General features: G+C 31.4%; 70 protein-coding genes and 2 tRNA genes (1 of these 72 cut by a window edge). 22 read left to right on the top strand and 50 right to left on the bottom strand.

The window, feature by feature from the left end; genetic code table 11:
• Positions 1-163: 163 nt before the first annotated feature.
• From L8X40_RS04595 to rpsJ, 26 genes are all read right to left on the bottom strand, one after another.
• Positions 164-715: a ribonuclease HII gene (locus L8X40_RS04595; protein WP_214125596.1), complete on the bottom strand. Its 552-nt coding sequence runs from the start codon at positions 713-715 to the stop codon at positions 164-166.
• The gene (locus L8X40_RS04600) at positions 715-1188 is read right to left on the bottom strand and encodes a DNA-deoxyinosine glycosylase (RefSeq protein ID WP_263667434.1); all 474 of its coding nucleotides are present in this window, start codon (positions 1186-1188) and stop codon (positions 715-717) included. The genes L8X40_RS04595 and L8X40_RS04600 overlap by 1 nt, the downstream gene beginning before the upstream one ends.
• A 55-nt stretch (positions 1189-1243) precedes the next feature.
• On the bottom strand, positions 1244-1891 hold the full coding sequence (locus L8X40_RS04605; RefSeq protein ID WP_087700790.1) for a ferritin family protein: 648 nt from the start codon (positions 1889-1891) through the stop codon (positions 1244-1246).
• An 82-nt stretch (positions 1892-1973) separates the two neighbouring features.
• Positions 1974-3005, bottom strand: coding sequence for a type II asparaginase (locus L8X40_RS04610; protein WP_261529926.1), 1032 nt, complete (start codon positions 3003-3005; stop codon positions 1974-1976).
• 114 nt (positions 3006-3119) lie between these two features.
• On the bottom strand, positions 3120-3860 hold the full coding sequence (gene murI / locus L8X40_RS04615; protein ID WP_214135746.1) for a glutamate racemase: 741 nt from the start codon (positions 3858-3860) through the stop codon (positions 3120-3122).
• A 40-nt stretch (positions 3861-3900) separates the two neighbouring features.
• The gene (gene secY / locus L8X40_RS04620; protein WP_047207857.1) at positions 3901-5163 is read right to left on the bottom strand and encodes a preprotein translocase subunit SecY; all 1263 of its coding nucleotides are present in this window, start codon (positions 5161-5163) and stop codon (positions 3901-3903) included.
• Positions 5163-5555, bottom strand: coding sequence for a 50S ribosomal protein L15 (gene rplO, locus L8X40_RS04625; RefSeq protein ID WP_039617163.1), 393 nt, complete (start codon positions 5553-5555; stop codon positions 5163-5165). The genes secY and rplO overlap by 1 nt, the downstream gene beginning before the upstream one ends.
• A 3-nt stretch (positions 5556-5558) precedes the next feature.
• Positions 5559-6002, bottom strand: a complete 444-nt coding sequence (gene rpsE / locus L8X40_RS04630; protein WP_039617161.1) for a 30S ribosomal protein S5 — start codon at positions 6000-6002, stop codon at positions 5559-5561.
• A gap of 16 nt (positions 6003-6018) precedes the next feature.
• Positions 6019-6375, bottom strand: a complete 357-nt coding sequence (rplR, locus tag L8X40_RS04635; protein ID WP_039617157.1) for a 50S ribosomal protein L18 — start codon at positions 6373-6375, stop codon at positions 6019-6021.
• Between the two features lie 9 nt (positions 6376-6384).
• Complete coding sequence (gene rplF, locus L8X40_RS04640; protein WP_039617154.1) at positions 6385-6921, bottom strand: 50S ribosomal protein L6; 537 nt, start codon at positions 6919-6921, stop codon at positions 6385-6387.
• 78 nt (positions 6922-6999) lie between these two features.
• A complete protein-coding gene (rpsH, locus tag L8X40_RS04645) occupies positions 7000-7395 on the bottom strand; it encodes a 30S ribosomal protein S8 (RefSeq protein ID WP_039617152.1) in 396 nt (131 codons plus the stop codon).
• A 12-nt stretch (positions 7396-7407) separates the two neighbouring features.
• The gene (locus tag L8X40_RS04650) at positions 7408-7593 is read right to left on the bottom strand and encodes a type Z 30S ribosomal protein S14 (protein WP_012660824.1); all 186 of its coding nucleotides are present in this window, start codon (positions 7591-7593) and stop codon (positions 7408-7410) included.
• A gap of 1 nt (position 7594) precedes the next feature.
• On the bottom strand, positions 7595-8140 hold the full coding sequence (gene rplE, locus L8X40_RS04655; RefSeq protein WP_012660823.1) for a 50S ribosomal protein L5: 546 nt from the start codon (positions 8138-8140) through the stop codon (positions 7595-7597).
• Position 8141: 1 nt separating this feature from the next.
• A complete protein-coding gene (gene rplX / locus L8X40_RS04660) occupies positions 8142-8369 on the bottom strand; it encodes a 50S ribosomal protein L24 (RefSeq protein WP_012660822.1) in 228 nt (75 codons plus the stop codon).
• Positions 8369-8737, bottom strand: a complete 369-nt coding sequence (gene rplN / locus L8X40_RS04665; RefSeq protein WP_012660821.1) for a 50S ribosomal protein L14 — start codon at positions 8735-8737, stop codon at positions 8369-8371. Before rplN ends, rplX begins: the two co-directional genes overlap by 1 nt.
• A complete protein-coding gene (gene rpsQ / locus L8X40_RS04670) occupies positions 8737-8988 on the bottom strand; it encodes a 30S ribosomal protein S17 (protein ID WP_039617148.1) in 252 nt (83 codons plus the stop codon). Before rpsQ ends, rplN begins: the two co-directional genes overlap by 1 nt.
• 9 nt (positions 8989-8997) lie before the next feature.
• On the bottom strand, positions 8998-9183 hold the full coding sequence (gene rpmC / locus L8X40_RS04675; RefSeq protein ID WP_012660819.1) for a 50S ribosomal protein L29: 186 nt from the start codon (positions 9181-9183) through the stop codon (positions 8998-9000).
• Positions 9170-9595 (bottom strand): 50S ribosomal protein L16, encoded by a 426-nt coding sequence (rplP, locus tag L8X40_RS04680; protein WP_012660818.1) that lies wholly within the window; start codon positions 9593-9595, stop codon positions 9170-9172. Before rplP ends, rpmC begins: the two co-directional genes overlap by 14 nt.
• Before the next feature lie 2 nt (positions 9596-9597).
• Positions 9598-10299: a 30S ribosomal protein S3 gene (rpsC, locus tag L8X40_RS04685; RefSeq protein WP_039617145.1), complete on the bottom strand. Its 702-nt coding sequence runs from the start codon at positions 10297-10299 to the stop codon at positions 9598-9600.
• 1 nt (position 10300) lies between these two features.
• The gene (gene rplV, locus L8X40_RS04690; RefSeq protein ID WP_087700793.1) at positions 10301-10675 is read right to left on the bottom strand and encodes a 50S ribosomal protein L22; all 375 of its coding nucleotides are present in this window, start codon (positions 10673-10675) and stop codon (positions 10301-10303) included.
• A 9-nt stretch (positions 10676-10684) separates the two neighbouring features.
• The gene (rpsS, locus tag L8X40_RS04695; protein WP_039617142.1) at positions 10685-10966 is read right to left on the bottom strand and encodes a 30S ribosomal protein S19; all 282 of its coding nucleotides are present in this window, start codon (positions 10964-10966) and stop codon (positions 10685-10687) included.
• Between the two features lies 1 nt (position 10967).
• On the bottom strand, positions 10968-11798 hold the full coding sequence (gene rplB / locus L8X40_RS04700) for a 50S ribosomal protein L2 (protein WP_087700794.1): 831 nt from the start codon (positions 11796-11798) through the stop codon (positions 10968-10970).
• Position 11799: 1 nt separating this feature from the next.
• Entirely contained in the window at positions 11800-12081 is a 282-nt protein-coding gene (locus L8X40_RS04705; RefSeq protein WP_039617139.1) for a 50S ribosomal protein L23, read from the bottom strand.
• Between the two features lies 1 nt (position 12082).
• Positions 12083-12697, bottom strand: coding sequence for a 50S ribosomal protein L4 (rplD, locus tag L8X40_RS04710; RefSeq protein ID WP_039617137.1), 615 nt, complete (start codon positions 12695-12697; stop codon positions 12083-12085).
• Positions 12694-13269 carry a 50S ribosomal protein L3 gene (gene rplC / locus L8X40_RS04715; RefSeq protein WP_012660811.1) on the bottom strand — a complete coding sequence of 192 codons (576 nt, stop codon included), beginning with the start codon at positions 13267-13269 and terminating at the stop codon, positions 12694-12696. Before rplC ends, rplD begins: the two co-directional genes overlap by 4 nt.
• Before the next feature lie 9 nt (positions 13270-13278).
• On the bottom strand, positions 13279-13590 hold the full coding sequence (gene rpsJ, locus L8X40_RS04720; protein ID WP_012660810.1) for a 30S ribosomal protein S10: 312 nt from the start codon (positions 13588-13590) through the stop codon (positions 13279-13281).
• A 226-nt stretch (positions 13591-13816) separates the two neighbouring features.
• Between rpsJ and L8X40_RS04725 the strand changes: the two genes are divergently transcribed.
• Both L8X40_RS04725 and L8X40_RS04730 read left to right on the top strand, forming a co-directional pair.
• Positions 13817-13892: transfer RNA gene (locus tag L8X40_RS04725), tRNA-Ala, on the top strand.
• 18 nt (positions 13893-13910) lie between these two features.
• Positions 13911-14972 carry a DUF4143 domain-containing protein gene (locus tag L8X40_RS04730; RefSeq protein WP_263667435.1) on the top strand — a complete coding sequence of 354 codons (1062 nt, stop codon included), beginning with the start codon at positions 13911-13913 and terminating at the stop codon, positions 14970-14972.
• Here L8X40_RS04730 and L8X40_RS04735 read toward each other — a convergent pair.
• Genes L8X40_RS04735 through coaE form a run of 3 tightly spaced genes read right to left on the bottom strand, consistent with a single transcriptional unit; the run spans position 14969 to position 16990 of the window.
• Positions 14969-15676, bottom strand: a complete 708-nt coding sequence (locus L8X40_RS04735) for a glucosaminidase domain-containing protein (protein ID WP_087700796.1) — start codon at positions 15674-15676, stop codon at positions 14969-14971. The two genes, L8X40_RS04730 and L8X40_RS04735, sit on opposite strands and share 4 nt — an antisense overlap.
• Positions 15651-16400: a diaminopimelate epimerase gene (gene dapF, locus L8X40_RS04740; RefSeq protein WP_214100135.1), complete on the bottom strand. Its 750-nt coding sequence runs from the start codon at positions 16398-16400 to the stop codon at positions 15651-15653. The genes L8X40_RS04735 and dapF overlap by 26 nt, the downstream gene beginning before the upstream one ends.
• Complete coding sequence (coaE, locus tag L8X40_RS04745; protein WP_087700798.1) at positions 16397-16990, bottom strand: dephospho-CoA kinase; 594 nt, start codon at positions 16988-16990, stop codon at positions 16397-16399. Before coaE ends, dapF begins: the two co-directional genes overlap by 4 nt.
• Positions 16991-17048: 58 nt before the next feature.
• Here coaE and purM point away from each other — a divergent pair, with 58 nt between their 5' ends.
• On the top strand, positions 17049-18038 hold the full coding sequence (gene purM, locus L8X40_RS04750; protein WP_087700799.1) for a phosphoribosylformylglycinamidine cyclo-ligase: 990 nt from the start codon (positions 17049-17051) through the stop codon (positions 18036-18038).
• A 30-nt stretch (positions 18039-18068) separates the two neighbouring features.
• Here purM and sodB read toward each other — a convergent pair whose 3' ends face one another.
• The 5 genes from sodB to L8X40_RS04775 form a co-directional block, all read right to left on the bottom strand.
• Positions 18069-18722, bottom strand: coding sequence for a superoxide dismutase [Fe] (gene sodB, locus L8X40_RS04755; RefSeq protein ID WP_087700800.1), 654 nt, complete (start codon positions 18720-18722; stop codon positions 18069-18071).
• Positions 18723-18788: 66 nt separating this feature from the next.
• Positions 18789-19298, bottom strand: coding sequence for an anaerobic ribonucleoside-triphosphate reductase activating protein (gene nrdG / locus L8X40_RS04760; protein WP_263667436.1), 510 nt, complete (start codon positions 19296-19298; stop codon positions 18789-18791).
• The gene (locus L8X40_RS04765) at positions 19270-21549 is read right to left on the bottom strand and encodes an anaerobic ribonucleoside triphosphate reductase (RefSeq protein ID WP_263667437.1); all 2280 of its coding nucleotides are present in this window, start codon (positions 21547-21549) and stop codon (positions 19270-19272) included. Before L8X40_RS04765 ends, nrdG begins: the two co-directional genes overlap by 29 nt.
• Positions 21550-21681: 132 nt before the next feature.
• The gene (locus L8X40_RS04770; protein WP_087700802.1) at positions 21682-22296 is read right to left on the bottom strand and encodes a BspA family leucine-rich repeat surface protein; all 615 of its coding nucleotides are present in this window, start codon (positions 22294-22296) and stop codon (positions 21682-21684) included.
• A 224-nt stretch (positions 22297-22520) separates the two neighbouring features.
• Positions 22521-22595 (bottom strand) — tRNA-Glu (locus L8X40_RS04775).
• A gap of 110 nt (positions 22596-22705) precedes the next feature.
• Between L8X40_RS04775 and L8X40_RS04780 the strand changes: the two genes are divergently transcribed.
• Positions 22706-23263: a manganese efflux pump MntP family protein gene (locus tag L8X40_RS04780; protein WP_214100140.1), complete on the top strand. Its 558-nt coding sequence runs from the start codon at positions 22706-22708 to the stop codon at positions 23261-23263.
• Here L8X40_RS04780 and L8X40_RS04785 read toward each other — a convergent pair.
• Positions 23260-24018: an exodeoxyribonuclease III gene (locus L8X40_RS04785; protein WP_039617114.1), complete on the bottom strand. Its 759-nt coding sequence runs from the start codon at positions 24016-24018 to the stop codon at positions 23260-23262. The two genes, L8X40_RS04780 and L8X40_RS04785, sit on opposite strands and share 4 nt — an antisense overlap.
• Positions 24019-24116: 98 nt before the next feature.
• On the opposite strand from L8X40_RS04785, the gene L8X40_RS04790 reads away from it, so the two are divergent.
• From L8X40_RS04790 to pyrC, 4 genes are read left to right on the top strand one after another with little or no spacing between them, the layout of a single operon-like run.
• Complete coding sequence (locus L8X40_RS04790) at positions 24117-25649, top strand: phosphoethanolamine transferase (RefSeq protein WP_263667438.1); 1533 nt, start codon at positions 24117-24119, stop codon at positions 25647-25649.
• Positions 25649-26020, top strand: a complete 372-nt coding sequence (locus L8X40_RS04795) for a diacylglycerol kinase (protein WP_087699066.1) — start codon at positions 25649-25651, stop codon at positions 26018-26020. The genes L8X40_RS04790 and L8X40_RS04795 overlap by 1 nt, the downstream gene beginning before the upstream one ends.
• Positions 26005-26235: a helix-turn-helix domain-containing protein gene (locus L8X40_RS04800; RefSeq protein WP_257904441.1), complete on the top strand. Its 231-nt coding sequence runs from the start codon at positions 26005-26007 to the stop codon at positions 26233-26235. Before L8X40_RS04795 ends, L8X40_RS04800 begins: the two co-directional genes overlap by 16 nt.
• An 8-nt stretch (positions 26236-26243) precedes the next feature.
• Complete coding sequence (gene pyrC / locus L8X40_RS04805) at positions 26244-27236, top strand: dihydroorotase (protein WP_263667439.1); 993 nt, start codon at positions 26244-26246, stop codon at positions 27234-27236.
• 9 nt (positions 27237-27245) lie between these two features.
• Here the strand turns inward: pyrC and L8X40_RS04810 are convergent, their stop codons facing one another.
• Positions 27246-27944 carry a class I SAM-dependent methyltransferase gene (locus L8X40_RS04810; protein WP_263667440.1) on the bottom strand — a complete coding sequence of 233 codons (699 nt, stop codon included), beginning with the start codon at positions 27942-27944 and terminating at the stop codon, positions 27246-27248.
• A gap of 60 nt (positions 27945-28004) precedes the next feature.
• On the opposite strand from L8X40_RS04810, the gene L8X40_RS04815 reads away from it, so the two are divergent.
• From L8X40_RS04815 to L8X40_RS04825, 3 genes are read left to right on the top strand one after another with little or no spacing between them, the layout of a single operon-like run.
• A complete protein-coding gene (locus tag L8X40_RS04815) occupies positions 28005-28841 on the top strand; it encodes a metal ABC transporter solute-binding protein, Zn/Mn family (RefSeq protein WP_263667441.1) in 837 nt (278 codons plus the stop codon).
• Entirely contained in the window at positions 28838-29587 is a 750-nt protein-coding gene (locus L8X40_RS04820) for a metal ABC transporter ATP-binding protein (protein ID WP_263667442.1), read from the top strand. Before L8X40_RS04815 ends, L8X40_RS04820 begins: the two co-directional genes overlap by 4 nt.
• Positions 29580-30389 (top strand): metal ABC transporter permease, encoded by an 810-nt coding sequence (locus L8X40_RS04825; protein ID WP_087699072.1) that lies wholly within the window; start codon positions 29580-29582, stop codon positions 30387-30389. Before L8X40_RS04820 ends, L8X40_RS04825 begins: the two co-directional genes overlap by 8 nt.
• 9 nt (positions 30390-30398) lie before the next feature.
• On the opposite strand, the gene L8X40_RS04830 is transcribed toward L8X40_RS04825, so the two are convergent.
• The 3 genes from L8X40_RS04830 to rpmI all read right to left on the bottom strand — a co-directional run bounded on the left by L8X40_RS04830 (position 30399) and on the right by rpmI (position 31928).
• A complete protein-coding gene (locus tag L8X40_RS04830) occupies positions 30399-31307 on the bottom strand; it encodes a DNA ligase (RefSeq protein WP_263667443.1) in 909 nt (302 codons plus the stop codon).
• The gene (rplT, locus tag L8X40_RS04835; protein ID WP_039617097.1) at positions 31285-31638 is read right to left on the bottom strand and encodes a 50S ribosomal protein L20; all 354 of its coding nucleotides are present in this window, start codon (positions 31636-31638) and stop codon (positions 31285-31287) included. The genes L8X40_RS04830 and rplT overlap by 23 nt, the downstream gene beginning before the upstream one ends.
• Before the next feature lie 98 nt (positions 31639-31736).
• Positions 31737-31928, bottom strand: a complete 192-nt coding sequence (rpmI, locus tag L8X40_RS04840; RefSeq protein ID WP_039617094.1) for a 50S ribosomal protein L35 — start codon at positions 31926-31928, stop codon at positions 31737-31739.
• A 145-nt stretch (positions 31929-32073) separates the two neighbouring features.
• On the opposite strand from rpmI, the gene L8X40_RS04845 reads away from it, so the two are divergent.
• From L8X40_RS04845 to L8X40_RS04880, 8 genes are all read left to right on the top strand, one after another.
• Positions 32074-32343, top strand: coding sequence for a hypothetical protein (locus L8X40_RS04845; RefSeq protein WP_039617093.1), 270 nt, complete (start codon positions 32074-32076; stop codon positions 32341-32343).
• Between the two features lie 60 nt (positions 32344-32403).
• On the top strand, positions 32404-32622 hold the full coding sequence (locus L8X40_RS04850) for a hypothetical protein (RefSeq protein WP_263667444.1): 219 nt from the start codon (positions 32404-32406) through the stop codon (positions 32620-32622).
• A 78-nt stretch (positions 32623-32700) separates the two neighbouring features.
• Entirely contained in the window at positions 32701-33006 is a 306-nt protein-coding gene (locus L8X40_RS04855) for a YkgJ family cysteine cluster protein (protein ID WP_039640448.1), read from the top strand.
• Between the two features lies 1 nt (position 33007).
• Positions 33008-34006 (top strand): hypothetical protein, encoded by a 999-nt coding sequence (locus L8X40_RS04860; RefSeq protein ID WP_263667445.1) that lies wholly within the window; start codon positions 33008-33010, stop codon positions 34004-34006.
• A 36-nt stretch (positions 34007-34042) separates the two neighbouring features.
• Positions 34043-35953, top strand: a complete 1911-nt coding sequence (locus tag L8X40_RS04865; RefSeq protein ID WP_263667446.1) for a hypothetical protein — start codon at positions 34043-34045, stop codon at positions 35951-35953.
• A 10-nt stretch (positions 35954-35963) separates the two neighbouring features.
• Complete coding sequence (locus L8X40_RS04870) at positions 35964-36389, top strand: hypothetical protein (RefSeq protein WP_263667447.1); 426 nt, start codon at positions 35964-35966, stop codon at positions 36387-36389.
• Between the two features lie 3 nt (positions 36390-36392).
• A complete protein-coding gene (locus tag L8X40_RS04875) occupies positions 36393-36698 on the top strand; it encodes a hypothetical protein (protein WP_220566978.1) in 306 nt (101 codons plus the stop codon).
• An 18-nt stretch (positions 36699-36716) separates the two neighbouring features.
• The gene (locus L8X40_RS04880) at positions 36717-37583 is read left to right on the top strand and encodes a helix-turn-helix transcriptional regulator (RefSeq protein WP_263667448.1); all 867 of its coding nucleotides are present in this window, start codon (positions 36717-36719) and stop codon (positions 37581-37583) included.
• Here the strand turns inward: L8X40_RS04880 and L8X40_RS04885 are convergent.
• The 7 genes from L8X40_RS04885 to purB form a co-directional block, all read right to left on the bottom strand.
• Complete coding sequence (locus tag L8X40_RS04885; protein ID WP_263667449.1) at positions 37580-38671, bottom strand: DNA adenine methylase; 1092 nt, start codon at positions 38669-38671, stop codon at positions 37580-37582. The genes L8X40_RS04880 and L8X40_RS04885 overlap by 4 nt on opposite strands.
• 34 nt (positions 38672-38705) lie before the next feature.
• The gene (gene infC, locus L8X40_RS04890) at positions 38706-39227 is read right to left on the bottom strand and encodes a translation initiation factor IF-3 (protein WP_039617082.1); all 522 of its coding nucleotides are present in this window, start codon (positions 39225-39227) and stop codon (positions 38706-38708) included.
• Positions 39224-41035: a threonine--tRNA ligase gene (gene thrS / locus L8X40_RS04895; RefSeq protein ID WP_261529846.1), complete on the bottom strand. Its 1812-nt coding sequence runs from the start codon at positions 41033-41035 to the stop codon at positions 39224-39226. Before thrS ends, infC begins: the two co-directional genes overlap by 4 nt.
• 106 nt (positions 41036-41141) lie before the next feature.
• Complete coding sequence (locus L8X40_RS04900; RefSeq protein WP_261529845.1) at positions 41142-41948, bottom strand: undecaprenyl-diphosphate phosphatase; 807 nt, start codon at positions 41946-41948, stop codon at positions 41142-41144.
• Positions 41945-43930: an OPT family oligopeptide transporter gene (locus L8X40_RS04905; protein ID WP_261529843.1), complete on the bottom strand. Its 1986-nt coding sequence runs from the start codon at positions 43928-43930 to the stop codon at positions 41945-41947. The genes L8X40_RS04900 and L8X40_RS04905 overlap by 4 nt, the downstream gene beginning before the upstream one ends.
• Before the next feature lie 15 nt (positions 43931-43945).
• Complete coding sequence (locus tag L8X40_RS04910; protein ID WP_261529841.1) at positions 43946-46321, bottom strand: ribonucleoside-diphosphate reductase subunit alpha; 2376 nt, start codon at positions 46319-46321, stop codon at positions 43946-43948.
• A gap of 17 nt (positions 46322-46338) precedes the next feature.
• Positions 46339-47667, bottom strand: coding sequence for an adenylosuccinate lyase (gene purB, locus L8X40_RS04915; protein WP_087699084.1), 1329 nt, complete (start codon positions 47665-47667; stop codon positions 46339-46341).
• Between the two features lie 79 nt (positions 47668-47746).
• Between purB and L8X40_RS04920 the strand changes: the two genes are divergently transcribed.
• On the top strand, positions 47747-48649 hold the full coding sequence (locus L8X40_RS04920) for an RluA family pseudouridine synthase (protein WP_263667450.1): 903 nt from the start codon (positions 47747-47749) through the stop codon (positions 48647-48649).
• On the opposite strand, the gene L8X40_RS04925 is transcribed toward L8X40_RS04920, so the two are convergent.
• From L8X40_RS04925 to L8X40_RS04940, 4 genes are read right to left on the bottom strand one after another with little or no spacing between them, the layout of a single operon-like run.
• Positions 48646-49665 carry a radical SAM protein gene (locus tag L8X40_RS04925; RefSeq protein WP_263667451.1) on the bottom strand — a complete coding sequence of 340 codons (1020 nt, stop codon included), beginning with the start codon at positions 49663-49665 and terminating at the stop codon, positions 48646-48648. The genes L8X40_RS04920 and L8X40_RS04925 overlap by 4 nt on opposite strands.
• Positions 49655-49765, bottom strand: coding sequence for a hypothetical protein (locus L8X40_RS04930; RefSeq protein WP_087699086.1), 111 nt, complete (start codon positions 49763-49765; stop codon positions 49655-49657). Before L8X40_RS04930 ends, L8X40_RS04925 begins: the two co-directional genes overlap by 11 nt.
• The gene (rlmN, locus tag L8X40_RS04935) at positions 49762-50832 is read right to left on the bottom strand and encodes a 23S rRNA (adenine(2503)-C(2))-methyltransferase RlmN (RefSeq protein ID WP_263667452.1); all 1071 of its coding nucleotides are present in this window, start codon (positions 50830-50832) and stop codon (positions 49762-49764) included. Before rlmN ends, L8X40_RS04930 begins: the two co-directional genes overlap by 4 nt.
• Positions 50833-50840: 8 nt before the next feature.
• On the bottom strand, positions 50841-51374 hold the full coding sequence (locus L8X40_RS04940; RefSeq protein WP_263667453.1) for a purine-nucleoside phosphorylase: 534 nt from the start codon (positions 51372-51374) through the stop codon (positions 50841-50843).
• A 90-nt stretch (positions 51375-51464) separates the two neighbouring features.
• On the opposite strand from L8X40_RS04940, the gene rsmA reads away from it, so the two are divergent.
• Complete coding sequence (gene rsmA, locus L8X40_RS04945) at positions 51465-52286, top strand: 16S rRNA (adenine(1518)-N(6)/adenine(1519)-N(6))-dimethyltransferase RsmA (RefSeq protein WP_214100158.1); 822 nt, start codon at positions 51465-51467, stop codon at positions 52284-52286.
• Positions 52252-54126, top strand: the 5' portion of a protein-coding gene (locus L8X40_RS04950) for a ribonuclease J (RefSeq protein WP_087699090.1). The gene runs 84 nt beyond the window's last position; only the first 1875 of its 1959 coding nucleotides appear in the window; it begins with the start codon at positions 52252-52254; the stop codon falls past the right edge of the window. Before rsmA ends, L8X40_RS04950 begins: the two co-directional genes overlap by 35 nt.

The raw sequence follows: 54126 nt of genomic DNA on the forward strand, positions 1-54126 counted from the left end.
TAGCAATTTTAACTAATATTATTATTTTTAATAAATAATTATTAAAAAAATATTTTTTGACTATATTTTTTTATCTTAATAATAATACTTCAAATATAAAAACATTCTATTATTTTTAAAAGAAAATAAATTTCAAAATACAAAAGTGTAAAAATCACACAATTTAATCAAATAAGCTTTTCTCAAAACACTTTAACATAAAGCTTTTGCGGTGTAAGGGCGAATAACCAAATGTTTTAATCTTTTCTATATGAGCTTTTGTACCATAACCTTTGTGTTTATCAAAATCATAACTATTATATAGTTTAGAAAAATAACACATTTTTTGATCACGACTTACCTTGGCTAATATGCTAGCTGCTGAAACCTCTTGTATCTTCATATCAGCTTTAATCATAGTTTTAATACCCAAAACTCCATAATTTAAATTTCCATCATATAAAATATCATCTTGATTATAATGTTTTTTAATAATTTTTAAAGCCAGTTGCAAACACTGACTAAGCCCCAAAGTATCAATTTGCAAAGGCGAAAAAGCAAGGATTAAAAAATTTGAATGATGAAGAATTTGCTCATATAGCTCTTCTCTTTTTTTTGCACTTAATTTTTTAGAATCAGCTAAACCATCAATTTCTTTAAAAAGCTTACAAGCCCCTATATGCATATCTCCAGCTAAGGCTCCACGCCCAGCCTCATCTACTCCAACTAAAGCCATTATTTTTCCTTTATAATAGTGTATTTTTCAACTAAATTTTCCAAAGAATAATTCATATTAGCAGGAGAGCTTGAAGGAAGTTCAAAAAAATTTTTATCAGGATAAAATTTAGTAAAATATTTACTTGCAACTTTACCTAAAACACAAATTTTTTCTATATTTGCCTTATCTAAAATAATATTTATATCATTTGCTTTGGCATAAGAAATAGTTTTATCATCTGAATTTTTTATCTTACAACTTGCTATAACATCCCAAAGTGCTATATGATTTGCTTTTAAGAAAGACTTTTGAACTTGTACTGTTTTTAACTCACACTCAAATAATATTTCAAAAATACGCCAAAAACGATTTTTGCTATGTTGATAATAAAAATTTTCTTCTCTTGATTTAATAGATGGAAAAGAACCTAGTATTAAAACTTTTGAGTTTTCATCAAAAAAAGGTTCAAAAGGATGAGTTAGAATTTGCATATTAGACCTTGATAAAAAATAAAATATTTTATCATTTTTATCAAGGTTTTTAAAATTATCCTAAAAATTCGCGTTTGAAGTATTCTTTAGGAGCTTTACATAAAGGACAGGCATTTGGTGCTTTTTTGCCACGGTGTATATGCCCACAAACTTCACAAACCCATAATTCTTCTACTTCTGAATTAAAGAAATCTTCTTCTTCGAGCATTTTTTTAAGTGCTAAATATTCTCTTTCATGTTCAATTTCTACTTTACCTATAGCTGTAAATAATCTTGCTATATTTCTTTTACCCTCATCTTCTGCAATTTTTGCAAAATTTGGATACATAGTAGTATGCTCATAATTTTCACCTTCTGCTGCACAAATTAAATTTTTAGCAGTTTCTTCTAAAGCTTTACCATCTACTAATTCATGATAAGCTTTAAACTCAGCTCTTGCGTGCCATTTTTCATTTTCTGCAGCTTCTCTAAAATGCTTTGCAATAGCATGCCAACCTTCTTCTTGAGCAATATCTGCAAATAAATCATATTTGTTTCTTGCCATAGACTCGCCTGCAAAAGCTTTCATTAAATTTATAGCTGTTAAATCTTTAGTGATACACTCCATTTCTTGACCACAACAACTAAGCTTTCCACCGCCTACATTTTGCACTTCCACTTCATTGCCACATTTTTGGCATTTATAGCTTTCATATTGTCTCATTTAATATCCTTGTGATTAATTATAGGTAGATTTTGTAAGAAATCCACCCAAATGTTATTGTAGCATTTGGGTGTTAAAGATTTTAGTATTTTAAGAAATATTCTTGGATTTTCTTAGGATCACTTGTTTTAGTTAGAGCAAGCATTAATAATACTCTAGCTTTTTGAGGACTCATATCGCCTGTATCAATAAAACCAAGTTTTGCATCAGCATCACTTACTGCAACTCTACCAGCTACTACGCGTGAGCTTACCGCTACATTAAGACCTTTTTTAAGCAATTCTTTTAACACATCTTTTTGATAATCATGAATGCTACCAGCACCTGTTCCAGCTACAACTATACCTTTAGTTCCATTTTCAAACAAAGCTTTTGCTGCAACACCGCTACCATCATTTGCATAACTATAAAGAATATCTACTTTTGGTAATTCTTTTAGCTTGCTAACATCAAATGGAGATTTTTTGGTGTGTAATTTTGTATTAGTATTATAGAAAAATGCTTTTCCATCTACTATATAACCCATATCGCCCATATCTGGTGAGCTAAATGCATTTACATTTAAACTATGAGTTTTCATAACGCCTCTAGCACTTTGAATTCTATCATTCATAGCCACCATTACACCTTTATTTTTTGCCTCAGGGTTTGCTGCTAATGCTACAGCATTGTAAAGATTTTTAGGACCATCTGCACTAATTGCAGTTGATGGGCGCATTGCACCAACTAAAACAACAGGTTTGTCACTTTTTACGGTTAAATTTAGGAAATATGCAGTTTCTTCCATGGTATCAGTACCATGAGTAATTACAACTCCATCTACATCAGATTTTAAAAGCCTATTAACTTCTTTAGCAAGTTTTAGCCAAATTTCATTTGTCATATCCTTGCTATCAATATTAGCAATTTGATCCCCGCTAATTACTGCTAAATCTTGAATTTGAGGCACTGCTTTAATCAAAGTATCAACCCCCAAAACTCCGGCTGTATAACCTGTAGTTGCTACTGAGCTATCAATCGAACCAGCGATAGTTCCACCTGTAGCTAAAATTGCAATTTTTGGTTTTGCTTCCAAAATTCCTGCTCCTAAACTTAGTGCCATAGCTGCACACATTAACATTTTTTTCATGTTAGTCCTTTCATTAGAAATGATAAAAATTATAATGCAACTATATTTAAATAAAAATAAATTATTAATATAAAAATAACTTTAGTAAATAATATTAACTTAAAGCCATAAATTTGCAATTTTTTTTAGTTTTTCTACATCACTTGAAGCATAAAATTCAATATTAACTTCTTCTTGGATTGATGTTAAGTTAAATTCTTTCTGCAATTGCAAAGCTATAGCCTCACCTGAATGGATAAGTTTTGTATTTTTACCAAAATATTCTGCTAAAGAATGGGCGATTAAAGGAAAATGCGTGCATGCTAAGATTAAAGCATTAGGATGAAATTTGAGCTTATTGAAATAATACTCAAAAGCAGCTTTTAAAAAATCCCCTTGAAAAATCCCTTCTTCTACCATAGGTACAAAAAGTCCCGTTGCTTTTTCTTCTACTTTTAAAAATCCTTCTTTGACTAAAGCTTGCTTATAAGCGTGAGAATCCACTGTAGCTTGGGTTGCAATGACTAATATATTAGAGTTTTTATCTTCTAAAGAGTTTTTAACTGCCAAAACCCCAGCCTCTATAACTCCAAGAACTGGAAATGGTGCATTTGCTTTTAAAATTTCTAAAGCATGCGCACTAACTGTATTACACGCAATAATAAGCATATCGACTTTTTTTTCTTTGAAAAAATCTAAAGCTTCTAGAGAAAATTTAATGATAGTTTCTTTATCTTTAACCCCATAAGGCACTCTTGCAGTATCCCCATAGTAAATATATTCTTTAAAAAGTTTTGCTTGAAGTAAAGATTTTAAAACACTAAGCCCACCTACACCGCTATCAAAAACGCCTAGTCTCATCAAAATCCTTAAAAGAGAAGAAAGTAGAAAATCTACTTTCTTATAAGCCTACTGCACTTAAAGTTTGGTATTTATTCATATAAATTTGAGCTTCAATTTTCCTCATCGTATCAAGCGCTACTTGAACTACGATCAAAACAGAAGTTCCACCAAAATAAAAAGGCACACCAAACAACTTCACAATAAGCCATGGTAATGTAGCTACAAGCCCTAAATAAATAGAACCTGACAAGGTAAGTCTTGACGCTACTTCATTAAGATAATTTGCAGTTCCTTCGCCTGGTCTAATGCCTGGTATGAAACCACCTTGTCTTTTAAGATTTTCGGCTATATCTTTTGCGTTAAATACAATTGATGCATAAAAATACGCAAAGAAAATAACAAGTAAGAATGTTAAAAAATGAAAGAAAAATCCATTTGGATTTAAAAAGTCATAAATCTTTAATACATATTCATTTGTACTTGTTTGCAAAATAGTACTTGGAAACATCAAAATCGCACTTGCAAAAATAGGAGGAATTACCCCGCTTAAGTTGATCTTAATAGGTATATAATTCATAATGCGTTTATTTTGATTTTGCATGATTACTTTTCTTGAGTAAGAAATAGGAATTCTTCTTTCTCCAAGTTCTACTACTATAATAGCCCAAATAGTAAGTAAAATTACAACTAAAATGGCAATGATAGTCAAGAAATTCATCTCACCTGTATTTACCAAATTTACTGTTCCACTAATTGCACCTGGAATTGTAGAAACAATACCACCAAAGATGATTAAAGAAATACCATTTCCTATACCACGTTGAGTGATTTGCTCACCTATCCACATCAAAAGCATGGTACCTGCGAGCATAGAAACAGCAGAAAGTGCGATAAAAGTATTCATATCAATCATAATAGCTGACTGACCTGCTTTTCCATGAAGACTTTGTAAGCCTATAGAAACGCCTATACTTTGTATCAAAGTGATAGCTATAGTAGCATAACGGATAATTTGCATATATTTTTGCATACCATCACGTTCTTTTTTCATTTTTCCTATGTTAGGAAAAGTTGCCGCTAAAAGCTCCATAATAATCGAAGCAGTAATATAAGGCATAATGCCTAGAGAGATGATGCTAAGTCTTTCAGCAGCACCCCCGCTAAACATATTAAACAAGCCTAATGCGTTAGATGCATTAGAATCAAAAAATTCCTTGATAACACTGACATTAACCCCCGGAACTGGAACATAAGCTAATATTCTATAAGCGAATAAAAAAGCCAATGTTATGAGAATTTTATTTGTCAATGTTTTATTCATTATTTTTGTCCGCTAAAAGTAATCTTCTCGTCTTTAATTTTACTAGCAAGATCTTTAGCGCTTGCCCCAATAAGCTTAACTTTATTTACATTTTTTGAAAGCTTATGAATGCTATTGATTGTTTCAAATGTAATTTCACTAAGCTCTTTGATTGCTGTGATTTTTTCAACATTAATCACATAAGGTTTTTCAAATTTAGAAGTAAAGCCTACTTTTGGTAAGCGTCTTTGAAGTGGTTGTTGACCCCCTTCAAAACCTCTTTTTTCATTATAACCTTTTCTAGCAGTTTGGCCTTTTCCACCTTTAGTAGAAGTTTTACCCATACCACTACCTTGACCACGGCCTATTCTTTTGGTTTTATGTGTTGAACCTGGTGCTTTTGTTAAATTCATTGATTATCCTTTAAGCATTGTAAGTGCTTTGATAGTAGCACGCACAACATTTGCTGAATTATTTGAACCTAAAGACTTAGTTAAAATGTCTTTAATACCTGCAAGTTCTACGATAGGACGTGTTGAACCACCTGCAATAACCCCTGTACCTTCGCTTGCTGGTTTAAGTAAAATTCTACTTGCGTTGTATTTTACTTCTACATCATGAGGGATAGTTGAACCTTTTGTTTTAACTTCAACAATGTTTTTAAAAGCATCATCAACTGCTTTTCTTATAGCATCTGGAACTTCTTTAGCTTTTCCATAGCCCACACCAACTAAACCTTTTCTATTTCCAACGATAACTAAAGCAGTAAATCTAAATCTTCTACCACCTTTAACAACCTTAGTAACCCTGCCGATATCGACGATTACTTCTTCAAATTCTTCTCTATTATATTTTTCCATCGATCTTCCTTTTGGGTTATAGTTTGATTCCGTTTTCTCTTAGTGCTTCAGCTAATGCTGCAATCACACCATGGTATAAATAACCATTTCTATCAAACACTGCTTCTTCTATGTTTTTAGCTTTTAAAACTTTTGCAAATTCAGCTGCTATTTTTTTAGCACCTTCTTTATTTGCTTTAACACCAATTTTTCTTCCATCTACTGCTGCTAAAGTTACTGCTTTAACATCATCGATAGCTTGGATATATAAAGTTCTGTTTGATTTGAAAACAGAAACTCTTGGAAGAGCTTGTGTTCCTGAAATTTTTGCTCTAATTCTTTTTTTTCTTTTAATTCTTAAAGATATTTTTCTTTTTAATACATTTGCTCTCATATTCTATCCTTACTTCTTAGATGTCTTACCAGCTTTGCGGATAATACGCTCATCTGAATATTTAACACCTTTTCCTTTGTAAGGCTCAGGTGGTCTAAATTCACGAATTTGAGCAGCAACTTGACCTACCACTTGTTTATCACTACCTTTGATAATAACATTGTTTTTATCAACAGTAATTTCTATGCCTTCTGGAATAGCATAGTTGATAGGATGAGAAAAACCTAAAGCAAGTTCAAGAACTTTACCTTTTAACGCAGCTTTATAACCAACACCGTTGATTTCTAAAGTTTTGCTAAAACCATCAGTTAAACCGATGATGATGTTTTGAGCTAAAGCTCTATAAGTTCCCCAATAAGCTCTACTTTGTCTATCTTCACCTTTAGGAGAGAAAAGAATTTGTCCTTCTTTAATCTCAACATTAACATTTGCTTTTGTATCAAGCTCTTTTGCTAAATTTCCTTTTTTGAATTTTAGCAAGTTACCTTCTAATTTTACTTCTACTCCACTTGGAATAGCAACTGGTTGTTTACCTATACGAGACATTCATTTTTCCTTTTTACTTGTCTACGATATGACTACTTTATAAGAATGGATACCGAATACCATAAAAAGTAGAAACTCTTACCAAATAGTACATAAAACTTCGCCACCAACGCCTGCTTTGTAAGCTTCGTCGTTAGCTAAAACACCTTTTGAAGTGCTTACTACGATAGTACCATAACCGTTTTTAAATCTTTTGATCTCATCTTTGCCTTTATAAACACGACGACCAGGTTTAGAAATACGCTTAACTTCGTTAATTACGCTTTTACCTTTTTCATCATATTTTAAAACTACATTGATGAATTTCTTTTTATCCTCTTCAATCACATTAAAGCTTTCAATATAGCCTTTAGCTTGGAAAATTCCAAGTAAAGCTTCGATAACTTTAGAATGCAAAAGTTGAGTAGTTTCTAATCTTCTCATCCCTGCATTTCTAATTCTTGTTAGTGAATCTGAAATTAAATCATTTATCATGGTTCTTTCCTCTTACCAACTTGCTTTTTTAAGACCAGGAATTAAACCTTCATTTGCCATTTTTCTTAAGCAAACTCTGCAAATCCCAAAATCTCTATAAACTGAATGTGGTCTTCCACAAATTTGGCATCTAGTATACCCTCTAACGCTAAATTTAGGTTTGCGGGCAGCTTTTGCAATCATTGATTTTTTAGCCATATTACTTTCCTTTTGCAAATGGCACGCCAAATAATTCTAATAATTTTTGTGCCTCTTTATCTGATTTTGCTGTTGTAACGATAGAAATGTTCATACCATGAGTTCTTAAGATTTTATCATATTCAACTTCTGGGAACATTAACTGCTCATCTAAACCAAAGTTATAGTTTCCTCTTCCATCAAAACCATCTCTTGGAAGACCTCTAAAGTCTTTAACACGAGGAAGAGCTATAGTAATAAGCTTATCTAAGAAAGCATACATATTGTCTTTTCTTAATGTTACCATTACACCTACTGGGAAGCCTTCTCTCACTTTAAAACCAGCAACTGATTTTTTAGCTTTTGTGATAACTGCTTTTTGTCCAGCGATCAATGAAATAGTATCTGCAACATTTTGTAATACTTTTTGATCTTTTGCTAATTCCCCAGCACCTACGCTGATTACAACTTTTTCAATAAAAGGAATAAGCATAGGATTTTTGATATCAAATTCTTTTACTAAAGCAGGTTTGATATTTTGAGTATATTTTTCTTTCAATCTCATCATCTTATTCTCCTGCCTTTGCTACATTTGAAATATCCATTGGCATTTCTTTGTTGATAAAACCGCCATTTGGATTTTTATCACTTGGCTTAACAGCTTTTTTAGCTATTTTACAACCCTCAACAATTACTTTATTTGTTTTAGGGAATACTGCTAAAACTTTACCTGTTTTGCCTTTGTCATCACCTGCGATAACTTTTACCATATCATTCTTTTTAATTTTTAATTTCATTACAACACCTCCGGTGCTAGTGAAACAATTTTCATAAAGCCACCATATCTTACTTCACGACCTACTGGTCCAAAAATACGCGTTCCGATAGGCTCTCTTTTAGCATCAAGAATAACTGCTGCATTTTCATCAAAACGAATTAAAGAACCATTATCTCTATGAATTTCTTTTTTAGTTCTAACAATAACTGCTTTTACTACTTGACCTTTTTTAACTTTACCATTTGGTAGAGCTTTTTTTACAGATGCAACGATTACATCACCAACAGTAGCGTATCTTCTTTTACTACCACCTAAAACCTTAATACACATTAATTCTTTTGCACCGCTATTATCAGCAACTGCAAGCCTAGTAAAACTTTGAATCATTACTCAACTCCTGCTGATACTATAGTTTTTAAGCGAAATGATTTTCTCTTAGAAAGTGGTCTGCATTCAATAGCAACTACAGTATTTCCCACTTTAAGTTCATTTCTTTCATCATGAATTAAATATTTTTTAAAGCGTTTTACGATTTTTCTGTATTTTGGGTGAACCACTTTTCTTTCAACCAAAATTGTTGCTGTTTTATCTCCAGCAATTTGAACAACAACGCCTTGAATTTCTCTTTTAAATGCCATTTTCTATCCTTATTTTAAAGCGCTAATTGCAGTATTGATTCTAGCGATGTCTTTTTTAACTTCGCTAATCTCTTTAGGATTAGTTAGCTGCATTGTTTTTAGCTTTTGTCTTAAAGTAAATAAAAGCACCTTTTTTTCTTTTAGCATTGTTGCAAGCTCACCTGCTGTTTTATCTTTAATCTCAGTATATTTCATTTTGGCTCTCTCTTGTAACAAACTTAGTTTTAAATGGCAATTTGTGCATCGCTAAAGTTAAAGCTTGTCTTGCCATTTCTTCATTAACCCCTGCCATTTCATAAATGATACGACCTGGTTTAATGTTCATTACCCATTCCTCAACTGCACCTTTACCTTTACCCATACGAGTTTCTAAAGGTTTTTTAGTTAGAGGTTTATCTGGGAAAACTCTAATCCAAGTTTTACCTTGTCTTTTTACAAAACGAGTTAAAGCAATACGAGCTGCTTCGATTTGGCGTGAATTGATACGGCCAGCTTCAGTTGCTTTTAGGGCAAAATCACCAAAAGTAAATTCAGTCCCTCTGTTGGCATAACCTCTGTTACGCCCTTTCATCATTTTACGATATTTTGTTCTTTTTGGCATTAACATGATTATTTACCTCTTCTTGCTCTTCTAGTTTTTTTAGCTGGAGCGTTTTCTTCGGTTTTTTCAGGTTGAACACCCTTTTGTAAAACTTCACCTTTGAAGATCCACACTTTGATACCTATATTTCCATAAGTAGTATGTGCTTCTGCAAAACCGTAATCAATTTTTGCTCTTAAAGTGTGAAGTGGAACACGACCTTCTAAGTACCATTCAGTTCTTGCCATTTCAGCACCACCTAAACGGCCTGAAACTGAAACTTTAATCCCTTTAGCACCTGCTTTTTGCGCTCCTTGAATTACTTTTTTCATTGCTCTTCTAAAAGCAATTCTTTTTTCAAGTTGAGTAGCAACACTTTCAGCTGCAAGCTGAGCTGAAGCACCTGCTTTTCTTTCTTCTTTGATATTGATATTAACTTCTTTTTTGATTAAATCTTGAAGTTCTTTTCTTAAAATATCAACATCACTACCTTTTTTACCAATAATAATCCCTGGTCTTGCAGCTACAACAGTTACTCTTAATTTTTTCGCTGTTCTTTCTACAAGAATTTGGCTAATTCCTGCATAATAAAGTTTTCTTTTTAAAAAAGTTCTGATTTTATAATCTTCACCAATATTTTCTGCTAAATTAGCTTTTGTAGGAAACCATCTTGATTCCCAATTTCTATTAATTCCTAGTCTTAAACCAATCGGATTTACTTTTTGTCCCATATTAGCTTTCCTTTTTCACTGATGCTTTTTTAGCTTTTGTAGTTTTTTCAGCACTTGCTTCTACTTTACTAACTTCTACCAAAATGTGTGAAGTTGGCTTTCTAATACGACTAGCACTTCCTCTAGCTCTTGGTCTAAATCTTTTTAAAACCGCACCAGCATCAACACGACAACTTGAAACAATAACTTCATTTGCTTCAAATCCGCCATTTGCTACAGCACTTGAAATAGCATTTGCTATAAATTTAGCACCTTTATTTGGCATAAATTTCAAACTAGCTAATGCAAGCTCTGCATTCATACCTTGAACTTCTCTAGCAATCAATCTCGCTTTAGTTGGAGATAATCTTATGAATTTAATTAACGCTCTACTCATAAATCTCCCTTACTTACCTATTTTTTTCTGAACAGAGCCTTTGTGACCCTTAAATGTTCTAGTAGGTGCAAATTCACCTAATTTGTAACCGATATGATTTTCAGTAACATATACTGGGATAAAGCTTTTTCCATTATGAACATTAAAAGTTAAACCTATCATATCAGGTATAATAGTGCTGCGTCTTGACCAAGTTTTAATTGGCTTACCATCGTTAGCTTTTTTAGCAGCGATGACTTTTTTCATTACATGGTCATCAACAAAAGGACCTTTTTTTAGTGACCTAGCCATCTTACTTTCCTTTTCTTCTTGAAATTATTAGCTTATCGCTAGCTTTTTTACGGCGAGTTTTAGCACCTTTAGTTGGTTTACCCCATGGAGTAACTGGATGACGGCCTGAATTTTTCTTACCTTCACCCCCACCGTGCGGGTGATCAACTGGGTTCATCGCAGAACCTCTTGTTTGAGGACGAATACCTCTATGGCGATTTCTTCCTGCTTTACCAATAGTCACGTTTGACCATTCTTCATTACCAACTTCACCAATACTTGCCATACATTCAGCTAAAACTTGTCTCATTTCACCACTTGCAAGTCTTAAGATAACGTATTTTTCTTCTTTACCCATTAATTGAGCATAAGCACCTGCTGAACGGATCATTTGACCGCCTTTGCCTGGTTTTAATTCGATATTGTGTACGATAGTACCCACTGGGATGTTTCTTAATTTCATTGCATTACCTGGTTTAATGTCAAGTCCGCTTTCAGCAGCACAAACAACATCACCAACACCTAAACCTTTTGGTTGTAAGATGTATCTTTTTTCACCATCTCTATAAGAGATTAATGCAATACGACAATTTCTGTATGGATCATACTCGATTGCTTCAACTTTACCTTCAATACCAAATTTTCTTCTTTTAAAATCTATAATTCTGTAAAGTTTTTTAGCACCTGCTTCTTTATGACGGCTTGTGATTCTACCATTATTGTTACGACCTGCATGAGCTGGAAGTTTTACAAGTAATGAACGCACACTAGCTTTTGCTGTGATATCATCAGAGCTTACACCTGTGATGTATCTTCTACTTGGAGTATATGGTTTATAAGTTTTAATTGCCATCTTATGCCTCCGAACTTTCTAAGCTCACACCTTCTGGTAGCTTAACATAGAATTTTTTAAAGCTATTTCTTTGACCTTCACGACCTCTAAAACGCTTTACTTTTCCATCCATTTTTAAAGAATTAATTCTTACTGGAGTTACACCAAAATATTCTCTTAAAACTTCTTTTAGACCATTTTTAGTCATTTTTGGAGAAGTTTGAATAACTACAACACCTTGCTCTTGAAGGTTTAAGCTTTTTTCAGTGTAAAGTATTGTTTTTATATCAGTAATATCTGCCATTTTAACCCTCTTTTACGATAGATTCAAGCGCTGCTTTTTCAATGATAACAGCATTAAATACAGATACTAAATAAGCATTTACTTCGCTAATATCAACTACATAGCAATTTGCTAAGTTTCTAAAAGCAAGAAGTGTTTTTTCATCTAGTAAATCTTTTACAATTAAAGCATCTTTTAAACCAAGCTTTTTAATAACTGCATTTGCATCTTTTGTTTTACCGCTTTCAATGCTTAAACTATCTACTGAGAATAATGCATTGTTTTGTGCTTTATCAGCCAATGCTCTTTCAAGCGCTAAGCGTTTTTGTTTTTTATTAACTTTTTGGAAATAATTACGATTGTTTGTAGGACCAAATGCTACAGCACCACCAACCCAAACATTCGTTCTTGTTGAACCTGCTCTTGCACCACCACGACCTTTTTGTCTCCATGGTTTTTTACCACCACCGCTTACATCGCTTCTACCTTTAGTATGAGCTGTGTTTGCTCTAAGGCTAGCAAGATAAGATTTTACATATAAATAAAGGTTGTGAGGATTAACTTCTGCATATTTTGCTGGAAGATCGAGTTCACTAGCTTTTTCAAATTTATCATTTAAAACAGTTACTTTACTCATTTTGCAATCCTTATTTTACCCATAGCACCATTAAATCCTGGTACCGCACCTTTTACTACTAAGATGCCATTTTCTTCATCAAATGAAACTACTTCATTTTTAACAGTAACTTTTACATTACCATAATGACCTGCCATTTTCATACCTGGTTGAACACGACCTGGCCATTCGCGGTTACCGATTGATCCGTGGCGTCTGTGGAATCTTGAACCGTGACTTGCAGGACCTCCGGCAAATCCGTGTCTTTTAACAACCCCACTATAACCTCTACCTTTAGAATTAAAGCTTACTTTTAAGATAGAAGCTTCTTTTAAAGGATTAAGATCAATATCACCTGCTTCTGTGTTTGCTACTTCTAAAGAAGCAAATCTATTATATTCAGCTGAAAGATTGTATTTTTTTTGCTGACCCGCAATGCATTTATTATTTGCTTTGCCTTTTACATAAGCAACCAAAGCTTTTCCATTTTCTACTTCACATACTTTAGTTTGAACAAGTTTAAGTAAGGTTACAGGAATGCTTGGTGTGCTGATTGTTCTACTCATACCAATTTTTTCTACAATATATTCCATATTCTATCCTTATTTACCCATAGCTCTTACTTCAACATTGACCTCTGGAGCCAAGTCAAGCTTAGTGAGTGAATCTACTGTATCTGGAGTAGCTGCTACAATATCAAGCATACGAGCATGAATTCTCATCTCAAATTGTTCGCGTGAATCTTTATTGATGTGTGGAGATTTCAAAACTGTGTATCTTTTGATTTTTGTAGGCATTGGTACTGGACCTCTGATGTCAGCACCTGTTCTTTTAACAGCTTCTACAATTGCTGCAACTGTGCGATCTAGAACTCTGTGGTCATAAGCTTTTAGCTTAAGCCTGATTCTTTCCATATTTTTTCCTTTGTAAAGAACTCGTTAGACCCATAAGAATCTAACCACCATATAAAATGATGTTGAGATTATATAAAAAGAGCCTTTGCTATGTCAAGAAATTTATACATTTTTTTTAATTATTTTCCTTTTAAAAAGGATAAAAATTAAATTTTATAAAATTTACAAGATTTTTTATACATTAAGAAAATCTAAGAAAAAATATAGTATGATTTCAAAATCTAAAGGGGCATTAGCTCAGCTGGGAGAGCACAACGCTGGCAGCGTTGGGGTCAGCGGTTCGAACCCGCTATGCTCCACCATTAATTACAAAGAAATTTATGAAATCACTACAATTTTTTTATGATAATTACCCAAAATTTCAAAAATTTGATGAAAGAAAAATTCAAATTCAAACCCATAAAAACATCATTATAAAAGGTGGTTTTGCAAGTGGTAAGAAAAATTTGATCTTAAATTTTTTATCTTTGTATAAAGCAGAAAATATACTTTTTATTGATTGTGATGATTTGAAATTTCAAGCAAGTGCTTTAGTAAATTTAAATTCGTTTTTAACTTATAATCCACAAATTAAATTTCTAGCTTTGTGTAATTTTGCTCACGATTTTGACTTTACTAGTTTAAAACATCTTAATTTGCAAATTATACTTAGCGTGTGTGATAGTAATTTTCATTTAGATTATTTTGAAGAACTTCATTCAGATTATTTAGACTTTGAAGAATTTTTAAGCTTAAATAAAAAATACACTGACACCAAAACTATGGTAAGTTATTTTTTACATACAGGACGCAATGTAATTTTAAATCATAATTCTAATACAAACTCATCATACCTAAAAAGCTTTTATACTCCATTAGAACTAACTATACTCAAGCAAATTGCCTTAGAACTTGGGAGCGAATTTAGCGTTAATGAATTGTTAAAAACTTTAAAAAACACCATAAAAATTTCCAAAGATACTTTATATAAAAGCATAGAAAAACTAGAATCAAACTACACTTTGTATTTTGTTAAAAATCTTGAAAAGAATTTAAAAAAAGTATATTTTTGGGACTTTTCGCTAAAAAATTCTCTAAGTATACAAAAAGACTTTGGTGCTTTGTTTGAAAATTTGATTTTAAGCGAGTTATTTAAATTCAAGCAAGAAATTTTTTATACTAAGCATTTTGATTTTTACTTACCAAGTTTTAAAAATGCATTTTTATGCTCGCCCTTTAAAGATAAAGATTTACTTAGTTTAAAAGTCAAAAAAATCCTTAGCAAAAACCAGCTCGCACTTTCAACTATTTATATCATCACGCTTTCACAAAGAGATGAGTTTTTCATTGAAGGGGTGCGCGTGATGATTTTACCTTTTGATGAGTGGGCTTTAGGTAATTAATCTAACTCATCAAGATTATGTTGTTCTATAATAGAAACAATAAGCTTAGTATAATTACTTTTAATTTCTGAATATTTTTCTAAATGACTTGCTGCTTCTTTACCATCAAGTTTTTTATTTTCACTTATAATATTCCACCGCCAAGCCCTGAATTCTTTATAAGCATCGTGGCGATTTAAATTAAGCAAATACGAATCCACACTTTCTTGCAAGCTATCAAATATACGAATTTTATGCGTTTTACCTTCACCTCTTTCTTTTGGAATCAAACCTTTTTCACCCCAAGTCCATTCTCCAAATAAATTATTTGCTTCTTTAGCAAAACGGCTTGTGCCGGTTGCACTTTCAATAATAGCTTGAGCTATAGCTAAAGATTTTGGCACTTTTTGAATACGCATTTGGTATTCTTTATGATCGTATAAATTTTTAACGCGATATTTTTCTTTTAAAGACCATAGTTTTTGCACAGCATTAGAATTTAACTTTCTAAAATTGTTCTTTAAAGCTTCCTTAAAAAAAATATCTATAAATTCTTTTTCTTTTTCTATTTCTTTAAAAGAAACATCTAGTAAAGCATTGATTTTTTTTATAAAAACCTCACGCTTTTCTTTTATACTTAAAGCATAATAATGCTCATCAAAACCTGCTATAAATTCAGCTTTTAAAAATAAAACACTGCTAAGTAAAATTATAATCAGCTTCAAAACAGCACTTCACCTTTCCTCTAAAAAATATTTGATCCTCTTCTAATCTAAAATGCAAGCTTTCATTGCTTTTTGGCTTTACCAAAATATCATCTTTTACTTTTTGATTTAAATACGCTAAGTAAAAACAAGCTCCCATGCCCGTACCACAAGCTAAAGTCTCATCTTCCACCCCGCGCTCATAAGTTCTAACTCTTATAAACTCTTCATCTTCCACTTTAGCAAAATTAACATTTGCATTATATTTTTTACGCACTTCTTTGCATAAATTGACATCAAATTCATTTAAATCATCAACAAAGGTTACTATATGTGGAACTCCGGTATTACAGCCTTGCCAAATTCTACCCTTATATTCAAAGGCTTCTTTGATATCCTTTACCCCGCTAAGTTTGATTTCAACCATATCATCATCAACAAAAGATTTTATAAGTCCTGCACCGGTTAAGAAATTTAAATATTGAGATTTTTTTAAATAATGATGAGCAAAATGTGCTGCTGCGCGTGATCCATTACCACACATACTTGCCTTACTCCCATCACAATTATAAAATTCCCATTCAAAATCATATCTATCATGAGGCACTACCACTATAAGTCCATCAGCGCCTATGCCCTCATAACGATTGCAAAGAATTCTAGCTAATTCACTGCGATCTTTCTTTTCGCTATCTGCAAACACCACAAAATCATTCCCGCTAGCACAGTACTTATAAAATTTCATTTTTCAACCTTTAAAGTGTGTTTTAAAAAATTTAGCACATTTTTCTCAAAATTTTCATAACCTGAAGTATTTTTTATCACAAAATCTGCTTTTTTTAGTTTTTCTTCTATATCAAGTTGTAAATTAATTCTTTTTAAAGCTTCATTTTCATCTAAATTATCTCTTTGCATTAGTCTTTGAAGTAAAAGTTCTTTTGGAGTATAAATCAATATACTTTTTCCTAAATTTTGATAGTGGTTGTTTTCAAAAAATAAAGGCAGTTCTATAAAAAAAGCCTTGTTGTTTTTATCTAAAATTTGAGCTTTTTGTAAAATTTCTTCTTTGATTTTAGGATGTAAAAAATCTTCTAACTTTTTTTTGGCATTTAAGTCATTAAATACAATAGCACCAAGTTTTTTTCTATCTATTTTTCCTGCTATGATCAAATCATCATTATTAAAAAGCTTAGCTATAGAATTTGCATTTTCATTTAAAAGCTCATGAGCTATCACATCTGCGCTTAAAGTATCAAAACCCAAATTTTGAACTATTTTTATAAAGCTTGACTTTCCACCTGCTATACTTGAAGTTACAAAATAAGCATTTTGCATAATTTAGCCTTAAAACATTTTTAGTTAAAATACCTTTTAAATTCTTAAAGGAAGATAAATGAATATAAGCTATGAAGATGCGGGCGTAAGTATAGATAATGGTAATGCTTTTGTAGAAGCAATCAAGCCTTTAGTAAAAGAAACTTTTAATGAAAACGTTTTAGGTGGTATAGGCTCTTTTTCTGGTGCTTTTGCTATGCCAAGTGGTTTTAAAAATCCTGTTATGTTAGCAGCTACAGATGGAGTGGGTACGAAGTTACGCCTTGCTATTGATAGTCAAAAATTTGACACAATAGGTGAGGACTTAGTAGCAATGTGCGTGAATGATTTAATTTGTAATTTTGCTACACCTTTGTTTTTTTTAGACTATTATGCAACTGCAAAACTAGATGTAGAAGTAGCTAAAAAGGTTGTAGCAGGGATTGCTAATGGTTGTAAAAAAGCAAATTGTGCCTTAATAGGTGGAGAAACTGCTGAAATGCCTGGCATGTATCATAGCAATGACTTTGACTTAGCAGGTTTTTCAGTAGGTATGGCTGAAAAAGACGAGATCGATAGAAGAAATTTTGTAAAAAATGGAGATATTTTACTAGCTTTGCCTAGTAGTGGGCTTCATTCTAATGGATATTCTTTAGCTAGAAAAGTATTATTTGAAGCACAAAAACTTAAGTTTGATGATAAACTAGAGGGTAAAAATTTAATCGATATCTTACTTGAGCCTACAAGAATTTACGTAAAAGACTTTTTAAAATTAAAACCTTTCATTAATGCACTAGCTCATATAACAGGCGGTGGTTTGGTAGAGAATTTACCTAGAGTTTTCCCAAGAGGAATAGGTGCTATCATTAGAAAACATCATCTCAAAACTCCTGAAATTTTTTACCAAATAGGCCAAAGCGTAGAAGAGGCTGAAATGTATAGAAGCTTTAATATGGGTGTGGGCTTAGTTATGGTAGTAGATCCATCTAATGTAGGAAAAGTTTTAGAAAGCTCAGACGCTTATGTAATAGGCGAAGTTGTACTAAATGAGGGAGTGGTGTTGGAGTAAAATCTCTTAGAAACCTAAGAGATTTTATTTTTAGTTTAGTGGATGAAGTTCGTTTGCATAAAAGCTTACTGAGTTCATACCTTCTTTGATAGCCCATTCATAAGCTTTTGCTACAAATTCCCAGTTAATATGTGCGTAGAATTTTTCTAAATACGCAGGACGTGCATTACGGTGATCTACATAGTAAGCATGCTCCCATACATCAACTACTAAAAGTGGAATTTTACCTTCGGTGATAGGTGTAGCAGCATTACTTGTGCCAACTAGCTCTAATTTTTGATTTTGAGTGTTATAAACTAGCCAAAACCAACCAGAACCAAACACTCCGGTAGCACCTTTGATAAACTCTTCTTTTAGATTTTCCATAGAACCAAAGTCTTTTTCAACCGCTGCTTTAAACTCATCACTTAAAGAACAGCCACAGCCACAGCATGTTTTTGGCTTAATGCAATCAAAATAAAAGTCATGGTTATACACTTGAGCAGCGTTGTTAAAAATTCCACCATTTGAGTTTTGTATGATATAAACTAAATCTTTTCCTGCAAATTCAGTATCTTTAATAAGATTGTTTAGGTTATTTACATAAGTTTGGTGGTGTTTGCCATGATGAAATGCGAAAGTTTCTGCGCTTAAAAAATCTCCAAAAGCGTCTGCTTCATAAGGTAATTTTCTTAATTCAAACATATTGTTCTCCTTTTTAAATTTTATAACATTCTAACATAGTTAAATTAAAAAAGACTAAACAACTCTTTATTTTTCAAAAAGTATTACTTTTCCTTGCTCTAAGCTTTTTGCTACATCAATAATGCGTTGGTTTTTACTACCTTTAAATTTTAAAGATAAGTCTTTTTGCTCTAAAATAAACTTACCGTCTATTAAAACATCAGCCAAAACGAGCAATTCTTTCATAGCTTGTTCTTGCAATAGCTCTTCATAAGTAAAACCTGTATATATGGTAAGATCAAGTCCTAAAGCCTTGATATGCTTTGCTAGAATGCTTAAATTTTTTGCCTGCACAAAAGGCTCCCCGCCACTAAAAGTAACACCTTGAAGTAAAGGGTTTTTGCAAATTTCATCATACAAACTTGCTAAATCTTGCAAATATCCTTTGTTAAAATCATGCGTTTGTGGATTATGACAACCTTTGCAATGATGAGGGCAACCTTGAGTAAAAATCACATAACGCAATCCATAGCCATCGACTATGGATTCTTTTATGGCACCGGCCAATCTAAGAAAAATCGTGTTTAATTCTTGCATGAACTTCGGCTTTTTTAGCATCATTAAAACGATCGAGTGTTCCTACTAAATAGCCCGTGATTCTTCTTATGCGTTCAAATTTAATATCATCTTCTTTTCTATGGCATTTTGGACAAAACTCATCTATCACGCCACTATAACCACACACCGGATCCCTATCTAGCGGAAAATTAATCGAGCCATAGCCTATATTGCTTTCTTTCATACATTTTATAATGCGTTCAAAACTTTCTAAATTCTTACTCACATCGCCGTTTAATTCTACATAAGTAATATGCCCGCCATTATTTAACTCATGATATGGGGCTTCTATTTGAATTTTTTCATATATACTAATAGGAAAATCTACAGGAATATGAAAAGAATTAGTATAAAATTCTTTATCGGTTATGCCTTTTAAAATGCCGTATTTTTTTTGATCTAGTTTTAAAAATCTTCCACTTAAACCCTCAGCTGGAGTAGCTATGAGTGAAAAATTAAGCTTATCTTTGAGTGCTTTTTCATCGACAAATTCACGCATAAAACGCACGATTTGCAAGCCAAGCTCTCTTGCTTCTTGGCTTTGTCCATGATGAGAACCTATCAAAGCTACTAAACTCTCACAAAGCCCTATATAACCTATAGCCAAAGTCCCATGTGCAATAACTTTCTCTACACTATCATTTTTTTTTAAAGTATCTGAATCTATCCAAATTCCCTCGCCCATTAAAAATGGGAAATTTTTAACCTTTTTTAGACTTTGAATTTTATATCTATGAAGTAATTGCTCATACACAAGTTCTAATTTTTCTTTTAAAAGTGAGTAAAAAAGCTCTAAATTTCCTTTGGCTTCTATGGCTAAACGCACAAGGTTTATACTTGTAAAGCTTAAATTTCCCCTGCCACTTGTGATTTCTTTACTCTCATCATAAACATTTGCCATAACCCTAGTTCTACAACCCATATAAGCTACTTCGCTGTTATAATCACCCTTTTTATAGTATTTTGCGTTAAAACTTGCATCTAAAAAGCTAAAATTTGGAAAAAGTCTTTTAGAAGCACATTCTATGGCAAGCTTAAAAAGCTTATAGTTTGGATCTGTTTCATTATAATTAACACCCTCTTTTACTTTAAAAATTTGCACAGGGAAAATTGGTGTTTCGCCATTTCCTAAGCCTTTCATCGTGGCTTTGAGTAAATTTTCTATCACCATTTGCCCTTCAAAAGAAATATCGGTGCCATAATTTAACGTGCTAAAAGGCACTTGGGCTCCTGCTCTTGAGTTCATAGTATTAAGATTATGTATTAAAGCTTCCATAGCTTGAAAAGTCGCATCTTGGGTTTGTTTTAATGCTCTTTTATAAGCATAAGCATTTGCTTGTTTTAAAAAATTCTCATCGCTATTTAACTCAAGCCTTAAAAGCTCTTTAAAGCATTCTTTTTCGCTTGAAACTTGAAAATTAGTATTTTCAAAGCATTGCTCATCTAAGTTTTGTTCTAATTTTATTTCAAAAAAAGCATTTATAGCCTTTTTATACTCTTTTTGAAAAGTCTTTGCCACACCTTTTGCCATAGCAAAATCAAAATTGGGTATAGACTGACCTCCATGCATTTCATTTTGATTAGCTTGCAAGGCAATGCAAGCTAAAGAAGCATAAGATCTGATATCATTTGGTTCACGCAAACTTCCATGCCCTGTACTAAAACCCTTTTCAAAAAGCTTTAACAAATCTATTTGACAACAAGTTTGTGTTAGCATATAAAAGTCTTTATCGTGTATATGTATATCGCCATTTTTATGTGCATTTGCGATATGCTTTGGCAAAATACACTCATCTACATAGTATTTTGCGCCTTCTGAACCATATTTTAACATCATACCCATAGCGCTATCTGAATTAATATTAGCATTTTCTCTTTTTAAATCAGCTTCTTTAGAATCTTTGAAAGTTAAATCATCATACAAACTAAGTAAATCATAACTACCATTGCGAATTTGTGTTCTTTTTTGGCGGTATAAAATATAAGATTTTGCGGTATTGACTAAGGCATTTTTGATTAAAACTTCTTCGACTTTATCTTGAATTTGCTCTACTTGCATGTGTTTTTCATCAAGTAAAGCCACAACCTCATCACAAAGTTTATCTAAAAAATCTTTATTTAATTTTTCATCTGTGGAGTTTATATTAGCTTTAAAAATAGCATTTTTGATTTTAAAAATATCAAATGCAACTTGGCTCTTATCTCTTTTTATAATAAATTTTATTTTCATGGAAATTTTCCTAAAAAATAATCTCTAAATACTGAAAAACAGCACTTTGAAAAGATAAGTTTAGTACAAAAAGTTGATGGAAAACTTAAAAAGATAAAAGAAAAATTCACACAAAAAATGTGTGAATTTTGTTTATTCTAGCTCTATACCTTTTACGGTATAAATTTTATCAAGACCACGATTTCCAAACATTTTTTGGGTATTGCAATCTTTTTGGATGTTCCATTCATCTAACTCGTGGTGAAAATTTTTACAATTATGGAAAAGATATGCCATGGTTATTACATTTTGCACATCCCAATTTGCCACACTATGCTCATACGCATGACAGTTTTCAAAGCAATGTGCCATTCTGGTTGCATTTGAAGTTTTCCAGTGCAATAAAGAATGGTTAAAACTAACACAATTGAAAAACATATAAGACATATCTTTTAGACTTTGTGTATTCCATTTTGATAAATCTTGATTGAAATTTTTACAATTAAAAAACATACTTGCCATATTTTCAACATTAGAAACATTCCAACGCGACAAATCTGCATTAAAATTTTCACAACAATAAAACATATAAGACATATCTTTGGCATTTGAAACATCCCAACGTTCAATACCTAAAAAATCTAATCTTTTAGAATAATAAAACACATAAGAAAAATCATCAATCAAAGATACATCAATATCTCTTAAAGAAATTCTTTCATTGTGCACCAAATTCATTAACTCGTTTTTGTTTTTAGGTCTATACATTTTATCCTCCTTTTTTGTACATTTTAAAAAACAATTGTGAAGTCAATGTAAATTTAAAAATAATTAATAAAAATTTTAAAAAATTTAATAGTAATTAATTTAAAATTAACTTAATTTAAATAAAAGAAATTAGATAAGAAAGTATTTGTCAAAAACAATGTAACTTTTTGTAAAAAATGACAATGATTATCAAAAACTATGAAAATGAAAATAGCATTAAGAAGTGGTGACCCATACGAGACTCGAACTCGTGTTACCGCCGTGAAAGGGCGATGTCCTAACCGCTAGACGAATGGGCCACTTACAGTATAAAATAAAAATTATATCTATACTTTACTTAATAAATAATTAATTTGTTATTTTATATAAAAATATATAATTTCATCCTATTAAGTAATCAAGGAAAAAAATGGATATTTTAAGTTTAATTGTTTTATCTTTTGCTTTAGCAGCAGACGCTTTTGCGGTCTCATTGTGTAAGGGTTTTAGTGCTAAAGAATTAAAAATAAGACATTATTTAATAGTTGGATTATATTTTGGTGGCTTTCAGGCTTTAATGCCGGCTATTGGATACACCCTAGGGGCTTCTTTTGGTTCTTTTGTGGAAAAAATTGATCATTGGATTGCTTTTATTCTTCTTGGTGCTATAGGTGGTAAAATGATACAAGAATCTTTCAAAAAGGATAGTTGTAAAGAAAATTCAAATTTATTTGATTTCAAAACCATGACAGCTCTTGCTATTGCCACTAGTATCGATGCGCTTGCTGTTGGGGTAAGTTTTGCCTTTTTAAAGGTAGATTTATTTATAGCATTGTTATGTATAGGTGTAATCACTTTCATAATGTGCGTTCTAGCTTTAAAAATCGGTAGTAAATTCGGCACTTACCTCAAAAGTAAAGCCGAATTTCTAGGTGGTACGATTTTAATTTTACTAGCGGTTAAAATTTTATTTGAACATTTATCTTAGATATCTATTTCTATCCCTACAGGAGCATGATCTGAACCAAAAATGTCATCTCTTATGAAGGCATTTTTGAGCTTATCTTTCAAGCCATTAGAAATGAAAAAATAATCAATCCTCCAGCCTACATTTCTTTCTCTTGCTTTCATTCTATAGCTCCACCACGAATACTTTTCTTTAACATCGCCATTTATATGTCTAAAAGTATCAATAAAGCCTAATTTTAGCAAATCATCTATCCAAGCACGCTCAATCGGTAAAAAACCTGAAGTTTTTTCATTGGCTTTTGGGTGGGTTAAATCTATCTCACGGTGAGCAGTATTTACATCTCCGCAGATAATGATTTCTTTACCTTCTTTTAAAAGTTTATCTAAATACACTAAAAAATCATTATAAAATTTCATTTTAAAGTTCAAACGCTCTTCATCTTTTTGGCCATTTGGAAAGTAGATATTAAACAAAACTACATTTTTAAAGCTATGCTCTAAAACCCTGCCTTCATCATCATCAAAAAACTCACATTTTTTGACTTCGCAATCAAAATTACACAAGCTCATTACACCTGAATACCCTGCTCTTTTAGCGCTATTTGAATACATATGTTTAAAAGGATATTCATAAATTCTTTTTGGAAATTTATCCTCGTGTGCTTTGATTTCTTGGAAACCTATAAAATCAATTTCTTCTTTTTCAATCCAATCAAGTGCATTTTTATCACAAATTGCCCTTAGGCCATTTACATTCCATGATAATAATTTCATAAAATCCCTTTACTAATCTTCTTTTGTTGCTATTTTATATGCGATTTATTAATTTTATTCAAATAGACTAAGTTTTTATTTTATTCTAAAGGAAAAAAATGCACCTAAAACTTTCATGGACAAAATTTACCCTGCTTAATGCGGTTTTTATCATGGTATTTAACTTTCCATTGTTTGAGTTTGTATATGAAAAGATAGATCAAAACACTATGCTCTTTAGTGTATTTTTTGGAATTTATTTTTTCTTAGTTTTAAGTGTTTTGTCTTTGGTGTATTTTCCCTACATCGCCAAAATTTTAAGCATTTTTTTACTTAGCACTTGTGCTATTTGTAGTTATTTTGTTAGTAATTATGGGGTTTTAATCGATGATCATATGATACAAAATGTTGTTGAAACAGATAATAGGGAATTTTTTTCTTATTTTAATTTTTCCTTTGCTTTGTATATTTTAGCCTTTGTGGTTTTTCCTAGTTTACTTGTGATTTTTACTAAGATTGATTATCAAAAATATTTTTTCAAAAAAAGCGTATTGTTTTTAACTTCTTTGGTGTTTTGCTTTGCTTTAGTAGCTCTTAGCTCAAAAACACTTTTACCTTTTTTAAGATCACACAATATCGTTAGAATGTATAATCTACCCTTTTACCCAATATACTCAAGCATAGAATTTACAAAGAAAAAGCTAGCAGGTAAAAAAGAACTAACTATCATTTCAAATGATGCAAGTTTAAAAGATACTAATACAACTAAACTTATGATTTTAGTCATAGGTGAAACTGCTAGGGCAAGTAATTATTCTTTAGGTACTTACAAAATCAATGATACGAATTTTTATACCAAAAATGAGCCAAATTTAGTGTATTTTAGTGATATAAGCTCTTGTGGCACTGCTACTGCAAGAAGTTTGCCTTGTATGTTTTCAAGACACAAAAGAGTCAATTTTGAAGATGGGCTATATGAAGAAAATGTTTTAGATATCTTACAAAAGGTTGGAGTACAAAGTGTTTGGTTTGGTAATAACTCAGGAGGCTGCAAAGGAAATTGTGATCGTATAAAACACAAACTAATTCTAAAAGATTATGATGAGAGCTTACTTGAACTTGTAAAACAAGAGCTTGAAAATATAAATTCAAACAAAATTATCGTTGTGCATTTACAAGGCTCACATGGGCCAACTTACTATAAACGCTATCCAAATGCATTTAAAAAATTTATGCCAACATGTGATACAAACGAGCTAAATACCTGCTCACACGAACAAATCATAAACACCTATGACAATACTTTACTTTATACAGACTTTATTATAAAAAGCCTTATAGATATGCTTAAGCAAAATCCTACCAAAGAAGCTTCTTTGCTTTATTTATCAGATCATGGGGAGAGTTTAGGTGAAAATGGAATTTATCTTCATGGTATGCCTTATTTAATAGCACCAAAAGATCAAAAGCATATACCGATGATATTTTGGAGTAAAGATAGCAAATTAAGCCAAGGTTTACAGAGCAAAAAAGACTATAAACTTTCTCAAGATAATCTTTTTTCAAGTTTGCTGGGGTATTTTGGTGTAAATAGCAAAGAATATGAAGCAAATTATGATATATTTAGCAAAAAATTAAAGGAAAATCCTTAATGAAGCCAAAGTATTCTTTATTTAAAAATGCAAGCTATGCCTTTAGTGGAATTAAATTTTTACTCCAAGATGAAATGGCTTTTAGGATAGAATTTGCCATTATTTTACCTTTGATTTTTGCAAGCTTATTTTTACCTGTAAGTTTTTTAGAGCATTTTGTGCTTGTGTTTGTTTTGGTGCTAATTTTGATCGTAGAAGCGCTAAATTCAGCCATAGAAGCTTGCGTGGATCTTTGCACGAGCGAATTTCACATCTTAGCTAAAAAAGCAAAAGATTGTGCGAGTGCTGGGGTATTTTTTAGCGTGGTTTTAGCTATAATTACTTGGAGTTTTATTCTTTTTGATTTGGTTAGAGAATGGATGATAAAGTAAAAACACTATGCGCGAAAATCTTTGGTAAAAAACGCTTTGAAATTTTAGAATTTTTAGCCCTTCATGCTAATGAAGATGGCTTTGTCTTTGTCAATATAGAAGAGCTTTCTAAAAGGTTAAATATCAGCAAACCTACCATCATTTCTACTTTTAAATTTTTAGAAGAAAAAGCTTTACTTGAAAAACTTAAAAACGGCTTATATAAACTCAAATAGGAGATAAAATGACACTTAAAAACCCTTTGGATATGCATTTACATTTACGCGATGAAAGCATGCTTGAACTTGTAGCTCCATTTAGTGCAAAAGACTTTAAAGCAGGGGTTATCATGCCAAATTTAATCACCCCGCTTACCGAAACAACTGCACTCAAAGCTTATAAAGAACGTATTTTAAAAGCGTGCAAAAATGAAGATTTTACGCCTTTGATGACTTTATTTTTTAAAGACTATGATGAAAAATTTTTAGAAAAAGCTAAAGATGAGCTTTTTGCTATCAAGCTTTATCCTGCAGGTATCACTACCAACTCAGATAATGGAATTTCAAGCTTTGATATAGAAAAGTTAAAACCTACATTAAATGCTATGAGTGAGCTTGGCCTGCCTTTACTTGTACATGGAGAAACAAATGATTTTGTCATGGATAGAGAAGCAAATTTTGCTAAAATCTATGAAAAATTAGCTAAAAACTTTCCAAAATTAAAAATCGTAATGGAACATATCACCACTAAAGTTTTGTGTGATTTATTAAAAGATTATGAAAATTTATACGCAACTATCACTTTGCACCATTTAATGATAACGCTTGATGATGTAGTAGGGGGCAAGATGGATCCACATTTATTTTGCAAACCTATTGCAAAACGCTATGAAGACAAAGACGCTTTATGTGAGCTTGCTTTTAGCGGCTATGAAAAGGCTATGTTTGGAAGCGATAGCGCACCTCATCCATTACACACTAAAGAATGCTGTGGGTGTGCAGCTGGCGTATTTAGTGCACCGGTGATTTTACCTGTGTTGGCTGAACTTTTTGAAAAACACTCAAATAAAGCAAATTTACAGAAATTTATTTCAGATAATGCTTGTAAAATCCATAATCTTAAATTTGAAAAAGATAAAATCATCGCTTTAGAAAAACAAGAATGGCAAGTAGCGCAAAAATACGGTGATGTAGTGCCATTTATGGCAGGAAAAACTTTAAATTTCAAGGTTATTTAACCTTGAAATTTAATCAATAATCAAAAGTTTTATCTTAGCTTCTATAATCTCTTCTACCTCATCTTTTACAAAGCTTTCTAACTCTTGTTTGTTTGCATTAATGCCATTCATACTCAAATGCCACAAAGCATTTTCTATCGCACTTTCTTTATCTCTTTTTACCACTCTAGTTTCGTTAAAAATTTCACTCTCATAAGGGATATTTTGCGCATTTAAAAAACCTTGCAAATCCTCTTCATAAAAACCTTTAAAATGCGTATTAAAATGCTCAAATATAGGATCTAAAAAGCTACTTTTACGCCTACTTGCCCAACCTAAATACACCTTTTTAGAAGCTAAGTTTAAAAAAGCTTTATAGTCTTTTTCATTTTGCAAAGCAGGTGACATACTTAAAAAGGCTAAGTCGAATTTTGTGTTATTGTTTTTATAAAAGTTTTCAAAGTCTAAATTTAAAATTTTTACATTTGATATGGCATGAGTTTTTGCATCTTCTTGTAAAATTTCAAGCATAGCACTAGAGCTATCTACACCCAAAACACTTTTTGCTTTTTGTGCTAAATGCAAAGTCCAAACACCACTCCCACAGCCTATATCTACCACGCTTTTATCTTGTAAATATCCAAGTTTTGCAAAAGTAGCTTTTTGAATTTCGTTTAAACTAGGATTATACCTTGCATAGCTTTTTGCTTTTTTATTCCATAAATTCATCTTCACTCCTTATTTTTTCTAATATAGTATAATATTTTTTTGTTTTTAGAAAGGAAAATTATGCGTGTATTGTTTTTGTGTTTGATTTCATTTTTAAGTATATATGCCAAAGATTTGGTAAGTGTTAGCATAGCCCCACAAGCTTACTTTGTAAAGCAAATTGCCAAAGACACTTTAGATATTAATATAGTCATACCACCTAATGCAAATGAACATACTTTCGAATTTAAACCAAGCGGTATTTTAAAGCTTGAAAAAAGTGATATTTACTTCACAGCAAATTTAGAATTTGAAAAAATTTGGATTTTAAAACTTAAAGATAATCTCAAAAATACCAAAATCATCTCTACTCAAAATGGCATTGATTTTATACCTTTGCAAGAGCATGCACATGAAGGACACCATCATCACGGAGATGACCCTCACACATGGCTTGATCCGCTTTTAGCAAAAACTCATGCTAAAAATATCACCCTAGCACTTATAGAACAATACCCACAAAATAAAGCATTTTATGAGCAAAATTTAGAAAATTTCTTAAAAGAAATGGATGCATTAAATTTACAAATACAAGCTTTATTTAAAAATGCAAAAAACAAGCATTTTCTAGTCTATCATCCATCTTGGGGGTATTTTGCAAAAAGATATCATCTAAGCCAAATTCCTGTAGAAATAGAAGGAAAAGAGCCTAAGCCAAAAGACTTAGCCAAGCTTGCAAAACTCATACAAAAAGAGCAAATCAAAGCTATTTTTGTACCCAAAGGAGCTAATAACAATACCATTAAAGCTATGGCGAGTAATTATGATCTTAAAATCATAGAACTTGATCATTTGCCAAATGATTATAAAAATGAGCTTTTAAAAGATGCAAAAAACATAGCAAGTGTTTTACAATGATAAAAATCAATATTAAAAATTTAAACTTTTCATATAATCAAGATGAGGTTTTAAAAAATATCAACCTAAACTATGAAAGCAAAGACTTTTTAGCCATAGTAGGACCAAATGGTGGGGGTAAATCTACACTTTTAAAACTCATACTAGGCTTACTAAATAGCCATAAAAACATAAACTTTGAAAACTTGAGTTTAAAAGATATAGGCTATGTCCCACAAAATACTTTAGCTAATCCAAACTTTCCAGTGCGCGTACTAGAAGTAGTGATGATGGGAAGAGTGGATAAAAAATTCTTTGGTTTTTATACCAAAAAAGATCAAGAGCAAGCCTTACTAGCCTTAGAAAAAGTAGGTATGAGAAATTTTTGGGATAAAAAAATCAACGAATTAAGCGGAGGCCAAAGACAAAGAGTTTATATAGCAAGAGCTCTAGCAAGCGAATGCAAACTTTTAATCCTTGATGAGCCTACTGCAAGTATAGATACTAAAGGCTCGGTGCAGATTTTTGAGCTTTTGAAAAAATTACACGAAAGCGGGGTTGGCGTGATAGTAATATGCCATGATTTAAATGTAAGCTTAGCTTATGCAAATAAAATCGCATATTTAAACAAAGAATTATTCTTGCATGAAAACACCCCTGAAAAAAAGGCACATTTACTAGCACATTTAAGCCAAAATCACACGCATTTTTGTGATGTAGAGCTTAGCTTGGAGCAGTGTTGTTGTAAAGGAGAAAATCATGCTTGAGCTTTTATCTAGCTCTTTTATACAAAATGCCTTTCTAGCAGCGTTTTTAACTAGCATTGCCTGTGGGATTATGGGGACTTTAATCATGATCAACCGCTTAAGCTCTATGGCAGGAGGCATTACACATGGGGCTTTTGGGGGCATAGGTATAGCATTTTATTTTGGTTTGCCAGTATTAGTTAGCACGAGTTTATTTACTCTTTTTTTAGCCTTGCTTGTAGCATTTTTAGTGCAAAAATATCCTTTTAGGAGTGATAATATAGTCGGTGTTATATGGGCTTTTGGAATGGCTGTTGGTATCATACTCATAGACTTAACTCCTGGGTATAATGGTGATTTAATGGGGTATTTATTTGGTAGTATTTTGTCTGTACCTACACAAGATATAGTTTTATTTGCAGTAATTGATGTGATTTTTGTCATTTTAGTATTGCTTTTTTATCGTCAATTTGAAATTCTAAGCTTTGATAAAGAATTTGCAAGCTTAAGAGGGGTTAAAACTAATCTTTTTCATTATCTTTTAATCGCGATGATGGCTTTTTGTATCGTTATAAGTATCAAAGTAGTAGGGCTTATACTTGTGATAGCTTTACTTAGCATACCTGCATTTATCGCTGAGAGCTTTTCTAAAAAGCTTGGTCAAATGATGATCATCTCTACGCTTTTGAGCATAAGTTTTTGTGTGATAGGGCTTTTTGTAAGTTTTTATTATAATCTTGCAAGTGGAGCTTGCATTATAGCAAGTGCTTGTGTGATTTTTGTGCTTTATCTTTGTTTTAGCGCCTTTTTAAAGAAAAGTTAAAATTTACTTTTACCTTAAAATGCTATTTTCATGCACTCTTAAAAAACTAGCAAATTTTGGCTTGCCATTTTTGGTTAAGCCGTTGTATTTAAAAGTGATGATAGTACCAACTGGAGGAGGGTTTAAGCGATCGCTTTCTTTAAAACCTGAACCTATTTTAAAACTTACTTTTTTACCCTCAATCACTGCTTCACAGAGCAAAGATCCCATTTTACCTTCAAATTTTCCCTTACCTTCAAAATGCTTTTTTACAACACATTCTGTATCATCAAAAGGTTTTAGTTTAAAAGCATTGTTTGATCTTTTCTTTTCATAAGGTGCGTTGTTTAATCTTATGATTATACCCTCGCCTTTATGCGAAATGATATCTTGGTAAAATTGCTTTAAATGATTTTTATCTTTAATGCGAATTTGTGGGATGATTTTTATAAAATCATTTGGATTTTTAGCTAAATACTTTTTTAAAACTTCTAATCTTGCTTCTAATGTGCAAGGATCAAGCTTAAATTCCTCACAAGCATTTGGCACATCAAAGACATTATAACTTACTTTTTGCCAAAGTTTTTCATCGGGATTTTCTTGGCGTATTAAAGATGAATTTTCTTCAAAAGAAGCTCTTTTTACCCAAAGTTCTCCATCTAACTCAAATTTAGGAAAGTTTTTTGTGAAAAACGAAGGGAGTTTTATAGCATTTCCTGCTCTTGTTTGCATAGACTTACCACTCCAAAGACCTCTTACGCCATCAAGTTTTTCGCTCATGAGATAATGGCTTAAATTTACATCTTTAAATGCTTTTTCATCATAAACTTTAAAAAGTAAAATATCTTTAGCAAAAAGAGGATTTAAAAAGAGAGTAAAGAGAAAAACAAGGCTTATAAAAAGCCTTGTAGTAAGATTAAAGTGCTTTTTTAGCAGCATCTGCTATTTTAGCAAAAGCAGCTGCGTCATTCATCGCTAAATCAGCTAAAATTTTTCTATCAAGCTCAATGCCTGCTTTTTTAAGACCATTTATAAATCTTGAATAACTAATATCATTTAGTCTGCAAGCTGCATTGATACGCACTATCCAAAGACGACGGAAATCACGTTTTTTGCGGCGTCTATCACGATACGCATAAACCAAACTTCTTTCTAATTGTTCTTTAGCTTTTCTAAAGTGTTTGCGGCGACCACTATAAAAACCACGCGCAAGTTTTAAAACTTTTTTATGTCTGCGGCGTCTTACAACACCTGTTTTTACTCTTGCCATATTTATCCTTTCACAAATTGGCGTTCGTTAAACGAATCTTGCCCTTTAAAATAAGGGGAGTTTGAATGACTTTCGTCAAAAACTAAATTTAAGCGAGCTTAAATTCCTAACATTTTTTCAACCGCTTTAACATTGGTTGAGTGAACATACTTAGAAGTGCGAAGATCACGCATTCTTTTAGCAGGTTTTTTAGTCAAAATGTGGCTTCTATAAGCAGCACCTCTTTTGATTTTATTTTTACCTACTTTGAAGCGTTTAACAGCACTTTTAACGCTTTTCATTTTTGGCATGTGTATCCTTTGGATAAATTTTTTCATAAAAGAAAGCTATCATTTTACTACAACTATGCTTTAGAAAAATTAAATTTTTATATGACACAACCTGTCACAAGGGTTAAATATAATTTCTTCAATATTTCACAAATAAGGAGAAAAAATGTTACCTTTAATATTAGGTGGAGTAGCTTTAGCTGCAACTGGATATGGCATAAAAAAATGGTATGATAAAACTAAAGAGAATGATGTTTTCAAAAACAACAATAAAAGTTTTAGCATGCAAGATAATAAAAAAACATACACTGCAAGTGATTTTTACAAACCTAACTCAATATTCAACGAAAAGCAGGATACTCTAAACAATAACAAATCAAAAGAAGATGAAGAAATAGCTATGAAAATGGAAGCTGTATTTGGAAAGCAATTTTAGTAATATACACTAAAGACTATCTATCATAGCAACAAACAATCACATTAAAAGGAGTTGTAAATGGCGGTTGTAATTGGCATTATAGTCATGATAGCTACTGCTATATGGGCTATTGTCTGCGGAGCCTTTTGGGCTTTATTTATATTTGTAGTGTGGTGCGTTATTTTACCAAGTTTATTTTTTATAGAAAAATACGGACTTATAAATGTAGTGGTTTCTTACGTGCTAATTTTAGCTGGTGTAGTAGTGCTTGCAAGAATAATTAAAAAAAGTAAATAATACTAAACAAAACCTTGACAATACGGGGGGGGGGTATTGATATAATTGAAATAAAAAAATAATAAGGAGGGTTAAATAATATTAAAACATAATTTTCCTTGCACTTCATGTGGAGCATGCTGTAAAAATATTAATGGCATTGAAGAGTTGAAACACTTTAATATAAATGGTGTTTGCATTAATTTACAAGAAGATAATTCTTGTAAAATTTACAACGAAAGACCCTTGGTATGCAGAGTGGAAGATTTTTACAATAAATATTTTAAAGCCACTATGAGTAAAAAGGATTTTTATAACGAAAATATAAAAATATGTAATTTATTGCAAGATAAATTGAAACTAGATAAAAAATACAAAATAAATTTAATAACAAAGGAGATTTAAAATGGCAGTTCCATTTATTTTAGGCGGATTAGCTTTAGCAGCAGGTGTATTTGGTGCTAAAAAAGCATACGATGGTTATCAAGATCAACGCGCGGCAGAAGAGTTAGATAATGATGCTAAAGCAATTTTTGATTTTGCAAAAGAAAACTTAGATATAGCTAGAAAATATGCTGAACAATCTTTGAAAAATTTAGGGCATGCAAAGTTGCATATTCATCAAAATTCTTTCAAAGAGTTTATTGATATTTTTTCTAAACTTAAAAATGTAGAAAGCGATGATTTTTCTAAAGATGATTTAAAATTTAATATTAATGAATTTATAGAATTTACCAAAGAAAGTGTAATTGACTTTACAAAATTAGCTACGGGTGGGATAGCATCTCTTGGTGCTGGGGCTTTAGCTGGTCTTGGAGCTTATGGTAGTGTTGGATTACTTGCAAGCGCTTCTACTGGAACTTTGATTTCTGCGCTCAGTGGTGCAGCAGCTACTAATGCTACTTTAGCATGGCTTGGAGGAGGTAGCTTAGCTGCAGGTGGATTTGGAATGGCTGGTGGAATGGCTGTTTTAGGTGGTATAGTAGCTGCACCTGTTTTAGCGGTTGGAGGATTTTTATATTCTAAAGTTGGAGAACAAGCTTTGGACGAAGCAAAAAGTAACCTACATAAAGCAAAAGCAGCAGCAAGTGAAATGAATACTGCAAGAACTGCAACAACTGCAATCGGTTCTATTGTAAATGAATCTCTTATAGCTATACAAAAATTAGATGAAATTTTAATTGAAGAATTACAAACTTTTAAATTAATGATTATAAGAGAAAATGATTATTCTAAATTTACTGATGATGAAAAAACATATACTCAATTTATTGTCAATTTAGTAAAAGCAATTAGTGGTATTTGTAAGGTAAATGTACTAACTGAAGATGGCATAGTAAATAAAGAATTTAAAAAAGCTGTCCAAATAGCACAAAATTTAAATAAAGAAATACAAACTATTTAAAAGCGGAATTTCCGCTTTTAAAATAAGGAAGATATCATGAATACTGTATCATTGTTTGATGAATTACTAGAAGAACTAGGGACACAAAGTTTAGCAAGATTACCCATCAATATATTTAATGTCAACTCATATGAAGCCTATATGGAAAGTGCAAAACTTACAACAAATATGCAAAAAGCTACGCAACAACATGGCAACAACCCAAATGGTTTTGGTCAATTTTATGAAACACTAGAAGTTGGTAAAGAAAACATCAGCAACGCATATAATAAAAATAAAAATAGAAGCTTCACAACAGATGAGCTTGCCGAAATAAGCAAAGTCTTCAAAGGGGAAAATATTAATCTATACAAAAAAGAGACAATTTTGGCAAATTATAGCGATGAAGAAATTAAAAATTTGACAAACAATGTCAATCTAGACAACTTAACCAAAACAAATCATACTATAGTAGATACCGTAACTTTAAACGAAAAAGGCGAAATAGTTAAAACAGAACAATTAAAAGCTGTTAATGATAGTATATTTGGAAAAGAATATAATAGATATTTTGAAGCGATTAAAAATGGAAATTTAGACTATATTAAAACTGATAAAGAAACTTACGAAAGGGCGCAAAAAGAGATAGAAAAATTAGAAAGCGCTATAGAAAAAGCGCCTGAAGAAAAAAAATCAACTTTAGAAAAAAAACTTCAAGAATATAAAAGCAAATTTTCTTTTCTTACTCAAGGTAGTGAAAGAGAAAAAGCTGGCTATACACAAGAAGAAAGCAAAGATAAAACTATTACTATCAAAAAAAGTGATGATATATTTAGCAAAAAACATGAAGATGATTTTAATAAAATTAAAAATGGAGAAATAGATTATATTGTAGTCAATAAAAAAATATACGAAAATGCACAAAAAGAGATAGAAAAATTAGAAAGCACTATAGAAAAAGCATCCGAAGAAGAAAAAGAGTCTTTAAAAAAAGAACTTGAGACAAAGAAAGAGATTTTTAATCATTTAAAGAAAAACGAACCTACAAACCATACAGACAAAGATAAGGCCTTAAAAGAAGTATATATTATTCAAGCAAAACAAGCTGCCATAAATGTTTTTCAAACTGGAGCTAGTGATGCTGGTGTTGTTGTTCTTAGTACATTTGCAAGCGGTGTTATAGCTGAACTTAAAAGCGAATTTATAAAAAAAGAACATGAGGATTTTGAAGTAAGATTTAAGCGTTTGTTATCAAGAGTAATTGAAAGCGGGAAAGATGCTTTTATAAGAGGAGCTAGCTATGGTATTATAGATGTTATTGTTGGAATTGCTTCGCAATATTTTAAAAGAATTGGTGGGCACTTAAAAGCTTTGTGGAAAAATTTAAGAAGTAGTTTAAAATCTATATGGAATGCAATATATGCTTATATAGCTGGTAAAATTAAAAGTTTTGATGAACTTATAAAAGTGATATTAAAATCTTTGTTTTCCGCTATCATGACTATATTTGCAATTGCCTTAGAAGAACAAATTTGTCAAGCATTAGGTGGAAGTCAATTAGCTCAAATTTTATCCATAGGAATATCCATTTTCATTTGTTCATTAGCTGTGGTTTTATTTTCTAAAACTGTTGAAATAACAATAAATAGCTTTGTTGCAATTTTTGCTAAGGCGAATTTAGCTAAAGCAAGAAGAGAAGAAGTTGAAATGGTTTTTGATAAAATCATGCCTAAAATGATAGAAAACCAAGAATCTTTGGAAATTTTCATAGATGATTATATGCGTGATTTAAAAAATACTAGCAATATGAGTTTTCAAGAATTACAAACCGCCTTAAATAACAGTAACTATACACAAGCAAATCAATCTATTATAAACCTTGCAGAAAAATTTAGTGTTGATGATTTATTTAAAACACGAAAAGAATTTGATGATTTTATGTTTAGCAATGAAAATTTAAAAATATAAAAGGAATAAAATGGGATTTTTAGATACTTTAAAATCTATAGCAATTAGTGCAAAATGTGGAATTGGGTGGCACGGAGGAACTTACAGCAATGAAGAAGGAAAACCTCAATGCTATCTTTCAAAAACATGCCCTGACTGTAATGAATATATCAGTAAATACAATCACAACTTTGCAGAAAGAGTTATAACAGATCCGTACTCTTGCAGAGGTTATGAAGAATGTATTTATTGTCAGTACAGAGAATTTGGAACATATCACAAATTTGAAAAAGTAAGAAAAAATGAAAGATGTCAGATAATAGAAAAATGCTCTCAATGTGGAAAAGAGCGTTTGGGCGATATACAGCATTCTTGGGTACAAATTCCTTTTACAAATAAAGATGTTTCTATTAATGGAAAAAGAAAATGTAGAGATTGCGGATATATTGAACAATAAACCATGCTAAACAAACTACCTCAACTTTTTTCATTGCTTTTTAGCTATAAATCAAACATCTTTGATATCATCTCAAAACCAAAGCAAGCTTATACTTACACTAAGTTTGCTTTAGAACTAAAAGAGCTTTATGAAAAAGAAAATGACAAAACCGAAGCTGCTTTTATCATCCTAGATAGAGTACTTAAATTTAAAAAAGAAAATCCTGATGATTTTAATGATTTTTTAAAGCTGATTCAAGAGCTTTTAACTACCTATGAAAATGATCCAAAAACAATCAAACAAAACATCAAAGATTTGCTAAAATAAACAAAAAAAGGTTGTATTATGGAAAAAGACAAGCTTTCTACGCGTTTAGTTTCTATACTGCAGTGTTTAAACAATGGCGAGCGTTTTAGCTTAGAAGAGCTTGCACAAGAATTTAATGTCAGCATTCGCACTATACAAAGAGACTTGCATGAGCGCCTTGCTTTTATCCCTATAAAAAAAGAAAATGGAAAATACTTTTTAGAAGGCTATGTTTTAGGAAAATTAAGCTTTAAAGATATACAAAATTTTGCTATTTTAAGCGGTATAGGTAGGCTTTATCCTAGTTTAGATAAAGAGTTTTTAAACGACTTGCTTAATGAAAAAATCAATAAAGCCTTTTTAGTCAAAACCCAAAGCTATGAAACACTTGATAGAGAAGTTTTTGAAGAACTAAGTGCAGCTATCATAGCAAAATATCCCATTAGTTTTTACTATAAAGAAAAACGCAGAAAAGCAAATCCATACAAACTCATCAATATTGATCACATATGGTATCTTTTAGTAGATGAAAACGATACTTTAAAAACCTTTACTTTTTCTAAAATCACACAACTAAAAGTGGAAAAGAAAGAAATTTTTACCCCAAAAGAAGAGTTTTTAAAACAAATTCAAAAAGATCAAAGCAACTGGATTAGCAAAGAAAATAAAGAGGCTATTTTAAAACTTGATAAAAAAGCTAAAGAATATTTCTTAAGAAAAAATGCCCTTACTAAATACGAATTTATAGATGAGGATGAGAATTTTATTTATATCAAGGCATTTTATACCTATGATGATGAGCTTTTAAATTTAATAAGATATTGGATACCATATATTAAAATAAACAAACCTATCGCTTTAAAAGAAAAACTTTTTGAGCAGTTAAATACATACATGCAAGATTAGCGTTTTTTTAACACATAAAGTTGTTCTTGTATGTGCATAGAGCGTTTAGAGAGGTTTCTACTAGCTCTAAAGGCATTATACTTTTGCTCAAGCACAAAGCATTCTCCAAGACTTTGAAGTCTTTTTGTGAAATTTTCTTTTTTTACAAAACCCTCGCAATTATAAGAAAGCAATACAATCTTAGCTTTTAAATCATTAATCAAATCAAACAAAGCACCTTCGGCTTTTTTTTCTTTGTTAAAAGCACTGCGGTTCCAGTCTTTTGGTATGCCAGAAACCTTTGAAATTTCCTTTGGCTTTTTATAATTAGCAATTAAATTTAACATAAAATAATTTGATCCATAAGGGTGTTGATTATAAGGTGGGTCTAAATACGCCACATCAAAGCTATCAAGCTCTTTAGCTAAAACATTTGCATCTTTTTGAAAAACCTCATATTCACAAGTAAAATTTGAAAAAATAGGCATTTTTAAAGCTATATCGCCTTTTATACGACTAAGTGCATTTGCTCCATTTCCTCCAAATTTACCAATGCCATTTTTATCTTTATAAAAACCTTTAAAAACCCCACTTGTATTTGCATGCACACTTGCTTCATAGATAAGTGGCGCGATGAAGTATTTTTGTATATTGCTTGGTAGGCTTGAAATTTTTTCTCGCATAGAGTCTAAATACATCGCGTTTTTAAGCGTGTAAAAAACTCTTTCATTCTTTTGGATATACTCATCATCATTTGGCGCATAAAGCTTGCTTATAAAGCCTTTTTTGAGTTTTAAATCAGAAGTTAAAAAAGCATAATGTTTTTGTAATTCTTGTAAAAATTGTGCGTTTTGATTGCTTAAATAACACTCATTGATGATTTTAGAATAATCTTCCAAATCATTTGCCATAATAAAACTCGCATAAGGCCTCACAAAACGCGAAACTACCCCAGAGCCACTAAATACATCACAAAAACTTAATTTGTCTTTTTTGAGCTCATTTTGTGCGAATTTAAAGCCTTGATTTAAAAACTCAAGCAAGGATCTTTTATTACCAAGATAAGTTATGATTTGTTCTTTTAAAAATTGTGGATTTTCTTCTAGCATAAGTTTAAAATACAAGCCTTAAAAAGGCTTGTGATTATTTTTTCTTTTTAGGAGTTACTAGCATATTTACATAGCGTCCTTCGAGTAAAGGCTCTTTGTCTCTATCTGCTATATCTTCAACCATTTGCCAAATTTTTTCAAGCAAAGCTACCCCTGCTTCAGGAGAGCCCATCTCACGACCTTTTAAAAACACTCTAAATTTCACATGCTTGCCTTGCTCTAAAAACTCGCTTGCGTGTTTGACTTTATAATTAATGTCATTTTGAGCAATTTTCACAGAAAGTTTGATTTCTTTTATATCAATAACTTTTTGTTTTTTCTTTGCTTCTTTTTGCTTCTTTTCTTGTTGATAACGGAATTTTCCATAATCCATTATCTTACATACAGGTGGTTTGGCTTCAGGGGCTATCATCACCAAATCAAGCCCTAGTCTATTTGCTATATCTAGTGCTTCATCACTACTAATAATGCCATAAACCTTGCCATCATCACCTATACATCTGATCTCATCTGCTTGAATTTCTTCATTTAGCAATACTTCTTTTTCTTTACTCAAAAGCGTACCTCACTTAATTTCTCCTTTGTTAGGGTTATAAATTCATCTAAAGTCATTGTTTTTTGTTCTTTTGCTCTTCTATCTCTTAAAGCCACACTTTTGTTTGCTACTTCTTCATCACCTAAAACAAGTATCATAGGTACATGTGCTTTTTCAGCGGTGCGGATTTTTTTATTTAAGCTTTCATTTTTATTATACACTTCACTATCAATACCAAGTTCTAAAAGTTTTCTTGCTATTTCTTTTGCATAATCATGGTGATTTTGTGAAATAGGCACTATAGCTACTTGAGTTGGTGCTATGAAAAATGGCAACTCGCCCGCACAATGCTCTACTAAAATTCCTATAAATCTTTCAAAAGAACCTAAAATAGCACGGTGAAGCATTACAGGTCGTTTTTTCTCATTATCTGCGTCTGTGTATTCGAGTTTAAAACGGCTTGGCAAGTTAAAATCTACTTGTATAGTTCCACACTGCCATTTTCTTTTTAGCGCATCAGTGATTTTAATATCGATTTTTGGACCATAGAAAGCTCCACCGCCCTCATCAATGCCATATTTTAAACCTTGCTCATCTAAAGCTTCTTTTAAAGCCTTTGTAGCTATATCCCAAATTTCATCATCGCCTATTGCTTTTGCTGGGCGTGTTGAAATTTCCATTTCATAATCAAATTCAAAAGCCTTCATCAAAGTATCAACAAAGCTTAAAATTTCTAAAACTTGTTCTTTTATCTGACTTGGCATACAAAAAATATGCGCATCATCTTGGGTAAATTCTCTTACTCTAAAAAGCCCGTGTAAAACTCCACTTTTTTCATGGCGGTGCACCACGCCATATTCAAAAAATTTCAAAGGTAAATCACGATAGCTTCTAACATCACTTTGATAAATTTTAATATGTCCTACACAATTCATCGGCTTAATGCCGTATTCTTGCTCATCAATTTGCGTAAAATACATATTTTCTTTATAGTTTGCATAATGCCCACTAATTTTCCACGCATCAGCTTTTAAAAGTTCAGGCCCACGCACAGGCTCATAGCCTCTTAATCTATGTGCTTTATATAGCAAATGCTCTAATTTGCTTCTTAATTTTGCACCATTGCTAAGCCATATAGGAAGCCCACCGCCTATTTCATCATCAAAGGCAAAAAGCTTCATTTCATTACCAAGTTTTCTGTGATCTCTTTTTTTAGCTTCTTCAATGATTTTTAAGTATTCATTTAAACTTTCTTTATCTGCAAAGGCAGTACCATAAATTCTTGTGAGCATTTCTCTTTTTTCATCGCCACCCAAATACGCTCCCGCTACACGAGTAAGCTTGAAAAATCTTAAATACCTAGTATTTGGCACATGGGGCCCACGGCATAAATCTTCAAATTCACCTTGCTTATAAATACTTACTTTTCCATCAGGAATTCTTAGTAAAACTTCTTGTTTTAAATCATCATTAGCAAATTTTTCTTTAACCTCAGTCTTTGAGAGTTCATATTTTGTGATATCTAGCTTTGCCTCTGCCAGTTCTTTCATTTTCTTTTCGATTTTGCTTAAGTCTTCTTCTGAAATCTTGCTATCAACTCTAAAATCATAATAAAACCCATCTTCTATCACAGGTCCTACGAAAAATTTAGCCTCTGGATATAAACTTTTAATCGCTTGAGCCATTAAATGTGCACAAGAGTGGCGGATAACTTCTAAACTTTCTTTAGAGTTATCAAAATAAATCGGAGTTAAATTTGTATCATTGTTAAAACTTTGAGTATCTATCAAAGTTTCATTATTTGCATATGCAATTATATCTTTTGTCATTTCTACCCTTAACACTCACTAACCTTGTGAGCTTAAATTAAAATATAAGACTAATTTTAGCTATGAAAAACTTAAACTTTTTTTAAATAAAGGATATTTTTATATTTCAAACACCCGTTCTTGATATATCTAAAGCACCACTTATAAAAAGGTATAAAAATACAAAACCTAAAATTATCCTATAAATTCCAAAAGGTATAAAGTTTATCTTGCTGATTAATTTTAAAAATATTTTAATTACCACAAAAGCCACTATAAAAGCTGTTACAAAACCTATAACTAAAGGAATGAAATTATTCATATTGCTTAAAACCTGTGGTTCTTTATAAATACTATAAGCTGTTGCGATAATCATAGTTGGTATAGCAAGCAAAAACGAAAATTCAGAAGCAACTTTGCGATCAAGCCCAAGCAATAACCCTCCTATGATACTTGCTCCACTTCTTGAAGTACCTGGTATAATAGCAAGAGCTTGAGTTAAGCCTATCAAAAAAGCTTGTTTATAACTTACCTCATCTAAAGAGTGGATTGTATAGTCTTTTTTTCTATGTTTAAGTTCTATGATGATAAAAATAATCCCGCCAATGATTAACATAGTAGCCACGGTATAGCCATTAAATATCTCTTTTAAAAACTTATATGCTATAAAACCTACTCCACCTGCGGGCAAAAAGCCCACAGCAAGTTTTAACCAAATATCAAGTTTTTGAGTTAGTTTATCTTTGAAAATAAAAATCACTGCTAGTATAGAACCAAGCTGAATGATGATAAAAAAACTTCTCCAAAAATCATCTATATTTAAACCTAAAATTTCAGCACCTAAAATCATATGTCCTGTAGATGAAACAGGTAAAAATTCTGTCAGACCCTCAATGATTCCTAAAATCAAAGCATAATAATAATCTAAATTCATTTTTTAAGTACTCTTCTTGCAAAAATTAGCATAATCGCTACAAAAACTACAAAACCTATAATACCATCATCTTTAAATGAAGTTGCAATAGCAAGCGGATCTTCAGTCCCACCTCTACTAATAGAAAGTACAGTTAAACCAGCTATTAATACTCCAAATATACTCTCACCCACTATCAAACCAGAGGCAAATAAGGTTCCTTTTTGCTCATGCTCTTGAATGAGTTCTTTTTTATGAGCATTTTTAGCATATCTTTGCTCTAAACGCTTTTTAATTAAATATGCCAATAATCCACCTATAAACAAAGGCATATTAACAGCAGGTGGTAAATATATACCTATACCCACAGCTAAAGGCGGTAAAGACATATTTTTTTTTCTTAATAAACGATCGACGATAATTATACCAACACCCACAAAAGCACCCGCTATAATATAACTCCAATCGATATTAGCGTTAAAAATACCTTGAGCTATAGTACTCATCAAATTTGCTTGTGGTGCAGCAAGCGCATTTGCCTCATCCATTCCTTCTCTTGGCATTGCACCCACAAAACCATAAGCTTGGTATAATAAATTTAAAACAGGAGCGATAGCCAAAGCTCCAAATACACAACCTATAATCAAAGAAACTTGCTGTTTCCAAGGAGTTGCACCCACTAAATAGCCAGTTTTTAAATCTTGTAAATTATCATTAGAAATAGCAGCGGTTGCCAAAATAACACTAGTAGTAAATATAGCAAAAGCAATAGCAAATTTAGACATCAAAGGATCACTAAATAAATCTACTTGATAACCCAAAAGCAAAATAATCAAAGAAGAAATCATAATCCCAATTAGTCCTATACCCGAAATAGGAGAAGATGATGAACCCACTAAACCTGCCATATATCCACAAGCAGAAGCTACAAAAAAGCCTATAAAAATAGCTACTAAAGTTCCCACTAAAGCAAAAAGAATTTGATAGCCACTTGCTAAATTTGAATCAGCCACAAAAGCATAAAATGAAATAAATAAGCCTATACACATAAGTACAAATAAACCTAGCATAGCTTTTAAAGATAAATCCATATCTTTAGGATCTTGTGAGAGGTTTAATGAAGTTTTTTTAAGCATATTTTTCATGCCATCATATACAGGCTTTGCAAGCTCTATTAAAGTCCATAATGCTGCTATAGCAATAGCTCCTGTGCCTATTAAGCGCACTTTTTGAGCCCAAATTTGATTAGCTATATCAAGTGCACTTAAGCTTACGTCAAAACTTTCTTTAGCAGAAAAATATGGCACAAAAACCATCCAAGCAAGCACCATACCCGCAAGCAATGCAACACCTCCGGCTATACCTACTAAGTATCCAGCACCCAAAAGTGCCACTGAATAGCCCATAGAAAATCCAAAAGTCATTTTTTGCCAAATAAACGCAAAACTACTTCCACTTGAAAGCAATTTAAAGCCACTTGAAAAAAGGCTTATAATAGAAGCTAATACTACACCAAGTGTGATTTCTTTTAAGCCTACTTTTCCTTTTTTATCAGCTTGGTCTTTATTAGCTACTTTTAAAATTTCAGCAGCAGCTCTTCCTTCAGGATAAGCTAATTTACTCTCTACTACCATAGCTCTACGTAAAGGTATAGTAAAAAGCACGCCTAATCCACCCCCGCAAAGACAGAGCATAAAGGTAAGCCAAAGTGGAAATTCAAACCAATATCCACACATAAAAAGACCTGGTATAACAAAAATCACAGCCGAAAGCGTACCTGCGGCTGAAACTTGAGTTTGAACCATATTATTTTCTAAAATATTAGAGTCTTTAAAGATTTTTAAAACAGCCATTGCAATCACAACAGCAGGAATAGAAGTAGAAAAAGTAAGACCAACTTTAAGCCCCAAATATACATTTGAGGCAGTAAAAATAATCGTTAAAATACTTCCTAGTATTATACCCCTAAGCGTAAGCTCCGGTAGTGAGTTTTTTGTATGCATTTTGTTTCTCCATTTTTATTGACAACCTTCACATTCTATAGTTCTATCAACCACATCATCATTTACTTTTTGACTATCAGGGCTTTCGCTTCTTAGATAATAAGTTGATTTAACACCTAATTCCCAAGCAAGTTGATAAATTTCATTTAAATATCCACCGCTTGCTTTATCTAAAGAAACAAAGATATTTAAAGATTGACCTTGATCAATCCATTTACCACGAATCGCTGCTGCTTTTACTAAGATTTTTTGATCAAGCTCATAAGCAGGAGTATAATACTGCCAAGTATTAGTACTTAAATTTGGCACCACAGTTGGTATCATACCGCTTAAGTTTTGCTCAAACCATTTTCTTTTATATACAGGCTCAATTGTTTGAGTAGTACCCACTAAAATAGAAATAGAAGAAGTTGGTGCTATGGCCATTAAATAACCATTTCTTATACCATCTCTTTTTAATTTTTCTCTTAATTTTTCCCAATCACACTCACTTTGATCAAATAAACCTTCACTTGCAGTAAGCTTTTTAGCATTTTCGTTTGCTACATCAATTGGCACTATACCTTTACTCCAGTTTGATCCTTCAAAGTCAGGATAGTTTCCTTTTTCCAAAGCTAAATTTGAGCTAGCTAAAATAGCTTCATAGCTAATCATCTCCATAATACGATCAATTTTTTCAAAATGCTCATTAGAACCCCAATAAATTTGTGCTTCAGCCAGCATTTGTGCTTCACCCATTACACCAAGCCCTATAGCGCGTGATTTTAGGTTGGTATTTTTAACCTTTACATGAGGATAAAAATTTAAATCGATCACATTATCAAGCATTCTTATGGCTGTTGGTACTACTCTTTGGATATCTTCTTTAGTGTTAATTTTACTTAAATTTATACTTGCAAGATTACAAACTGCGGTTTTTCCTTCGTTTTTATATTTTTCGACTATATAGACTTTTTTACCATTAATACTATCCAAAGTAGAAACTTTCTTAGCAAGTTTTTTATATCCCCCATCTATTGTAAGCTCTTCATCCTCATCTAAATGAAGCTCTGTTTTATCATCAAATACGATTTTAATTTGATAATAGTTTGGATCTGTATTTTGAAAAATTTCTGTACATAAATTTGAACTTCTTATAATCCCTGCGTGAGAATTTGGATTTGTTTTGTTTGCACTATCTTTAAAACATAAAAATGGCATACCTGTTTCAAAATAAGATAAAAGTATTTTTTTCCAAAGCTCTTTTGCATCTATAATTTCTTTAGCTATGTTTTCATCTTTTTCAAATTCTTCGTATTTTTTCTCAAATTCTTCACCGTATAAATCGCATAAACTTGCTGTATCAGCAGGATCAAAAAGCGTCCATTTATCATTTGCTCTTACTCTTTTCATAAATAAATCATTAATCCATAAAGCAGGGAAAAGCTCATGTGCTCTTCTTCTTTCTTCACCTGAGTTTTTACGCAAATCTAAAAAGTCATTAATATCCATATGCCAAGGTTCAATATAAACTGCAATCGCCCCTTTTCTAGTGCCAAGTTGATCAACAGCTACTGCTATATCGTTAGTGATTTTTAAAAATGGTATGATTCCACCTGCTGCGTTTTTATGCCCATCTATACTTCCACCCATAGCACGCACCTTAGACCAATCCCAGCCTATACCACCACCAAATTTAGACAATAATGCCATTTCTTGATAAGAATCAAAAATCCCTTCTATATTATCAGGCGTACTTCCTATATAACATGAACTTAATTGATGTCTTGTGGTTCTTGCATTTGAAAGAGTTGGGGTTGCAAGCATTACTTCAAAAGTTGAGATTAAGTCATAAAATTTCTTAGCCCAAGTTTGAGAATCTAATTCATTTTGTGCTAAAAACATTGCAATAGCCATAAACATTTGCTGTGGTAATTCTATAGGCATACCCTTAGAATCTTTAATCAAATATCTATCATACAAAGTTTTTATACCAAGATAAGTAAATTGCAAATCGCGTTCTGGCTTTATATAAGCATTAAGATCATCTAAATCATATTTTTCTTTTAAGCCTATTAAAATCCTACCTTCTTTTTCACCTTTTTCAAGATATTCTCTTAAATGTTTATATCCATTATAACCACTTACTTTTTTATATAAATCATATAAAAATAATCTTGCAGCAACAAAGGTCCAATTAGGTCTATCAATATCTATTTTATCTACTGCTGTTTTAATTAAAGTTTGCTGGATTTCTTCTGTTGTTATACCATCACGAAATTGAATTTTTGCATCTACTTCAAGCTCACTTTGGCTAACATTTTCCAAATTTGCCACCGCATCAGTGGTATATTTTTTAATCTTAGAAACATCTAACTCTTCAGTTCTACCATTTCTTTTTAATACTTTCACTCACAACCCCTAATTTATTATTTAAAAGTTCTTTCAAAAATTTTATCTACGTTCTTTGTATAGTAATTATAATCAAAACAATTTCTAATATCTGCTTCACTTAAAGACTTTTTCAAATCCTCATCAGCTAATAAAGCTAATAAAAACAAACTCTCACCTTTTTCATTTAAAGCAGGCTTACCATTTTGCAAATCAGCCCAAACTTTCATAGCATTTCTTTGAACAATCTTGTAAGCTTCTTCTCTGCTTATACCTTTAAATGGAAGCTCAAGCAATACTCTTTGAGAAAATACAAGCCCTCCAGTTAAATTTAAATTTTTCATCATATTTTCTGGATATACCAAAAGCTTTTCTACCACACCGCATAATCTTGAAAGCATAAAATCAGTCGTGATAAAAGCATCAGGTAATACAAATCTTTCTACACTAGAATGTGATATATCTCTTTCATGCCACAATGCTACATTTTCTAAAGCAGGTGTTACATAAGCTCTTATCATCCTGCAAAGACCGGTAATATTTTCACTCAAAACAGGATTTCTTTTATGAGGCATAGCTGAACTTCCTTTTTGTCCTTGAGAAAAATATTCTTCAGCTTCATATACTTCTGTTCTTTGAAAATGGCGGATAGCAACAGCAATTTGCTCACAACTTGAAGCTAAAATAGCTAAAGCCGAGATAACTTGTGCATAACGATCTCTTTGTATAACTTGGTTTGAAACGGGTGCTGGTTTAAGATCTAAATTTTTACAAACTTCTTCTTCAAATTCAAGTGGAGCATGAGCAAAATTTCCCATAGCACCACTGATTTTTCCATAGCTAATCACTTCTTTTGCATGAATAATTAAATCTTTTGCATGAACTAGCGAATCATACCAAATAGCCAAAACTAAACCAAAAGTTATAGGCTCTCCATGAATTCCATGACTTCTTCCTACCATTAAGGTATTTTTATGCTCATATGCTCTTGTTTTAATCGCTGCTAAAACTTGATCTAAATCTTGCAAGATTAGTTCCAAACTATCTTTAATCTGCAAAGCAACTGCAGTATCAATACAATCTGAACTTGTCATTGCATAATGTACAAAACGACTTTCCTCGCCCAAACTTTCACTTACGCTAGTCAAAAAAGCGATAACATCATGCTTGGTAGTTTTTTCTATCTCATCTATTCTTGCTATATCAAATTTTGCATTTTTTATAATTTTTTCACAATCATCGTCTTTAATAAGACCAAGTTTATTCCATGCTTTCACAGCAGCTAATTCTACTTTTAGCCATGCATCATATTTTGCTTGCATGTCCCATTTTTTAGCCATGATTTCTCTACTATATCTTTCAACCATTTTCAAGACCTTTTTTTATATAATTTTTTATGAAAAAATAGCTTGAATTTTATTATAAATTACCTAAGAAAGTTATTAAATGGCATATATAAAAAAGAAACTAGCAAATAATGGAAAAAAGGCATTTAGACTACTTATGGATGAGTTGAAAATTTCTATGCGTGAAGCACAAAAACTCATTGATAAAAAAAGACTATTTTGTGATGGAAATTTAGTAGAAGAAAAAAATAAATTTTTAAATGGTTTAGTAGAATTAATCGTATATGAAAATAACCCCAAAGGGTTAGAAATAGTTTTTGAAAATGAAGATTTTGCCATCGTAGAAAAACCAAGTGGAGTGCTAACTCATCCTAATGGGCGCAATTGTGCTTATAGTCTTTGTGATGAAATTTGGCATTTATGGGGTGAAAAAGCTTGCGTGGCTCATAGACTAGATAAAGAAACAAGTGGACTTTTACTCATAGCAAAACATAAAAATGCACAAATTGAGTTAAAAACTATGTTTGAAAAAAGATTAGTGCAAAAAAGCTATTTTGCTCTAGTAAAAGGAAAAACTAAAAAAGAGTTTATAGTAGATAAAAGCATGGATTTGGCTAAAGACTATGATGCAGTCAAAACTAGGATGCATATTTGTGAAAATGGCAAAGAAGCTTTAACACAATTTTATACTTTAGAATATTTTGAAAATTTAGATGCTAGTTTAGTTTTAGCTAAACCTCTAACAGGTAGACAACACCAAATAAGACTACATTTGTTTCATGTGAAACATAAAATTTTAGGTGAACCTTTATATGGTTTAGAAAAAACACAAATAGAGCAAATATTAGATGGAAAAATGAGCGATATCGAAAGAGCTCAAATTACAGGTGCTAAAAGATTGCTTTTGCATTCTTTTAGCTTAGAATTTACATATAAAAATCAAAAATTTTTGATACAATCTCAAAAAGATATAAAAGATGAGTTTTTGAAAAATTTATCTTAATCTTTTTCTAATTTTAAAACCTTATCAGTTTGGATTGCAACTGCAATTTGCTTAGCTGGCTTACCATAATCTCTACAATAATCACAAGATTTATAAAAATCTTGAGAATAAAATTCAAAAAATCTTTCTTTAGAATCCTCTAAATTTAAAAAATCGCCATTAAATTCTTCAAGTCCTTTTAAACGCGATAAGGAACTTGATATAGGGCAAACAAAAACAGCTCCTTTAGGTGCTAATTGTTTATTTTCTAAGCCCTCAGATGTCATCAAACTTACGCATGGCATTTGACAATTACGATAATTTTTGATTATATCTTCTTTACTTCTACCGCGTTTATAAATTTTTTCAGGATCACTCCAAGTAGAATTTTCGCCACTAGAGTCCATAGAAAATGGAATTTTATTTTCTTTTAATTTTCTTAAAATGTTTTCTTGTTTTAGTGGAATTTTTAAATTTGGCGATCTTTTGTAGTCTGAAATCGTAATTTTTCTAATCTTATTAGATTTTTTTAACTTTTTCATCAATTCATCTTTAAAATCAATGGTTGCATTGGTAACTAAAGAAAAAGTTAGTATTTTCTTTTGAGTATCTAAATAATCAATCAATTGTGGTAAATCTTTAAATAACAAAGGCTCTCCACCTATAATTCTAACTCTTGCAATAGAATCTACCTTAGATAAAAGTAGATCTAATGATTCTATAATACCCTCTAAAGTACAAGTATATTGATTTGATGGTGAAAAATACTGCATTAAATTATTACATGATTCACAACGCAAAGTACATCTTGTAGTTAAAACTAATTCTAAATAAGGAATATCCACCTTACCTTCTAAAACCCTCTTTTCGAAGTATTTTTTTAAATAAAATTTTTTCATCAAAGCAGCATAAGGAACTTTAAAAATTCTAGCAAATCCTCTTTTACCATTTAAATGAGAGAAATACCAAGAAATATTTGGCTTTATATATCTATTTTGAAATAATTGATTTTCTAACAATTGTTTTTTATCTATCATTATTTTTCCCTTCATTTTTTAATACATAAATAATCCCACCAAGTCCTATAATCACTACTATACTTATAAAAATAAGCTGTGCTATATCTAAAAAAGTCATTGTTTACTCTGCCTTTCTTTAAGCTGTCCGCATGCAGCTGAAATATCAAGTCCTTTACTTTCTCTTATTGTACAAGTAACACCTTTGGCGCTTAAATAATCTTGAAATTTAACCGCATTTTCAACACTTGGTCTTTTATATAAACTTCCTTCGTGTGGATTAAAAAGTATTAAATTCACTTTAGCTTTTATGCCATTTAAAAGTTTGACTAGTTCTTTTGCATGTTCTATTTTGTCATTTATCCCATCAATTAAAAGGTATTCAAACATTACTCTTTTACGCTGATCTATAGGAAAATTTCTCACTGCTTCCATAATACTTGCTATATTATAAGCTTTATTAATAGGCATTAATTCGCTTCTAAGCTCATCATTTACAGCATGAAGCGAAATGGCCAAAAGTGCACCCAAATTCATTTCTCCAAGCTCTTTGATCTGTTTTGCTAAACCGCTAGTGCTTATCGTTTGTCTTCTAGGGCTTATCGCTAAGGCATCATTATCGGCTAAAATTTTAACTGCCTTAGAAACATTTTTGAGATTATCCAAAGGTTCTCCCATACCCATATAGACTATATTAACCCTTCTTTCATAAGGTATATTATTATGTTTTTTAATCCACAAAATTTGTCCTACTATTTCCCCTGCGCTTAAATTTCTTTTTAAACCACCTTTAGCAGTAAGACAAAAACTACAACCACTTTTACAACCCACTTGAGAGGAAACACAAATAGTATATCTTGCATGTTTGATGATTTTGCCATCTTCATCTAAAAGTTCTTCTTTCATTGGTAGCAAAACAGCTTCTATCTTTTTACCATCTAGAAGTTCAAAAAGATATTTAATACTCCCATCTTTGCTTTTTTCATCTTTCACACATTTTAAAGGTGAAAAATGAAAATTTTCTTGCAAAAACACCCTAAAGTCTTTTGGTAAAGATGACATTTGTAAAAAATCATCTGCATATTTTTTATATACCCATTCAAAAATTTGCTTTGCTCTAAATTTTGGCTGAACTAAATTTTCTAATTCTTCTTTAGTAAAATCTAATATATTTTTTAATTCACTCAATTTTTTTCCTATATAAGTTTTTTATCTAACAAAAAATCTTTTAATAATTCTTTTGCTTTTTGATGGTTTTTTAAAAAATCCTCATGTGCAAATTCATTACAAAAATTTGTTGCACATAAACAACAAATTCCTTCTATCCCTTGCATTTTTGCACAAGAAAGCACCGCATATGCCTCCATATTTTCTATATGTACGCCTTTTTTAAAAAATTCTTGGGCGATATTTTCATCTTTACAAATATAATTTGAAGAATTAATTATAGTTTCATGTGAAACATTTAATCTAATCTCATTTGCTATAGGTGTATAGAAACTATCAAATAAATCTGCGTATTCTAAATTTGCAGCATTAGAACTTTCATAAATATCTAAAATTTTTCCTTCTTGATAAATTCCACATGTGCCTATAAAAATCACTCTATCTACTTTTACTTGACTTAAAATTTTACCTAGAGAAAAAGCAGAATTAACCAAACCTATGCCTATACTTTGTGCAAATTTAAAATCCTCATTTCCTCCTGCACACACTATAAGATTTTTCAAAAATTAACCTTTATAAAAAATAATTCAAATTTTATCTAATTAGCGCTTAAAATAATGCTATAATTAATATTTTTTAGATAGAATAAATTTATGATAAAAGCAAAAAAACATTTTGGGCAAAATTTTTTATGTGATAAAAGCGTGGTAGATAAAATCATCCAAGCCATACCCAAAGATACTAAAAATATAGTTGAGATTGGGCCTGGCTTAGGTGATTTAACGCAAGAACTTTTGAAAATCCCACAAGCTCATATTAGAGCTTATGAGATTGATAAAGATTTGATTCCTATTTTAAATAAAAAATTTCAAAATGAGATTGAAGGTGGAAATTTTGAGCTTATCCATCAAAATGCAAGTGATGCTTTTGATCAAGGAAGTTTAAGCGATAAAGAGTACTTTTTAGTAGCAAATTTACCATATTATATTGCTACAAATTTGATTTTAAAAGCCCTAGAAGATCAAAATTGTCTTGGGCTTATAGTAATGGTGCAAAAAGAAGTAGCACAGAAATTTTGTGCAAATGAAAAAGAAAGTAATTTTTCGGCTTTAGGGGTGCTTTGTGCATTAATATGTCAAAGACAAATGCTTTTTGATATACAGCCACAAAGCTTTAATCCTCCGCCAAAAGTTACTTCAGCTGTAATGAAGTTAATAAAAACCACTCATTATCAGCAAAAGTGTAAAAATATAGAAGCTTTTAAAGAATTTCTTAGAGCTTGTTTTCAAAATCCTAGAAAACAACTCTTATCTAATTTTAAAAATAAAAAAGAAAAAATTTTAAAAGCATTTGAAGCACTAAATCTCTCTTCTACCTCAAGAGCTCATGAAATTAGCGTTGATTCATACCTTAAAATTTATGACTATTTAAAGGATGACTATGAGCGAAGAAAACAAAACTCAAGAGCAAAATAAAACTAAAAGATTTAATAAATTTAGAAACAAAAGAAAAAAAGATTCACAAAATCAAGATCAAAATAGCGAAATTAAAAACGAAACAAAAGCAGAAAATACTCAAACTGAAGCTAGTGAAGAAAAAAAGAAAAAGAAAAAAAATAGAAATTTACCTTCTAAATTAAGTGGTAATGAAGAATGGCAAATAGAACTTGCTAAAAGCATAGAAGCTAATAAAATTATGCACGAGCTAAGACTCCACCCTTTAAAACACAACAACTCAAGCGAACATAAAATTCGTATTACGCCTTTAGGCGGGCTTGGAGAAATCGGTGGAAATATCACTGTTTTTGAAACCAACAACGATGCGATTATCGTTGATATAGGTATGAGTTTTCCAGATGGAACCATGCATGGAGTAGATATTATCATACCTGATTTTGACTATGTAAGAAAGATTAAAAACAAAATTCGTGCTATCATCATCACTCATGCTCATGAAGATCACATCGGTGCTGTGCCGTATTTTTTCAAAGAATTTCAATTTCCTATCTACGCAACACCTTTAGCACTAGGTATGATTTCAAATAAATTTGAAGAACATGGTTTAAAAGCTGAGCGTAAATGGTTTAGACCTATAACAAAAAGACAAATTTATGAAATAGGTGAATTTAATTTAGAATGGATTCACATAACCCACTCTATCATAGATGCTTGTGCTTTAGCTATTAAAACTAAAGCAGGAACCATCATACACACTGGCGATTTTAAAATAGATCAAACACCAATTGATGGCTATCCAACAGATTTAAGTCGTTTAGCTCAATATGGCGAAGAAGGCGTGCTTTGTCTTTTAAGTGATAGTACAAACTCATATAAAGAAGGCTATACAAAAAGTGAAAGTTCTGTAGGTCCTACTTTTGATCAAATTTTTGCTAAAACTAAAGGCAGGGTAATCATGAGTACCTTTAGTTCTAACATCCACCGCGTATATCAAGCTATTAGCTATGGTTTAAAATACGGCAGAAAAGTGTGTGTTATAGGGCGTTCTATGGAAAGAAATCTCTATACTACTATGGAGCTTGGCTATATCAAACTTGATAGAAAAATTTTCATTGATGCTGATGAAGTAAGCAAATATAAAGACAACGAAGTGTTAATTGTCACGACAGGAAGTCAAGGTGAGACTATGAGTGCTTTATATAGAATGGCAACTGATGAGCATAAATTTATCAAAATCAAACCTAGCGATCAAGTTATCATTTCAGCTAAAGCAATACCAGGTAATGAAGCAAATGTTTCTGCTGTGCTTGATTTTCTTTTAAAAGCAGGAGCTAAAGTAGCTTATCAAGAATTTAGTGAAATTCATGTAAGCGGACATGCTAGTATAGAAGAACAAAAACTCATGCTAACTTTAGTAAAACCTAAATTTTTCTTACCAGTGCATGGAGAGTATAATCATATCAATAAACACAAAGAAACTGCTCTAAAATGTGGCATACCTGAAAGAAACATCTACTTAATGAGTGATGGAGATCAAGTAGAGCTTTGCCAAAAATACATCAAACGTGTAAAAACAGTTAAAACAGGAAAAGTCTTTGTAGATAATCAAATCAACAAACAAATCGCAGATGATGTAGTAATTGATAGACAAAAACTAGCAGATAGTGGCATAGTTGTCATCATTGCTCAACTTGATAAAGCAAGTAAAACGCTGATTAATAAACCAAGAGTATTTAGCTATGGCTTGGTAGCTGATAAACAAGATGGAGCATTCTCAAAAGAAATGAGTGATGTTTTAAGTCAATTTTTCCCTAATGTAAAAGATGAAATTTTAGATAATCCAAAAGTTTTAGAAGCT

The organism is Campylobacter sp. CNRCH_2013_0855 (assembly GCF_025773025.1).
Taxonomy (GTDB): domain Bacteria; phylum Campylobacterota; class Campylobacteria; order Campylobacterales; family Campylobacteraceae; genus Campylobacter_D; species Campylobacter_D jejuni_C.

What these genes read in the sequence shown, in the direction of transcription:
- rplX (WP_012660822.1), bottom strand. Translation starts at nt 8,369, where the DNA reads ATGAAATTAAAAATTAAAAAGAATGATATGGTAAAAGTTATCGCAGGT.
- L8X40_RS04870 (WP_263667447.1), top strand. Translation starts at nt 35,964, where the DNA reads ATGGGATTTTTAGATACTTTAAAATCTATAGCAATTAGTGCAAAATGT.
- rplR (WP_039617157.1), bottom strand. Translation starts at nt 6,375, where the DNA reads ATGAGAGCAAATGTATTAAAAAGAAAAATATCTTTAAGAATTAAAAGA.
- L8X40_RS04875 (WP_220566978.1), top strand. Translation starts at nt 36,393, where the DNA reads ATGCTAAACAAACTACCTCAACTTTTTTCATTGCTTTTTAGCTATAAA.
- pyrC (WP_263667439.1), top strand. Translation starts at nt 26,244, where the DNA reads ATGACACTTAAAAACCCTTTGGATATGCATTTACATTTACGCGATGAA.
- rplF (WP_039617154.1), bottom strand. Translation starts at nt 6,921, where the DNA reads ATGTCTCGTATAGGTAAACAACCAGTTGCTATTCCAAGTGGAGTAGAA.
- L8X40_RS04930 (WP_087699086.1), bottom strand. Translation starts at nt 49,765, where the DNA reads ATGACTTTTTTAGATATAGCACAGCTTATTTTTATAAGTATAGTAGTG.
- rpsJ (WP_012660810.1), bottom strand. Translation starts at nt 13,590, where the DNA reads ATGGAAAGAATCAGGCTTAAGCTAAAAGCTTATGACCACAGAGTTCTA.
- rpmI (WP_039617094.1), bottom strand. Translation starts at nt 31,928, where the DNA reads ATGCCAAAAATGAAAAGCGTTAAAAGTGCTGTTAAACGCTTCAAAGTA.
- rplP (WP_012660818.1), bottom strand. Translation starts at nt 9,595, where the DNA reads ATGTTAATGCCAAAAAGAACAAAATATCGTAAAATGATGAAAGGGCGT.
- rpsQ (WP_039617148.1), bottom strand. Translation starts at nt 8,988, where the DNA reads ATGGCATTTAAAAGAGAAATTCAAGGCGTTGTTGTTCAAATTGCTGGA.
- rplV (WP_087700793.1), bottom strand. Translation starts at nt 10,675, where the DNA reads ATGAGTAGAGCGTTAATTAAATTCATAAGATTATCTCCAACTAAAGCG.
- L8X40_RS04820 (WP_263667442.1), top strand. Translation starts at nt 28,838, where the DNA reads ATGATAAAAATCAATATTAAAAATTTAAACTTTTCATATAATCAAGAT.
- rplD (WP_039617137.1), bottom strand. Translation starts at nt 12,697, where the DNA reads ATGAGTAAAGTAACTGTTTTAAATGATAAATTTGAAAAAGCTAGTGAA.
- L8X40_RS04900 (WP_261529845.1), bottom strand. Translation starts at nt 41,948, where the DNA reads ATGAATTTAGATTATTATTATGCTTTGATTTTAGGAATCATTGAGGGT.
- L8X40_RS04730 (WP_263667435.1), top strand. Translation starts at nt 13,911, where the DNA reads ATGAAATCACTACAATTTTTTTATGATAATTACCCAAAATTTCAAAAA.
- L8X40_RS04770 (WP_087700802.1), bottom strand. Translation starts at nt 22,296, where the DNA reads ATGTATAGACCTAAAAACAAAAACGAGTTAATGAATTTGGTGCACAAT.
- L8X40_RS04810 (WP_263667440.1), bottom strand. Translation starts at nt 27,944, where the DNA reads ATGAATTTATGGAATAAAAAAGCAAAAAGCTATGCAAGGTATAATCCT.
- L8X40_RS04905 (WP_261529843.1), bottom strand. Translation starts at nt 43,930, where the DNA reads ATGCATACAAAAAACTCACTACCGGAGCTTACGCTTAGGGGTATAATA.
- L8X40_RS04610 (WP_261529926.1), bottom strand. Translation starts at nt 3,005, where the DNA reads ATGTGTGCAGCTATGGCACTAAGTTTAGGAGCAGGAATTTTGGAAGCA.
- L8X40_RS04845 (WP_039617093.1), top strand. Translation starts at nt 32,074, where the DNA reads ATGTTACCTTTAATATTAGGTGGAGTAGCTTTAGCTGCAACTGGATAT.
- L8X40_RS04800 (WP_257904441.1), top strand. Translation starts at nt 26,005, where the DNA reads ATGGATGATAAAGTAAAAACACTATGCGCGAAAATCTTTGGTAAAAAA.
- L8X40_RS04850 (WP_263667444.1), top strand. Translation starts at nt 32,404, where the DNA reads ATGGCGGTTGTAATTGGCATTATAGTCATGATAGCTACTGCTATATGG.
- L8X40_RS04605 (WP_087700790.1), bottom strand. Translation starts at nt 1,891, where the DNA reads ATGAGACAATATGAAAGCTATAAATGCCAAAAATGTGGCAATGAAGTG.
- sodB (WP_087700800.1), bottom strand. Translation starts at nt 18,722, where the DNA reads ATGTTTGAATTAAGAAAATTACCTTATGAAGCAGACGCTTTTGGAGAT.
- L8X40_RS04860 (WP_263667445.1), top strand. Translation starts at nt 33,008, where the DNA reads ATGGCAGTTCCATTTATTTTAGGCGGATTAGCTTTAGCAGCAGGTGTA.
- secY (WP_047207857.1), bottom strand. Translation starts at nt 5,163, where the DNA reads ATGAATAAAACATTGACAAATAAAATTCTCATAACATTGGCTTTTTTA.
- L8X40_RS04600 (WP_263667434.1), bottom strand. Translation starts at nt 1,188, where the DNA reads ATGCAAATTCTAACTCATCCTTTTGAACCTTTTTTTGATGAAAACTCA.
- L8X40_RS04920 (WP_263667450.1), top strand. Translation starts at nt 47,747, where the DNA reads ATGGCATATATAAAAAAGAAACTAGCAAATAATGGAAAAAAGGCATTT.
- rplT (WP_039617097.1), bottom strand. Translation starts at nt 31,638, where the DNA reads ATGGCAAGAGTAAAAACAGGTGTTGTAAGACGCCGCAGACATAAAAAA.
- purM (WP_087700799.1), top strand. Translation starts at nt 17,049, where the DNA reads ATGAATATAAGCTATGAAGATGCGGGCGTAAGTATAGATAATGGTAAT.
- L8X40_RS04595 (WP_214125596.1), bottom strand. Translation starts at nt 715, where the DNA reads ATGGCTTTAGTTGGAGTAGATGAGGCTGGGCGTGGAGCCTTAGCTGGA.
- L8X40_RS04880 (WP_263667448.1), top strand. Translation starts at nt 36,717, where the DNA reads ATGGAAAAAGACAAGCTTTCTACGCGTTTAGTTTCTATACTGCAGTGT.
- rplE (WP_012660823.1), bottom strand. Translation starts at nt 8,140, where the DNA reads ATGATGAGATTGAAAGAAAAATATACTCAAAATATCAAACCTGCTTTA.
- rpsS (WP_039617142.1), bottom strand. Translation starts at nt 10,966, where the DNA reads ATGGCTAGGTCACTAAAAAAAGGTCCTTTTGTTGATGACCATGTAATG.
- L8X40_RS04825 (WP_087699072.1), top strand. Translation starts at nt 29,580, where the DNA reads ATGCTTGAGCTTTTATCTAGCTCTTTTATACAAAATGCCTTTCTAGCA.
- rpsH (WP_039617152.1), bottom strand. Translation starts at nt 7,395, where the DNA reads ATGATAAATGATTTAATTTCAGATTCACTAACAAGAATTAGAAATGCA.
- rplC (WP_012660811.1), bottom strand. Translation starts at nt 13,269, where the DNA reads ATGGAATATATTGTAGAAAAAATTGGTATGAGTAGAACAATCAGCACA.
- L8X40_RS04705 (WP_039617139.1), bottom strand. Translation starts at nt 12,081, where the DNA reads ATGGCAGATATTACTGATATAAAAACAATACTTTACACTGAAAAAAGC.
- rsmA (WP_214100158.1), top strand. Translation starts at nt 51,465, where the DNA reads ATGATAAAAGCAAAAAAACATTTTGGGCAAAATTTTTTATGTGATAAA.
- L8X40_RS04790 (WP_263667438.1), top strand. Translation starts at nt 24,117, where the DNA reads ATGCACCTAAAACTTTCATGGACAAAATTTACCCTGCTTAATGCGGTT.
- L8X40_RS04885 (WP_263667449.1), bottom strand. Translation starts at nt 38,671, where the DNA reads ATGCTAGAAGAAAATCCACAATTTTTAAAAGAACAAATCATAACTTAT.
- rpsC (WP_039617145.1), bottom strand. Translation starts at nt 10,299, where the DNA reads ATGGGACAAAAAGTAAATCCGATTGGTTTAAGACTAGGAATTAATAGA.
- purB (WP_087699084.1), bottom strand. Translation starts at nt 47,667, where the DNA reads ATGGTTGAAAGATATAGTAGAGAAATCATGGCTAAAAAATGGGACATG.
- L8X40_RS04765 (WP_263667437.1), bottom strand. Translation starts at nt 21,549, where the DNA reads ATGAAAATAAAATTTATTATAAAAAGAGATAAGAGCCAAGTTGCATTT.
- L8X40_RS04925 (WP_263667451.1), bottom strand. Translation starts at nt 49,665, where the DNA reads ATGATAGATAAAAAACAATTGTTAGAAAATCAATTATTTCAAAATAGA.
- murI (WP_214135746.1), bottom strand. Translation starts at nt 3,860, where the DNA reads ATGAGACTAGGCGTTTTTGATAGCGGTGTAGGTGGGCTTAGTGTTTTA.
- L8X40_RS04785 (WP_039617114.1), bottom strand. Translation starts at nt 24,018, where the DNA reads ATGAAATTATTATCATGGAATGTAAATGGCCTAAGGGCAATTTGTGAT.
- rplN (WP_012660821.1), bottom strand. Translation starts at nt 8,737, where the DNA reads ATGATTCAAAGTTTTACTAGGCTTGCAGTTGCTGATAATAGCGGTGCA.
- thrS (WP_261529846.1), bottom strand. Translation starts at nt 41,035, where the DNA reads ATGACAAAAGATATAATTGCATATGCAAATAATGAAACTTTGATAGAT.
- L8X40_RS04780 (WP_214100140.1), top strand. Translation starts at nt 22,706, where the DNA reads ATGGATATTTTAAGTTTAATTGTTTTATCTTTTGCTTTAGCAGCAGAC.
- rpmC (WP_012660819.1), bottom strand. Translation starts at nt 9,183, where the DNA reads ATGAAATATACTGAGATTAAAGATAAAACAGCAGGTGAGCTTGCAACA.
- L8X40_RS04815 (WP_263667441.1), top strand. Translation starts at nt 28,005, where the DNA reads ATGCGTGTATTGTTTTTGTGTTTGATTTCATTTTTAAGTATATATGCC.
- dapF (WP_214100135.1), bottom strand. Translation starts at nt 16,400, where the DNA reads ATGAAATTTTATAAGTACTGTGCTAGCGGGAATGATTTTGTGGTGTTT.
- nrdG (WP_263667436.1), bottom strand. Translation starts at nt 19,298, where the DNA reads ATGCAAGAATTAAACACGATTTTTCTTAGATTGGCCGGTGCCATAAAA.
- rplB (WP_087700794.1), bottom strand. Translation starts at nt 11,798, where the DNA reads ATGGCAATTAAAACTTATAAACCATATACTCCAAGTAGAAGATACATC.
- rplO (WP_039617163.1), bottom strand. Translation starts at nt 5,555, where the DNA reads ATGAATTTAACAAAAGCACCAGGTTCAACACATAAAACCAAAAGAATA.
- L8X40_RS04830 (WP_263667443.1), bottom strand. Translation starts at nt 31,307, where the DNA reads ATGCTGCTAAAAAAGCACTTTAATCTTACTACAAGGCTTTTTATAAGC.
- L8X40_RS04795 (WP_087699066.1), top strand. Translation starts at nt 25,649, where the DNA reads ATGAAGCCAAAGTATTCTTTATTTAAAAATGCAAGCTATGCCTTTAGT.
- rpsE (WP_039617161.1), bottom strand. Translation starts at nt 6,002, where the DNA reads ATGGAAAAATATAATAGAGAAGAATTTGAAGAAGTAATCGTCGATATC.
- coaE (WP_087700798.1), bottom strand. Translation starts at nt 16,990, where the DNA reads ATGCAAAATGCTTATTTTGTAACTTCAAGTATAGCAGGTGGAAAGTCA.
- L8X40_RS04650 (WP_012660824.1), bottom strand. Translation starts at nt 7,593, where the DNA reads ATGGCTAAAAAATCAATGATTGCAAAAGCTGCCCGCAAACCTAAATTT.
- L8X40_RS04865 (WP_263667446.1), top strand. Translation starts at nt 34,043, where the DNA reads ATGAATACTGTATCATTGTTTGATGAATTACTAGAAGAACTAGGGACA.